This is a genomic window from Pseudomonas fluorescens (genome assembly GCF_902497745.1).
Lineage (GTDB): Bacteria > Pseudomonadota > Gammaproteobacteria > Pseudomonadales > Pseudomonadaceae > Aquipseudomonas > Aquipseudomonas fluorescens_BM.
This window is the reverse complement of sequence record NZ_CABVHJ010000006.1, coordinates 1-57,671: the sequence shown is the minus strand read 5'-3', so window position 1 is coordinate 57,671 and position 57,671 is coordinate 1. Positions and strand designations below refer to the sequence as shown.

Here is a 57,671-nt window from a genome sequence, read left to right as displayed (position 1 = left end):
CACTCAAGGCCTTCATCGTGACCCGGATCGGCGACGTGTTCATGGCCATCGGCCTGTTCATCCTGTTCCAGCAAGTGGGCACGTTGAACATCCAGGAACTGCTGGTGCTGGCACCGCAGAAATTCCAGGTCGGCGACTTCTGGATCACCCTGGCGACCCTGATGCTGCTGGGTGGTGCGGTCGGTAAATCGGCACAACTGCCGCTGCAAACCTGGCTCGCGGACGCGATGGCTGGCCCGACCCCGGTTTCGGCACTGATCCACGCCGCAACCATGGTGACCGCTGGTGTTTACCTGATCGCCCGTACCCACGGTCTGTTCACCCTGGCGCCGGAAATTCTCCACCTGGTCGGCATCGTCGGCGGTGTGACGCTGGTTCTGGCAGGTTTCGCCGCACTGGTTCAAACCGACATCAAACGTATCCTCGCCTACTCGACCATGAGCCAGATCGGCTACATGTTCCTGGCGCTGGGCGTTGGCGCCTGGGATGGCGCGATTTTCCACCTGATGACCCACGCCTTCTTCAAGGCCCTGTTGTTCCTTGCTTCCGGTGCGGTGATCGTTGCCTGCCACCACGAGCAGAACATCTTCAAGATGGGCGGTCTGTGGAAAAAACTGCCACTGGCCTACGCCAGCTTCATCGTCGGTGGTGCTGCCCTCGCCGCTCTGCCACTGGTCACCGCCGGCTTCTACTCCAAGGACGAAATCCTTTGGGAAGCGTTCGCCAGCGGCAACCACGGTCTGCTCTACGCAGGTCTGGTCGGCGCGTTCATGACTTCGCTGTACACCTTCCGCCTGATCTTCATCACGTTCCACGGTGAAGCCAAGACTGAAGCCCACGCCGGTCACGGCATCGCTCACTGGCTGCCACTGTCGGTGCTGATCGTGCTGTCGACGTTCGTCGGCGCGATGATCGTGCCACCGCTGCACGGTGTGCTGCCAGAAAGCGTTGGCCATGCCGGTGGCGAAGCCAAGCACAGTCTGGAAATCGCTTCGGGCGCCATCGCCCTGGCCGGTATCCTGCTGGCAGCGCTGCTGTTCCTCGGCAAGCGTCGCTTCGTCACGGCGATCGCCAACAGCGGCATCGGCCGTTTCCTTTCGGCCTGGTGGTTCGCTGCCTGGGGCTTCGACTGGATCTACGACAAACTGTTCGTCAAGCCTTACCTGGCGATCAGCCACGTACTGCGCAAAGACCCGCTCGACCAGACCATCGGTCTGATCCCGCGTATGGCCAAGGGTGGTCACACTGCCCTGAGCCGCACCGAGACCGGTCAACTGCGTTGGTACGCTGCTTCGATGGCTGCTGGTGCCGTGCTGGTAATCGGCGCCATCGTGCTGGTAGCGGTCTGATATGAACCTTGCGAATTTGCGAAAGGAAACGAGCCCGTCATGATTCTGCCTTGGCTAATCCTGATCCCCTTCATCGGCGGCCTGCTGTGCTGGATGGGTGAGCGCTTCGGCGCTACCCTGCCCCGCTGGATTGCGCTGATCACCATGTCCCTGTTGCTCGCGATCGGCCTCTGGCTGTGGGCTACCGGCAACTATTCATTTGCTCCGGCGCCTGGCGCCGATCCGACCTGGGCGCTTGAGTTCAAGCATGTCTGGATCCAGCGCTTCGGCATCAACGTGCACCTGGCCCTCGACGGCCTGTCGCTGTTGATGATCCTGCTGACCGGTCTGCTGGGTATCCTCTCGGTACTCTGCTCGTGGAAAGAGATTCAACGTCACGTTGGCTTCTTCCACCTGAACCTGATGTGGATCCTGGGCGGCGTTGTCGGCGTATTCCTCGCCCTCGACCTGTTCATGTTCTTCTTCTTCTGGGAAATGATGCTGGTGCCGATGTACTTCCTCATCGCGCTCTGGGGTCACAGTTCTTCGGACGGCAAGAAAACCCGGATCTACGCAGCGACCAAGTTCTTCATCTTCACTCAGGCGTCCGGCCTGATCATGCTGGTGGCGATCCTCGGTCTGGTGCTGGTCAACTTCAACAACACTGGCGTGATTACTTTCAACTACGCCGACCTGTTGAAAACCAAGATGTCGATGACCACCGAGTACATCCTGATGCTCGGCTTCTTCATCGCCTTCGCGGTCAAGCTGCCAGTGGTGCCATTCCACTCGTGGTTGCCTGATGCCCACGCCCAGGCGCCGACCGCTGGTTCCGTCGACCTCGCCGGTATCTTGCTGAAAACCGCTGCTTACGGTCTGCTGCGTTTCGCCCTGCCGCTGTTCCCGAATGCTTCGGCCGAGTTCGCGCCGATCGCCATGACCCTCGGTCTGATCGGGATCTTCTACGGTGCGTTCCTCGCTTTCGCACAAACCGACATCAAGCGTCTGATTGCCTTCTCTTCCGTTTCCCACATGGGCTTCGTGTTGATCGGCATCTACTCCGGCAGCCAGCTGGCCCTGCAAGGTGCCGTGATCCAGATGCTGGCGCACGGTGTGTCGGCGGCGGCACTGTTTATCCTCAGCGGTCAGTTGTACGAGCGTCTGCACACTCGTGACATGCGTGAGATGGGCGGCGTGTGGTCGCGTATCGCCTACCTGCCGGCGATCAGCCTGTTCTTTGCAGCCGCCTCGTTGGGTCTGCCGGGTACCGGTAACTTCGTCGGCGAGTTCCTGATCCTGATCGGCTCTTTCGCCAGCTGGCCTTGGATCACTGCGATTGCCACTTCCGGTCTGGTGTTCGGTTCGGTCTACTCGCTGATCATGATCCACCGTGCCTACTTCGGTCCGGCGAAATCGGATTCGATCCTGCACGGTATGGACGCTCGCGAACTGATCATGGTGCTGGGCCTTGCGGTGCTGCTGATTTACCTCGGCGTCTACCCGCAACCGTTCCTCGACACCTCTGCCGCCACGATGCATGGCGTGCAGCAGTGGCTCGGCACCGCCTTCACTCAACTCGCTTCGGCCCGGTAAGAGCGCTATGGAATTCACGATTCAACACTTTATTGCGCTTGCGCCACTGTTGATCACCAGCCTCACCATTATCGTGGTGATGCTGGCAATCGCCTGGCGCCGCAACCACTCGCAGACCTTTCTGATCTCGGTCGCCGGTCTGAACCTGGCCTTGCTGTCGATCCTGCCAGCCCTGAAAGTTGCGCCTCTGGCCGTGACCCCATTGCTGCAAATCGACACCTTCGCTTGCCTGTACATGGCGCTGATCCTGGTCGCCACCCTCGCCTGCGTCACCCTCGCCCACGCCTACTTGGGTGATGGCGGGTCGGGTTACCCGGGCAACCGTGAAGAACTCTACTTGCTGATCCTGATGGCCGCTGCTGGTGGTCTGGTTCTGGTCAGCGCGCAGCACCTGGCCGGTTTGTTCATCGGTCTGGAACTGCTCTCGGTACCGGTTTACGGTCTGGTGGCTTACGCCTTCTTCAACAAGCGTTCGCTGGAAGCCGGCATCAAGTACATGGTGCTGTCGGCCGCCGGTTCCGCGTTCCTGTTGTTCGGTATGGCGCTGCTCTATGCCGACTCGGGTTCGCTGAGCTTCGTTGGTATCGGTCAGGCTCTGGCTGCGACTGGCCTGCCTAGCTCGCTGGCGCAACTGGGCCTGGGCATGATGCTGATCGGTCTGGCGTTCAAGCTGTCGCTGGTACCGTTCCACCTGTGGACGCCAGACGTCTACGAAGGTGCTCCGGCACCGGTGGCGGCGTTCCTCGCCACTGCGTCGAAGGTCGCGGTGTTTGCGGTGATGGTGCGTCTGTTCCAAATCTCCCCTGCTGCGAGCAGTGGCGTGCTGAGCGACGTGCTGACCGTCATCGCCATCGCCTCGATCCTGTTCGGTAACCTGCTGGCCCTGACCCAGAGCAACCTCAAGCGTCTGCTCGGTTACTCGTCCATCGCGCACTTCGGCTACCTGCTGATCGCACTGGTGGCGAGCAAGGGTCTGGCGGTGGAAGCCATCGGCGTGTACCTGGTCACCTACGTGATCACCAGCCTCGGCGCCTTCGGCGTGATCACCCTGATGTCCTCGCCGTACAACGGCCGTGACGCGGATGCACTGTACGAGTACCGCGGCCTGTTCTGGCGTCGTCCGTACCTGACCGCCGTGCTGACCGTAATGATGCTGTCGCTGGCCGGTATCCCGCTGACCGCTGGCTTCATCGGCAAGTTCTACATCATCGCTACCGGTGTTGAATCGCATCAGTGGTGGTTGGTGGGTTCGCTGGTACTGGGCAGCGCCATCGGCGTCTTCTACTACCTGCGCGTGATGGTCACCCTGTACCTGATCGAGCCAAACCTGCGTCGCCACGACGCCCAGCTGCACTGGGAACAGAAGGCAGGCGGCGTGATGCTGCTGGCCATCGCCCTGGTTGCGTTCTTCCTGGGTGTGTACCCGCAGCCATTGCTGACCCTGATTCAGCAGGCGGGTCTGGCGGGCTGATAGCTTGGCTGGCTACAAATGAAAACGGCACCTTCGGGTGCCGTTTTTGTTTTTGTCGGATTCAACCTCTCGAGCGCTTGCGCCGACGCCTTCGCGGGCAAGCCTGGCTCCCGCAGGTTTCGATGGTGTTCACAAAGTCTGTAACCACCCCGGATCACTGTGGGAGCGAGCCTGCTCCGGGCGGCGTTCCGACGATGGCGTCGGCACATCCACCCTCTTCAGTGCCTGACACTACGCTATCGCGAGCAGGCTCACTCCTACAGGATGTGTGTCGTTCACAGATTCTGTGCCACCCCGCATCACTGTGGGAGCGAGCCTGCTCGCGAATACGTCGGCACATTCAACCTCTTCATCACCTGACACCCCGCCGCTATCGCTATTCGGCGCTAGACTGATGCCGATCACCACCGAAGAAGTGGTCGCCATCCGTCAACAGCTCAATCTCTCTCGCTCGGTATTTGCGATGTATCTGCGCACCAACACCCGCACGCTCGAAAACTGGGAGCAGGGTCGTGCCACACCCAATGCTCAGGCAACAACGCTGATTCGTCTGGTTGAGCGTTTTCCACAGACGATCGAACAATTGGCGGCTCTGGGCTGATATTCAGGATGTTTCACCTGCAAAAATGAAAACGCCTTTCCTCTGGCGAGAAAAGGCGCTGACTTCATCCGGCGCACCAACGTTTGTCAGACACTGCTTCCGTCATAGCGGTTGCGAATGGTAAATCTTGCCGATTCGCCACTGTAGTAACTGACATATATCCAACCATCGAAAGTAGTCAGGCGTTCCACCGTTGGCTTGCCAGTCACCGCGACAGTCACCGGCACCGCCCCCGCAGGTTGTCCCGTAAAGGTGGAAGCGACGCGAATGCCATACCTCCAGTAAGAAGCCGAACCTCCCATTTCCTGAGGGCCGAATCTTTCAGATATGTTGACCTTGTTATGCCCCAGAGACATCGGCAGCTCCAATGAATTGAAATCCCGGGTCGGCACCTTCAACCACACCGCAAAGTTACCGGCCTGGCTGCTGTCGATGCAGTTCAACGACCAGCTCACACCGTCATCGCCAAGTGTCTGCGGGGTGGTCGGACTCACGGTAACGCCAAGGTCAGCCGCTTGCGCACTCAACTCCAGCACCACGTCGTGGCCAAGCAAGAAACTGTGATCCTGAGGTCGCACGGTTACGGTATGTGTCGCCCCAATACAAGGGAACGCCGGGTCGCCGCCAAACAGCTGTGGGAATGTATCGAGATCAACCTTCACAGCCTCAGCCAAATCCCCCGCTTCCACGTACGCTGGCAATTGCCAGTCGGACATCAGCGGACTGCTCAGGCTCAAACCGAAGATTCCGCTAGTGCCCTCCTCAGCAAAAACAGACCAATGCACTGGTACCCCTGCCTGTATCGTCTGCCCGACTCCCAGGTCTGGAACAAAGCTCAAGCCACGTTCCTTCGCGCCCCAGAGGTTTTGCAAAGTGACGGTGGAGCCGATCAGAACACTGCCGTCATTGACCTTGAGTTCAAGCTTGTAAGGCTGACTTTTTCTCAACAGCATCAGGTCGCTCACAGCCAGATCAACTCGCTGGCCGTCCAGATAAAGCTCCGCGGCCTGTGCCCAGTCATCGTGCAGCACGGCGTTCACTTCGTAGAGTTCGGTCATGACGACGCCGGCGTTTTCCTGGGTAATGTCAGCGAGGATTTCATGCTTGCCCGCCGTTTCAGGGGTATAGCGATAACAAGTCCACCCCTCGACGTCGGTCTGCGTTGTCGCCAGCAGCTCCTGCTCGCCGTTAATGCGCCATTCCACCTCCACGCCATCGGCCACCGCCCCGGTGACACCGGAAATCACCTGCACCCGCAACAGCACGCTCTGCTCAGTGCCCACCACCGGCGTACCCATGGCCGGGTTGGCGTCGCCAATGGCGTATCGGGACTCGCGCACCTTGAAAGAGCGAGCCTCAGTCCAGTCGGAGCAGTCGCCATCAACTGTCTGCCGGGCCTGTATGCTGTGGTCTCCGAGAGACCACGCCTGCTCTGCAGTCCAGCTCCATCGAGTCGAACCGTCGACAGAGGTAAACCACTCCTGGGGATCATGCGCATAATGCAGAACGATCTGCCCTCCCGTTTCACCTGTGCCTCGGAACCTGGGATAGCGTGAGGTCTCGGAATTCGCCAGTGGCGCTTCGATAGCCGGTGTTTGCGGCGGTGCTTTGACCGTGAACAGATGCGGCGTACTCCAATCGGAATCGGGTCCGTTACTGGCTTGTTTAGCCTCAAGGGAGATAGCGCCAGGCACCAACGGTTCTACGACCGTAAATACGAGGCTGCCATCCGCGTTCGCTGTGCCTTCGTGCAACGTCGCTCCCCCTTCAAGGCGCACGGTATGCAATGCGCCCGGCAGACCGACGACCTCGATGGTGGGGAACCTTGAGGTTCTGCCACCCAACTGCGGTTGCTGGAATCGAGGGGCATCGGGCCTGTCCTCTGCCTCCACGGTAAAGGTGCAGGGGTCACTGGGGTCGGAGTCCACGTCGTTTACTGTTTGTATGACGTAGACGATGTTTTCGCCGGGCGTCCAGTCCGCATCGGGTATGAAAGTGCGAGTCGCACCGTCACCGGCAAACTCCCCGTCGACCCGGACATCCGTCTGTGTCAACAGACGTAATGCGACGACACCTGACCATACGTCACTTATTTTCAGTTCACCTCTCACCGCGACCGGGGTATCCGGTTGCTCGATGACGGCTTGCGGCGGTCTGATGTAAAAATCCAGCATATCCGTTGGATCGGATGTCAGACCGCCTGACGTTTGCACCGCTTTGATCTGCTGTTGGCCTGGCTCCCAAGGATGTTTGAAAGACCACTGCGTCTGGACGTAACTCATTTCACCCTCCAGCGCAATACCGCTGGCGTACTGCACCTCCACTGTTGCCCCCGCTTCGCAAGTTCCTTCCACCGCGAGATTGGCTAAATGGCTGGAGTTCGGTAGTGGTTGAGTGAGGTGCGGTTTGGGTGGTTTCGTTTTCACCGTTACGGTGACCGGATCGCTTGGGTCGGAAAACAGGTCATCCACTGCCTGGACAGCCTTGACCTTGGTGGTTCCTGACCAGTCAATAGCGGGTGTGAAGGTACGCGAGTTGCCACTACCATCAAAATAACCCGGCACCGTTTCGCCGTCCTCTGTGAGCATTTGCAGGGTGACGTCACCGGTTACTATGCTGGTAATGGTCAGTTGCTGTTTCGGAGTGACCGGGTTATTTGGCTGTCGGATGAGCGGTTTATAGGGGCGCGTTGCAACAAAAACCAGATCGCTCGGCTCGGAACTCACGCCGCTAATGGTATGCACGACCTTGACCGGGATCCTGCCCGACGGCCAAGGGAACCACGGCGTGAAGGTGGCGATATTACCGTTTGACTTAAATGCACCTTCCACGATATTGCCTGCTTCCGTGAACATTCTCAGAGTGTAATCAGCGCCTGAACCGCCCTTGGTGATGGTCAGGTTCTGGAGCGATGCTGCAGGTATGGGGGGTTGTTCGATTTCCGGTTTTTTGGGGGGTGCGTACACCGTAACCAACGCGCTTAGCTCCGACGCGGAACCGTCAACAGTTTGCACGACCCTGATTTTGAGCGTGCCTGTCCAGTCCTCAGTGGGTGTGAAGGTACGAGACGCGCCGACTCCCGTAAAATCACCTTTAATCACCCCGCCCTTCTCGGTAAACATTTCGAAGGTAACGGCACCGGGCTCCACGCTGGTAATGTTCAGACTCTGTCTCGGCAGGGCCGGTTTCGGTGGCTGGTCGATTTCCGGCTGGGAGGGTTTCACCAAAAAGGTAACCACGCTGCTTGGATCGGATGGCACGTCGTCCACGGTCCGCACGGCCATGACCGCATTCCTGCCCGCTGGCCACGGTGGTGACGGTTTGAACTTGCGAGGGGTTCCAGTGCTGAATTCACCAGTCACCGTGTCGCCTGCTTCGGTCAACATTTGCAATTTGCCGGGGGCGTTGACAGATGAAGCGCCCACAAGGGTCAATTCGTATGTCTTGCTCACGAGGCTCGGGGGAGCAGCAATCGACAGTTTGGAGGGTCGCACCGCAACGGTAACCAGATTGCTTGTATTGGCGACGTTTCCCACGGTCTGCACGACCTTGACCGTGGTCTTTCCCGCCTTCCACGCCGCCGTCGGGGTGAAGTAGCGAACGGGACCGTTGTCTGTGATGGAGCCTGCAACCGGTCCGCCTGCCTGCGTGAACATTCGCAAGTTGTTATTAGCGGATAAAGCGAAACTGATGGCCAGCACCTCTTTCTCTGCTGCCGGGTAAGGTGGCGGAGCCATGAACAATGTCACCACAATCGGCACCAGCTCGCTTGCCTTGGAGGACATACCGTTCACGGTCTGCACGACCTTGACTAGAGTGGACACCGACCAGTCTTGCGCGGGAGTAAAGGTACGGGTCGTCCCGCTGTCCGTAAATTCGCCCGCCACTCTTTCGTCAACTTCGTTGAACATTTCCAGCAAGGTAGCATCGAGTAAAACGGATTTGATGCTCAGTGTCTGCCTGGCTGCAATCGGAACGGGGGGAGGCTCGATGATCGGACTGGGGTGTCGCACCGCAACGGTAACCACCGAGCTTGGATCGGATGGCACTTCGTCCACGGTCCACACGGCCATGACCGCATTCTTGCCCGCTGGCCACGGTGGTGACGGTTTGAACCTGCGAGGGGTTCCAGTGCTGAATTCACCAGTCACCGTGGCGCCTGCTTCGGTCAACATTTGCAACGTGCCAGGGGCATTGACAGATGGAGCATCCACAAGGGTCAGTTCGTATGTCTCGCCCACGAAGCTCGGGGGAGCAGCAATCGACAGTTTGAAGGGTCGCACCGCAACGGTAACCAGATTGCTTGTATTGGCGACGTTTCCCACGGTCTGCACGACCTTGACCGTGGTCTTTCCCGCCTTCCACGCCGCCGTTGGGGTGAAATAGCGGACGGGAACGCTGTCCGTGAAGGAGCCTGCAATCGGTCCGCCTGCCTGCGTGAACATTCGCAAGTCGTTATTAGCAGATGAAGCGAAACTGATGGCCAGCACCTCTTTCTCTGCTGCCGGGTAAGGTGGCGAAGCAATGAACAATGTCACCACAATCGGCACCAGCTCGCTTGCCTTTGAGGACATACCGTTCACGGTCTGCACAACCTTGACTTGAGTGGAAACCGACCAGTCTTGCGCGGGAGTAAAGGTACGGGTCGTCCCGCTGTCCGTAAATTTGCCGGCCACTCTGGCGTCAACTTCGTTGAACATTTCCAGCAAGGTAGCACCGAGTGAAACGGATTTGATGCTCAGTGTCTGCCTGGCTGCAACCGGAACGGGGGGAGGCTCGATAATCGGACTGGAGGGTCGAACCTTGACAAATACAGATCGGCTTGGATCAGATGCCACACCGCCCACAGTTTGCACAGCCTTGATATTCGTGAGGCCTACCGCCCACTCTCCCGCCGGTGTGAAAGTGCGAGTGGAGCCATTGAAGCTGCCAGCAACCGGTTCGTCTGTTTCAGTGAATATCTGCAGAGTGGCACTCTCGGGCCAGACACCCGTGATCTTCAGTTCCTGTTTTACCGAGCTGTCGTCGGGGGGAAATTCGATCTGCGGCGCAGGCGGTTTAACACTGACGACTTTGGTATCTGACCAGGCAGAACTTTTTCCGCTGACCGTTCCGACCTGTTTCGCAGTGATCAAATGTTGACCTGGGGCCCACGCTTCACCGCTCATAGCCGCCCAAGTGCCATCCTGCCGAACAGTCGTGGTTAACTGAATACCCTTGCTTTTGTCTTCAAGCCAGATCTCAAGTTTGGCGTCCTTGAGTCCACCCTCGCCGTGGACACTGGGTCTACGGGCTGAATCAACACTTACGCAGATAATTTTCGGTGCGAATAGAACTGCAAAATTGGTATAGACCGCCCAGCGAGAGGGTACATCCTCATAGAGCTGCAACGCTGTCATTGAAAAGCTCTCGGTCATCGAAAGAGGCTTTGTCAGGGGCGCCGTCCACCTGCCATTGGTATCCACCGTCGCAGTGCCGACCACCAACTCACGTTGATCATACTCATATAGTTTAACCAATGCGCCTGAATAGCCTGTCCCACTTATCTGCGGTAGCGGTGAATGTACAACCTGAGGGTTTGTGATCACGGGAGGCCCGAAGTCAACTTCAAATCTGAAATTTACCGAGATGGATTTCGACTTATCGGAATTGAATTCATGATCATACGTAAACTTGAACTGTACATCGGCCGAACGTTTGTTACCCGTTACGGAACCTCCGCCAGTGATGTTATGCCAGTAACCATCCTGAATCGCATTATCGTTTGTCAACTCTCTTTCCGGCCAATTCCCTGCCGAGCTAAAACTCAAGTAGACATTACCCTTATTCCTGCCATTATCGGTTGCGGCATAACGCTTTGCCTGACAAGTAAACATAGTACCTGATGGATTCCAGGAGTAATCTACTGAAAGTTTTGCCTCCCACGGCATGATTAAATCCGGATAACTCACATGCAATATTACTGTTGAAAACGGGTTGCCATCATTTTCGTCAATGTCCTCGACCGGAATGCGATCGGCAGAACACACTATAAGCTCTCCATTTTCGACAACATGCAATTTCTCTGGTATTCCATCAGCATTATCTTCTGTTTTTATATCGTCAGTGTCCATGACGGTCTCCCTGATTATTGCGTATTAGAATCAGACAAAGGCATAGCAGCCAATAATGTAAGAACATGAAATCAAAAGTTTGGGAACGAACTGGAAGACACGATAGGTTGTCGCACAGGCCACTTACAACTGTCACTTCTGACAGGTATTAATACTTAATTGAAATAACCACACCAAAAAAAACTTAGTTTTTATTATAAAAATTCTTTAAAAAATGTTAAAACACAATTGGTAGCTTCAGAAGCTGAAAAAATCAAACTTACACTCACGCTAAAGGCTTTAAAAACTCCATCGAATATTATTATTAGTTCTAAAAAACAAGCCTCAACCTGTCAGACCTGACAGGTTACGCCCCCGCCATTTTTCGTTAGCGTGACCCTACCAGGCATTCCCCTAATGCCACCTTCATCTGGTAGGAGCTGCACACTCATGGCCGACGACATCCCCTCGCTGATGAACGCCCTCATCAAGTCCGACGCCCCGTTAAAAAGAGGCCGCCGCGACTTCCCCACAGCCATGCAGAAAATGGGCTTCACTTCCGTCTTCGATATCGTGCGCCTGCCCAAGTCCGCCTTCGCTCGCCAGCTGGCCCGGTACAGTGATGCCAACGCCGATGTGGCTTACGACAACGCGATGAAATATGCAGCGTTGATTTCGCGCTTGTTCCGGGAATACCAGACCTCGTCAGGTACGTTTCAGCAACTTGCTCAACGCAGTGGTATTCGCGCGCTGGTCCCGCTGGGCGCTACCTATCAACGCATGTTCAACGAGAACTGGGACGAGTTCACCAAGGTCGGGGCCATTGCCGCCAACGATAGTCCCGTGGCCTACCTGACTCACCTCAGGAAGTTTTCCCTCGAACTGGAAGAAACCAGTGAAGACCCAAAGCGCCTGTTGATGGATAAACGCCGTCCTGATCTGAAGGACCTGTTGATAACCCACGAAAGCACGTTCACGCCACGGCCGATGCTGGAAATCGTCATGCAGGTGCTGGAAAGCCATTTGCGCTCTCATCTGGATGGCAATCCCTCCGACCAGCCCAAGTCCACCCATCAAGTACTGGCCGAGCGGCGCTACCCCTTCGTTTTGCCTTACAACTTCTATCACCATCAATGCCAACTGGGGCTGGCTGATAAAAAGCCGCGTCTGGGCGAGGTGAATTACCGGGCCAGCCTGTTGCTGCCAATCAAAGAGACGGCAACCAACGACTATGGGCAGATCCAGCATCCGGCATTACAGGCGCAACGGCTGTTATGCGGGTTGAGTCCGCAACAACAGGAATTGCTGATCGAACCCTCGGTATTCAGCGACTTTTATCTGACTCGCAATGATCTGATCAATGGCTGGAAAAGCCCACTCAGCGCGTATCTGCGGCCGCATACCACACAGAGCAGGTGTTACTTGCTGCTGTCGGGGCAGGCAGATGCGACCGCGAGTCCGGTAGCGGACACGCCAACAGGTACAGCCGGCGCCAAAACCGTCGTTTCATTGACCTTTCGCAAGAACGCAGAGACCCAGCCTGCCAGCATCGATCTGAGTTCCAACCTCCAGAACCTGACAGGGACTGGATGGCTGGTGAATCGTCTCCACGCTACAGGTAACTCCATCATTGCGCATTTCAAGGCCGCCACCTCATTTCCGACGCCCACCGAGCAGGGGTACACCGCCAGATTCGATCTGATCACTGCCACCGGAACCGCAGCCGAACCGATCCATCTGGCCAGACAACGCTTCGCCTTTACACTGGATGACCATTACAGCCTGACGACGACAGAGCAGAACTTTCTCAAAAGCACCTACGGCGTCGAAGTCACCGACGACTCATCTCTGTGGCAATTGACCCTGCTGACCGACTTCATGCAACACACCGGTCTGAACGCCGAACAGGTCGAGCAGCTTGTGGCCCGCCGCAGCTACGCAGTGCGCGTGTCACCCAATTGTCCAAACCTGCAGCCAAACCCCAACAGGGTTGCCTCGCGGAGTGCCACCAACAAGGTATTGGAGTTTCCTTATCCGACTCACTACGGTGCCTGCTATATCAATGGCACCGGCCCCGGCACCGATCTGTACGACAGCGAGCTGGAACCGGCCCCCGAAGCAGTCCCGCGTGATGATTCAGACACCGCCATAGGGCTTGAGCAGATCGAGTCGGGTGACAGTAAACAATGGCGCCTGAGCAAAACCTCACTCGATCGCCTCGATCGCCTGCAGCGGATGATCCGTCTGCAACGCTGGACCGGCATCACCTTCGCAAAACTCGACACCTTGATCATCAGCGCCATCCGCGCCGAGGGCGAAGCCAACCTCCGGCTGGAGCTGAACGAAAATACCTTGCGAGCACTGGGGGTCTATCGCTACCTGAGCCAACGGCACAGTATCAAACCCGAAGAATTCGCGGCGCTGATGCACGACCTCAGCCCCTATGCCAATGGCAAGGACGAGGTGCCGTTGTTCGATCAAGTGTTCAACCGCGTGCAGCTGTTCGACACACCGCTGATCCTCGATCAAACGCCCATCAATATGACCACGCCGGATGCCGCGACGCAGAAAACCCTGCTGCAATTGTGTGCCGGACTCGGTGTGCAACCGACCGAAGATTCCCTGCTGTTGATTGTTCGCCAGACCGAAAAGCATGTGGGTGAACTCAAACGAGACTTGCCTACCGTCTCTTCGTTGTACCGCCAGGCGCGGATTGCCCGGTTGTTCGGGCACTCGGTCGAAGACTTGCTGGCAATGGCGGGCCTCCTCGGCGGAAGCAGTTACAAAATGGCCCTGGCCAGCGGCCGCTTAAGTGCACAGACGACAGGAGCAACACCGGACATCCTCGATGTGCTGATGCAACTGGACTGGGCTTTCGACTGGCTCAACGACAGCCAGCAGACCGTGCCTCAGTTACTGCAACGCCTGGGCCTCAATGCTCAGTCCAAGGTCGAAGAGCTGCCGAGCGACCAGCACGTCAAAATGGCTGGGGAGGCGCCTCTTCCCGATGATCTGCTTGCGCGTCTGGGCAGATTGCAGAACGACACGCGCCAAAGTCTGGTGACCGAGGCGCAAGTAAACGCATTGGGTCTGCCGCTGCAGAACGATGGCAAACGCAAGCAAGGAGCAATCAACTGGTTCCAGCTGCTGGTCGAACACAGCCTCCTCAATCCAGACGGCCTGCTGTCAGGCCTTGATCGCCCGCTGACGCTGGTGGATGAACCCGTCACCTGGTTGCAGACCGATGTGGTTAACGCGCTCAAAGACCTCGATCTGAACCAGCCGGTCAAAGACGCTTGTGCAGAGAAACTCGTCGAGTTCCTGCTCGGTGCACATGACCGACAAGCCCGGTTACTCGAAGGGCTGTTCCAGGAAACCGCCAAACTCGCGCCGGATCGCTGCCGGGCAGTCACTGACTGGGCCTGGTCTACGCCGTACAACCTTTTGCTGCAAGCCCTCAAGGAACCGCTGTCGCAGACGCTGATCGAGGATTACCGGCGTGTTGCGCGCCACGCCGAGATCGTCGTGCAACTGCGCTTGAGCAACAGCGCCTTGCGCCTGTTTTTGGTCAATCCAGCGTGGCTGGCTGGCGAGTCGTATGGGGACTCCAACAGCGAGCCCAGCCTCAGCGACGTTTACCTGCTCGAACGTTTCAGTCATTGGTTTCACGGCCAGAGTCAATCGGAAGACAACGTACTGAGTTATTTCAGCTGCGCCAATCCGGCCAAGGCCCAACTGAAAAACAAGGCGCTGCGCCAGCTCGCCAGCGAAACGGCCAACGCTGCCCTCGCTCGTTTGCTGGAGTGGTCGGAAGCGGAAATTGCCGAGCTGACCAGCACCCTCCCCGATAAGCGCGCCCGCTCGATGGCGCACGTCGACTGGATCCGTCGATGCCAAGCCACTTGCCAGGCCAGCGGTTTATCCGCCAAGGCGCTGCTGCAAGCCACAGGGCTGAATCACACAAGTACGCTGAATGAGTGGAAAGCCGTCGGTGAAGCGGTCATAGCCACCCACTCTGCCTCTGACGCTTCACGAGCCAATGGTTAAGGAACGATCATGACGACTGCCTTCGACGCGCCGCTCAACGAGGCATTGCGTGACGCGATGCTCGCTCTGTACCTGCATGAAGCCGTGCCCAGCGATCCCTACCTGATCGAGCAGGGACTGGCCCAACGGATCAAGACCGCCAATGACCTTTATGAATTCTGGTTACTGGATGTACTGGTCAGCCAGAATGTGCCGACCAGCCCCGTGGCCTGTGCCATTGCCAGTTACCAGCAACAAATCAATTGCCTGATGCTGAACCTGGAACCCGGTTACAGCGATGACAGCGTCACCCCTCTGCAGACCAAGACCTGGCGCGATGGCCTTGATCGCTATCCGATCTGGGCGGCCATCCAGCAGTTGCGGACCTTCCCGGACATCTACCTGGACCCGACCCTGCGTCTGATCAAGACCGCCAGTTTCGAGCAGCTGGAAAATGACCTCAACCAGGCGCAGATTCAGCCGGAGACTACGCAGGCCGCCGTGCTGGCTTACCTCGCCAGGTTCGAAGAAATCGCCAACCTGAAGATCTGCAACGGCTACATTGATGGCGAAGATTTTGCCAACAGCACCTATTATTTCGTCGGCAAATCCCCCGCCGAAAATGCCTATTACTGGCGCTCACTGGACATGTCCCAGCGCGCGGTGAAAGAGCCTGCGCAGGCACCCGGCAAAATCCCGGACAAGTTCGACAAGCCGCTGCCCAATGCCTGGTCGGATTGGCAAAGAGCCAACGTACCGATTTCAGAAAAGGCGCTGGAACACACTATCCGCCCGTGCTGGTTCAACAATCGGCTTTACGTGGTCTGGGCCGAACTGGAGCTTCAGGATACAGACGCCATGCAGGCCCCTGTTGAGGGCAGGGCCGACACGAGCGTCAAGGTCAATCCGCGGTTCCGTCTATACGCCAGCTACAAGAAATACGACGACACCTGGAGCACGCCGCGAATCTACATCGAGAGTTACTGCCAGACTCCAGCGCTGATCGAAAAACCGCTGGAAGAAATTGCAGAACAAACCCAGACCATCGCGGTGTATGACCACTCGACGTCGCCCGAGTCGTTGGTGCTTATGTTGTATTCGAATTATCAGAGCGTACCTTCCGAGATTCCCGGCAGTGGCGACACCTATGATTTTCTGCGAACGGTACGAATAGACAAGAACTTCAATGTGACACCGCTGTTCCCGTCATTAGGCGTAGTACCGAATGTCGAACCAGCCTCACTTCCCTCTGCTGCCGTGCTCGAAGAGGGTTCGGCGCATGTACTGCTGATCGGCCATATTTTCGCCGATAGCAATGCTGGTCGTTTTCAGTACTGGCTTCCCTCCGGCACGCCAAAGTTCGGTGCCGTAGATCACCAGATACCGGAGTGCGAAAAAAACACCTGGGATTATCTCGGCTGGCAGTCGCGAATCAAGACCAGCTCGAAAGACGTCGACCTTGTCTATAACCGAGAAGAATCCAGTTTCGAGTTGACCGCAAGGCTGGAGGCAGGCTTCAACAGCTTCCGAAGCCTCAAAATTACCGTCTTCGACGGTATAGATAGCGACGTGGAGCTCGTCAAACTTACGCTGATATTCGATCCATCGGCCAATCAGCGTGAGGTTCCGTTACTTCCAGGCTCAACCATTGAACCGGTTGGCACCGATTTCATGGATGTATCAGATGCGGCGTTCTGCTTCAAAGGAACCCCGGACCTTCTTCGTAGCTTTATCGCCGACTTCAATACCTCAACCGAATTTACGTTACCCGCGACCAAACGAGGTTGCACAGCGTCACTGGCAGGTAAACGGGCCAACCGGGAAATGCTCTATCACCTGATGTCAGACGCAGCCGTGTTTTTTTCGTCCTTCTGGCGCCGTGCCACGGTCGAGAAAGAGATCCCTCTGCGTACTGACGCAGTGCGTAACGCCTCTAGCGATCTGGGCCATGCCTTCCAGTTTTTCATCGCCCACCCACTGGATGTCATTGCAACACAGCCGCCTGAAACATTCAGCGGGATGCGTATGCTGGCGTCCACAGCCATCGTCAGCAATCTGTCGAGGGATTCGTCACTGACTTATTCGTTTTCGGTCGATCAGTCCACCCTCCAGCCCGATGGTTGGCCGGTCGAGTGGCCCGCGGATTCCGAGAAACTGAAAATCCCGCTTATTTATGGCGTATTGCTTTATGACAGGGGGATCATGACCACCACGCTGGTTGGCGGAGCGCTCAAAGCACTGACCATCGGCTGGGGAGAGGTGCTTCCCGCAAGCCCGCAAATAGCGCCAAGTATCGACAGCCTGACGTCCCCGTCTGCGGGTGACAGCCCCTCCTTGGGCAAAGCGCAATTCATTGACTTCAGTGGTTCAAGCATCAAGTGCAGTGACGGACAAAATCCTGACACGCAACGGACGCCTGTGCGCATGAACACCACCTTCGCCCGGCAACTCATCAACCTGGCCGAAAGCGGCATGGAACCCCTGCTGAGATGGGAGACCCAGACCCGGCGCACAGAACCGCCCATCCCCGATGGCCTCGGCGCGCAAGCCATGGATTTTTCCGGGGGCTACTACCTGTATTTCCTTGAACTGTTTCTGTACTTGCCATGGCTGGTGGCCTACCGCTTGAACGAAGAGCAGCAGTACGACGAGGCGAAACAGTGGCTGTCGTATCTGTTTGACCCGACACGACAAAGCGCCGACCCGGGGCACGCGGGTTACTGGCAGGCCGTGCCACTGGAGGAGCCCGTGTGGCCCGGCCCGGCCGATCCCAGCCAGGCCATTCTGTTCCCGGACGATCCACATCAGATTGCCCTGAGTTTTCCAGTGCACTTTCGCAAGGCGCTGTGGAAACTCTTTATCGAGATTGAAAGCCGACAGGCCGATCTGGCGTACGCAGAGCTGACGCCGGACGGGCTGGCTGAAGCCAAGTTGCGCTACGTTCACATCATGGATTTGCTGGGGCCACGCCCGGATGTTCGTCAGATCGACGACTGGTTGCCGCTCGCGCTCGACGCCTTGAGCTCGTCGAAAAATGCACAACTGCGTGAATTCGAACAACGCCTGATCGCCGCGCAACAGCAGCTTCAGCAACAACCACCGCTGCGTATCGGCAAAGCTCCGGTTTCGGAGGCGGCACCCTTGCTGTGCCTGCGACCTAACGGTGATGACCCGTTACTGGCAAGCGTTGACGTTGAGTATTTCCGTCGCCCCTTCAACCCCGAACTGATCATGCACTGGGAGCGCGCCGAAAGCCGCTTGCACAACCTGCGGCACAACCTCGACATGGCAGGCGCAGCCCTGAACCTGCCGTTGTTCGCGGCACCACTGGATCCGCGCGCCCTGCTCGCTGCCTGGGGCCAGGGCCTGTCCGGGGCGGCGCTGAGTCGGTTGTTGAGTCCGCAGATTCCCCATTACCGCTTCAGTTTCATGTTCGCCCTGGCGCAGAACGCGGTGGACAGCGTGATCCAGTTCGGCTCGACGCTGTTGTCGCTGATCGAGCGCAAGGAGCAGGCGCAATACCTTGAACTGCAGCAGCAACAGGCGTGGAATCTGGCGAAGGTGGCGGTGGATGTGCAAGCGCAAATGATGAAGATCGACGAGAAGAACAAAGAGGTGTTGCTGGCCAGCCGGAACATTGTCCGGGGCCGTATAAACTACTACCAAACCTTGATTGACGAGGGAGCCACTGCTAGCGAAATTTTGACAACGACTTTGGGACTTCAAGCCAGTTTATCGGAGTCAATTGCTCAAGCAAGCTGGGCAACCGGTGAGAGTCTGAAGTCGGCACCAAACCTTTTCGGCGCATTTGTAGTCGTAGGTGCATTGGGGGGAGCCGCCGGTTTCATTACAGGCGGGCAACGACCTGAAGGCGCGCCTAATTCGGTTGCCACAGTCGGTTTCGCAGCCGGCGCCCTGGGACGTGCAACCAGTCAGATATTAGAACGGGTCGAGTTTTTTCGTCGCCGCAACCAGGAATGGACCCAAGCCCTCGACCAATCAAAACTCGAAGCCGAACAAATCCAGGCCCAACTCGCCGTCTACGAAGAACAACACAAAGCCACTCAACTGCAACTGCGCCAGGCGCAAACCGCGCTCAACCAGGCGAAGGCCACCCATGACTTCCTGCTGAGCAGCAACCGCTTCAGCCGCTCGCAGACCTACGACTGGCTCAACAGCAAATTCGCGAGTTTCTACCACACCGCCTACACCACCGCGCAATCCCTGTGTCAGGCCGCCGAAGCCTGCTGGCAATACGAGATGGGCGACTTCACCCGGACCTTCATCCGCCCCGGCGCGTGGAATGCCAGCTACCGCGGCCTCGGTGCCGGCGAAGAACTGAAAATGAGTCTGCAACAGATGCACAGCCAGTATCTGCAGAACAACCGGCGTGATCTGGAAATCAGAAAAACCGTGTCCCTGAAGGAACTGAAGGACAAGGACGCGGGGCCAACCCTCAATAAACCGTGGGCGGAAATCAAAAAATCACTGGTCGAAAACGGCAGCTGCGAATTCGAACTGACCCAAGCCATGTTCGAAGACGATTACGCCGGTGAAAATCACTACCTGCGCCGAATCAAGACCATCAGCGTGACTCTGCCGGCCTGCCTTGGCCCCTATCAAGACATTCGTGCCGTACTGCGACAAACCTATAGCAAGGTGGAAATGGCCGCCACGGCGGGTAACGCCAAGGAAAACCTGCGCGCCAGTCAGCAGATTGCGCTCTCCACCTCGCTGGAAGACAACGGCATGTTCCAGCTCAACTTTCAGGATGAACGTTACCTGCCCTTCGAGTACACCGGCGCCATATCACGCTGGAGTCTGATTTTCCCCAACCACGAAGCTCAGGAGGCCATGCTTCAATCCCTCAACGACATCATCGTACACGTGAGCTACACGGCCCGACGCGAAGGCGGTTCGCTATGAACGAACAACAATCGCCGCAGCAACAGTCGACGATGCAGATCAACACCCCCGCGCTGCCGAAAATGGGCGGCGCCATCCAAAGCATCGGCAAGGGCTGGGGCGGCATCGGCACCAAAGGAACGGCGTCGCTGGCAGTGCCCCTGCCGATTTCCCCCGGGCGCGGCTTTGCCCCGTCTGTGGCGTTGAATTACAGCAACGACACCGGCAACAGCCCGTGCGGGATCGGCTGGCAGTTCACCGTCAATGCCATCACCCTGCGCACCGTCAAAGGTGTGCCGACCTACGACGGCACCGACCAGGTCGTCGGTCCAAGTGGCGATGTCTGGATGCCCGAGCGCAATGACAACGGTGAGCTGGTCTCTCGCAGCGCGTCCTTTTACAACAAAGCGCCCTTGGGCAGTGAATACCAGGTGGTGCGCCACTGGCCTCGGGTCGAGGGCGATTTTGCCCTGATCGAACATTGGTCAAACAGTACGGACAAGCCGGGTTTCTGGCTGATCCACGGTGCCGACGGCAGCCTGCACGTGTACGGCACCAGCAACGAATCGCGTCGCGCCGACCCAGCTGACCCGCAACGCGTCGGCGTATGGATGATCGACGAAAGTCTCAACACTCGGGGCGAGCACATTGTCTACCAGTACAAGCCCGATACAGGCGCGCCCGTTGCGCCGCAGTTTCGCGACTACAGTGCCCAGCGTTACCTCGAACGCATCTGCTACGGCAACGAAGAGGCCCATCCACACCTGTACACGTGGGTTCCGGGCAGTTGGAAAAACCAGCTGTGGCATTTTCAACTGGTGTTCGATTATGGCGAGCGCAGCACTGATCTGACCCAGGTGCCAACCTTCGCGGAACAACAGCCGTGGCCCGAACGCAGCGACCCGTTCTGGATCTACGCCTACGGTTTCGAACTGGGTACCCGGCGCCTGTGTCGGCAGGTGTTGATGTTTCATCATTTCCCCAAGGAACTGGGAGATGACCCCGTACTGGTCCAGCGTCTGCTGCTGGAACACCGAACCAGCCCATTAGGCTACAACCAACTGACGGCCGCACACTCGCAGGCCTACGACGGCCTGGGCCAGACGGAAAACCGGCCGCCAATGGAGTTCAGTTACAACGCCTTTGAACTGGATGCAAAACCTCAGGGCTGGGTACGTTTTCCCGACATGCCCGGCCTCAACGACGGCCAGCGCTATCAATTCGTGGACCTGTACGGTGAAGGCATGGCAGGTGTGCTGTGTCGGTATGACCAGGCCTGGTATTACCGCGAGCCATTACGTGCGGCGGCCGGCGGTGACGACGTCAGCTACAGCGACTGGAAACGTCTTGACCACCAGCCAATGGCCGACAGTAGCAAGCCGGTTCATCAGTCCCTCACCGACCTGACCGGCGATGGCAGGCTCGACTGGGTGGTCGCCACCCCGGGCCTGTGTGGCTTCTTTACCCTCGACCCGGATCGCAGCTGGTCGGGCTTCGTCCCCTTCGATGCGTTCCCCGGCGAATTTTTTCACCCGATGGCGAAGATGACCGATCTGGTGGGGGATGGACTGAGCGATCTGGCGCTGATCGGCACTCGTAGCGTGCGGCTTTACGCCAACCAGCGCACGGCGGGATTTGCCGACGGCATCGACGTCCCCCACGCGTATAAAACCGCCGAGGGGGATGACGATGAACTGCCTGTGCTGAGCAATACCTCGGCGGAACTGGTGGCCTTCGCTGATGTGCTCGGCAGCGGCCAGCAACATCTGGTGCGTATCCGTCATAACGAAGTCAAATGCTGGCCGAATCTGGGGCGTGGACGTTTCGGCAAAGGCTTTGTGCTGTGCGCCTTGCCCTTTGCCTACCGCCAGTTCAATGCCGCGCAGGTTTTGCTGGCCGACCTTGACGGCTCGGGGGCCGTGGATCTGATTTATCTGCAGCCCGATAACCTGCTGGTGTTCATGAACCACTGCGGCAAGGGTTATGAGCAGAGTCCAATCATCCTGCTGTGGCCGGAAGGCGTGCATTACGATCCCCTTTGCCAGGTCAGCACCGCCGACCTGCAAGGGCTGGGGTGCTCCAGCCTGATCCTCACCGTGCCACACATGACGCCACGGCACTGGCGCTATGACTTCGTCAAGGCCAAGCCCTACCTGATGAACCGCACCTGCAACAACATGGGCGCCGTGAGCAGCGTGACCTACCGCAGTTCCGCACAGGAATGGCTGGACGAGAAACACGAGCAGCACGCCGCCGGTATCGAAAACCCGGTGTGCAAGCTGCCACTGGCCCTGCATCTGGTAAGCCGGCAGACCCAGTGCGATGAGATCACTGGCAACACGCTGACGCAGACCTTCAGCTATCGCGGTGGTTATTACGATCGCTTCGAGCGCGAATTTCGCGGTTTTCGCCTGCTCCTGCAAAGCGATACCGAAGCGTCGGCGGCCGAGCGCGCGCGTGCCGGTTTTACCGCGCCAATCCTGAGCAAAACCTGGTTCCACACTGGCGAGTTCATCGATCCGCCAAGAGACGGTTATTACAACCGCGACAAGGACGCCGTAGACCTGCGACCCACGCTGCTGCAGAACTATCACTTCAACGACCGCGCGACGCAGCCGCTCAGTACATTCGACGAAGACACCGCCCGAGAAATAGCCCGCGCCCTGAGCGGGACCACGCTGCGCTCGGAAACCTACGCAGCGGACGACGCCCCCGCGACCGCCGTGCCCTACACCGTTCAGGAAAACCGTTACGCGGTGCGCCGGCTGCGTCCCAAAAGCAGACACCAGCCCTACGCGGTGCTTCAAATCCTGGATCTGGAGTCGATCAGCTACCAGTACGAGGCCGCTGTCGCCGACGATCCGTTGTGCCAGCACCACCTCAACCTTGAGTGGGACGAATACGGTACGAGTCTGCACGGGTTTACCGTTCACTACGCACGACGCCGAACCGTTGATGAACCGCCGCCGTTCAGTGATGAGCACCATCAGCAATGGTGGAAGGATGCTCATGACCCTGCACAACAGCAGTGGTATCTGACGCAAACCCGGGCGCAGCCCATTCACCTCACGAATGAAGATGTCTGGCGCCTTGGGCTGCCGTTTCAGCAGCGCAGCAATGCCCTGGTGCTGGAAAAAACTGAACTGACCGCTGCCCAGATCCATCACGACCACTTTCTGCAAATGAGCGAGGACGACGGGCCGTGGGCAAAACAGGCGGTGTTGTCCGGCTTGTCCATGCAGCGCTACATCAACCCCGAGAACGGTCAGACCCTCGCACCCGGCGAAGCGACCTTCCAAGGTTTACCTGCCTATGTGGAAACGGCAGAACTGGATGCCATCGCCCTCGCCGCCTACGACAAACTCAGAAACGAGCAGGGCGACATGCCCTTCAACCTCAAGGAAAAACTGCAGTCGCCCGAAGTCGGTTACCACATCATGGAGCTGTTTTTGCCCGAGGCTGAAAAGGCGCCGCTGGCAGATCCCGAAGACGCGAAAAACTACCTGTGGTCGGTGCACCGGGGCTTCCCCACGTACCACAAGCTGGACGGTTTCTATAACGTGCAGAAATACCGCGAGACGCAAAGCCACGGTGAAACCCTCATCACCTACGACGCCTACTGGTGCCTGACCACTGCGGTGACCTTGCCCGACGGTTGCACCACCCGCAGCCTCAATGTCGATTACCGTACCTTTCTGCCAGCGGCCATCGAAGACGCCAACCGCAATATCCAGGAGTCACGTTGCAACGCGTTCGGTGAACCTCTGGTGAGCAGCTTTCACGGCACAGAAATGGGACAACCGGTAGGTTTCGACCCACTGGAGACCTATGTTCCGCCTCCAGACCGCGACCCGGCCATCGCCATCGCCGATCCGAAAAAAGCCATCGGAAACTTCGCCAACGTCAGCTTCTGGGACACTTTCAGCTGGATGGGTCGTATCAGCCGCACGTCCCCACCCTCCCCTGACTGGCTGGACTGGGCCAAGGGCGAAGGCTTCCTCCTGCCCAGCGGGCATATTTGCGATCGCGCTCGGCAGCATGTGACGGGCCTGGAAAATCCCGACGCAAACGAAACCGAATTGAAGAAGCAAATCGATGCTTCACAACGTGAGCCGGTGTACTCCGTCGCAATGTTGGCTGACCGCTATCCCGGCGACCCCGAAATGCAAGTACGGGTCAGTATCGCGTGTCTGGATGGCTTCGGCCGCACCTTGCAGACCAAACAGGAAGTCGAGCCGGGCAAATCCTGGCAGGTCGATGAAAACGGCGAGTTGCGCCTCGACACCGAAGGTCATCCGCTGGAAGCCGACGTGCCCCGACGCTGGCGCGTCAGTGAACCGGTGGAGTACAACAACAAAGGCGAAAAAGTGCGGATCTACCGGCCCTACTTCGCCGATCAACCGCGCTACATCAACGACCGCTCGATGCGCCAGCACGCCTTCCACGACCAGCAGTTCTACGACGCGGCGGGTCGCCCGACCGAAACCGTGCTGGCCAAGAAAATGCCGCAAGGCCCCTCGGCGGAACCGAAGCCCTTGCGCCGGGAAATCTGGTACTGGATCTGGTGCAACGTGGCGTTCGATGAGAACGACCTGTTCGAACCACCACCGCAACAACGGCGGCGGAACTGGTGGACATGAATCTGCACATCCATATCCATACACCGCAACTGACCGCCATCGACAGCCGTGGTTTAGCGGTACGCCAAATTGACTATTGGCGAGTGGATGAACGAGAGCCAGAGGCACGAGTCACGGCTGCGCAGCATGAGGTGGCCGGACGCTGGGTGGCGCAGCGCGACCCTCGTTTGTTCGCCGACGCTTCTGCGCCCGCCAACCTCATCACCACCAACTCTTTGTCAGGCCAGGTGCTGAGCACCGTTGGTGTCGATGCCGGGTGGCGAGTCAGCTTGTTCGGCGGAGCAAGTCAGCCTCTGCACGGTTGGGACGGACGGGGTAGCCAACGCAAAATCGAGTACGACGAACAATTACGGCCACTGGCAGTATTCGAACACGCCAGCGACGGCGAGCCTTTGTGTACGGAGCGTTATGGTTATGGCGACAGCGATCCGACGTTCGCCACGCGTAACCAGTGCGGGCAACTCATCCGCCACGATGATCCGGCCGGCACGCAGTTGTTCGAACAGTTCGGATTGAGCGGTAATGTCATGCAGCAGACCCGGCACTTTCTGCGCGCATTGAGCTCCCCCGACTGGCCCGAACCGCCGACCGACCGCGACGCGTTGCTCGAAACCGGCGCTGGGACCACGAGCCGTTCGGTTTTCAATACCTTGGGCGAAACCATCGAACAGACTGACGCCAAAGGACACCGCCAGTTCTTCGCACAGAACCTCGCTGGGCAGTTGCGCGAAGTACGCCTGCAACTGGATAAACAAGCCAAGCCGAAAACGCTGGTCAGCGCCATGCAGTACAACGCCCAAGGCCAGACTGGGCAGGAAACCGCCGGCAATGGTGTGATCACTACGCTGCAATACGATTCAGAAGACGGCCGCTTGACCCGGCTGCAAGCCAGACACGGCAATGACAGCCTGCAAGACCTGCGCTACGCCTATGACCCGGTGGGCAATGTGCTCAGCATCGAAGACGCCGCGCTGCCGATCCGTTACTTCGCCAACCAGCGTATCGAGCCGATCAACCGTTATGGGTATGACAGTCTTTATCAACTGATCGAGGCAACCGGGTGGGAGGCTGGCGGCGCCAATCAAGGCCCGCTGTTTTCACCGTTCGACGATCCGGCCGCCGTCGCGCAGTACACTCAGACCTACCGCTATGACCGCGGCGGCAACCTGTTGGAGTTGACCCACAACGGCGCGCAAAAACACGGCCATCGCCTGCTCGCCGCCGCCCAAAGCAACCGCTGTCTACCGGTATTGGATGGCGTGGAACCGGACGAAGAAGACTTTCGTAACGGCTTCGACGCCAACGGCAATCTGCTCGCCCTGCAACCGGGGCAGTCTTTGCATTGGGATCTGCGCAACCAGTTGCACGAAGTCCGGCCGGTTGCGCGGGACGGTGCGGCTGACGATAACGAACACTATGTTTACGGCGCCGACGGCATGCGCCTGCGCAAAGTCCGGCAAACGCAAACCAATGCCCGGACGCTGATCGCCGAAACCCGTTATCTGCCCAACCTGCAAATCCGCACCCACAGCGGCACGGGCGAAACGTTGCAGATCATCAGCGTTCAGGCCGGGCGCAGCAGCGTGCAGGTGTTGCGCTGGGAATCCGAACCGCCGAAAGGCATCGCCAACGATCAACTGCGTTACAGCCTCAACGACCATTTGGGATCCTGCACGCTGGAACTCGACAGCGCGGGCCAGGTAATCAGTCACGAGCGTTATCACCCGTTCGGCAGCACCGCGTGGTTTGCCGGGCGCGAAGAGATCGAGGCGAGTTATAAAACCCTGCGCTATTCGGGCAAAGAGCGGGATGCGACGGGGCTTTATTACTATGGGTTCAGGTATTACGTGGCGGGGTTGCAGCGCTGGGTTAATCCTGATCCAGCAGGGGATGTTGATGGCTTGAACCTTTATCGGTTTGTCCGCAATAACCCGATCCTGTGGGTAGATGCCGAAGGCTTGGCGCCGGTGACGCTTTTATATGGGTTTGAACATGTCAGGTCACGTGTCCTGAATGGCCTTGCCACAGCGTCGCCACAGCAAAGCTTCGTTCGTATCGATCAAATCAATGACGCTCTCCAAATCAATATTGAAAACGCTTCCTCAGACTTTGAAGGGGTCAATGAAATGATCCGCGAAGGTATTGAAGTAGAGGACGACAACGTCGATTACTTTATGCAGGCCACCCCCAGTTACCAAGGGACGCCTGCTGAGGCCCGCAACTTGCTGCAAGGCTGGTCAGATTATTTAAAAAGTCACTCCGCGGCATTTGATATCACCCGAAAAATCCAGAGTTATGAAAAAACATCGACCAAAGAGGTCGAGCAATTCTGGAAAAAAAACCTGCGCGAGCCGCTGTCCGAGCACGAGGTCCAGAATGCTACGTTGGCATTACAAGACAGTAGTGAGGCGTTGTTTTCCCTGCGAACTGCAAGTTCGATAAAAGCGGGAGATGCCGTGATCAATTGGCAGTTCCGTCAATTTTCAAAACTGGCATTGGACTGGATGGCAGGCACCTCCGAAACAGGGGACGACTCGGGCGTGGTGTTTTTGGATGTCATTGCCCGATCCCCCGATTTCGTGTTCAAGGAGTTTGCACAAGAAACCTTTACGGCCAAACCTTACAAGGAGGCTGGGGCGGTTTATGGAAAATCCTATAACCCGATTACGCATTCTGAGCGCCGGCATCTACAGACTCAAATGGCCAAGCACGGCTCAAGCTATGCCAAAAGAGTGCAAATGATCGGTCTTGATCAGGCCAGACACTTGTCGAACGCATAGCCGGCTACGAGCCAGAACACCTCTGCCGCAGGATTCCCATTACATGACGAAATTGTAATTCCCCCATCACCCTGGCGTTATCCGCAGCTTGCAACGATGTGACCCGGCGACCAATGCCGGCGGGCCCTTGCCTGTCGCACAACAAAACCCACGCCGAAGCACGTTCCCGTTCTGCCGAACCCAAGGAGTGTTTGATGGTTAACAATTCAAAAATGTCGATGGCCGCTTTAGCGGTGGTGGTCGGCGCCGGGCCGTCCACGGTGTTTGCTGAAGACAAGCCTGAAGGCTTTGTCGAAGGCAGCAGCCTGACAGTGCTCAACCGCAACCTCTACTTCAATCGTGATCATCGCAACGGCCAGTCCAGCCCGACCGACAACGGTTATTCCGAAGCCTGGGCGCATGCCGTGATCAGCAAGTTCGAATCCGGTTTCACCCAAGCCACCGTCGGGGTCGGTGTTGATGCGTTTGCGATGATCGGGCTGAAACTCGATACCGGTGACGGCCGTAATGGCGGGCGCAGTTCGTTTGATGTGTTGCCGGTCAACAGTGATGGCGAGGCGCGGGACGAATACACCAAGGTCGGTGGCGCGGCGAAAATCCGGGCGTTCGATACAGTGGTCAAGGTCGGTGATGTGTTCCCGGCCAACCCGATGGTGGCGGCCGGTGACTCGCGCCTGCTGCCGGAAAGTTTTCGCGGGGTGACGGCGACCAACACCAGCCTCGAAGGTTTGTCAGTGCAGGGCGGGCGGTTGCACGCGATGAGCCAACCGGTGTCCAGCGACATGCGTGAGAACTTCGCCACGTTTTACGCCGGTCCAGTCAACTCACCGTGGATCGCTTATGGCGGCGGCGATTACGTGCTGAACAAGAATCTCACTTTCAGCCTGTATTCCAGCCGTCTCAAGGATGCGTGGAATCAGTATTACGCCGGCACCGCATGGACCTATCCGCTGTCGGATGACCTGTCGCTGTTCGGTGGCCTGAACTATTACAAGGCCGTCGATGAGGGTAAACAACTGCTCGGCGAGTTCGACAACAACATCTGGAGCGGCCGCGTTGGCGTCAAGCTGGGTGCCCACTCCGTTGCCCTCTCCCACCAGCGCAACAACGGCAATGACGACTTCGATTACCTGCGCCAGTCCGACTCGATCTTCCTCGACAACTCGATCCAGTACAGCGATTTCAACTCGCCGAAAGAACGTTCATGGATGGTGCGTTATGACCTCGACATGAGCACTTATGGCGTACCCGGTTTGTCGTTCATGACCCGTTACGCGCGCGGCACCGACGCCGATTATTCCAACGCCAACGCCGTATACATGCGCCGCGATGCCGAGGGTAATCCGCTGACCGATCAGAAGCGTTGGGAACGCGATGTGGAAGTCAAATACGTGGTGCAGAGCGGTTCGATGAAAGACCTCTCGCTGCGCCTGCGCCAAGCCACCACTCGCGCCACGGCGTTCGAGTCGGACCTGGAGGAAGTGCGAGTGATTGTCGAGTACCCCCTGGCCATTCTCTGACCGGACGGTCGATACAAATTCACCTTTAGAAGCTCCTTGCTCCTTTGGTAAGAGGTGAATCTTTTGGCGTCCTTCGGGGCGCCTTTTTTTGCTCTGCACAAAGCCATCGTTGGCTTGACCGCAGCGCCGGCCACCTGCCATCTTCGCCTGCGCTGAACAACAAGAATAACGAGGGACCGATGAGTAGCCGCAAGAATCTGGAAATCGAGTACCTGCGAGGCGCGGCCGTCGGCCTGACCTTTTTCAGCCATGTCACCATGATGCTGCCGTTCCATACCGACACGCTGCTGAGGATGTTCTCGATTTTCATGCCGTGGACCGGGGTAGACCTGTTCTTCTGCATTTCCGGTTTCGTGGTGAGCAAGGCTTATCTGGACTACTTCGACAAGCACCGCGCGCAGGGTCAGTTTGGTCTGGCCGCCGCGTGTTTCTGGTTGCGGCGCGCCTACCGTCTCTTGCCCACAGCCTGGCTGTGGATGCTTATACCGCTGTGCTTCTCTCTCGTTTTCAACCAGTCGAACGCCTTCGGTTCGTGGTTCGACAACCTGCGCAGCTTCACCGCTGTTGCCACCTTCAGCGCTAACCTGGCACATGGTTACGGCTCACTATTGGCTTCCAGCCCGCACTACTGGAGTCTGGCGCTTGAGGAGCAGTTCTACTTCGTCTTGCCGTTTTTTCTGTTGTTTATCACGGCGCCGCGCTGGCGGGTCATTGCCCTGTTCGCGCTGATTGCCTTGCAGTTCGGTGTGGACCGCAACCCGTTCGGCACCCCGGCCAGCATCATGCTCACCAACTTCCGCCTCGACGCCATGCTCTGGGGAATTCTCCTGTGCCTGTTCACGCGTAGCCGCCTCTATCAGCAGATAGAACCGCTCGGGTTGGCTCAGGGGCCATTCAAGCCGCTGCTGTGCACGCTGTTTCTGCTTTACATGCTCGGCGCCGTGGCCATTCAACTGATTGCCCTACCGATTGCCGTGGGCATGGTCGCGATCGTCGCGGTCGTGATTGTCTGGCTGGCGAGTTATCAGAAAGGCTACATCTATTGCCCGCTGTTCATGCGCGGCTTCATGCAATGGCTCGGCTCGCGGTCGTATGGCCTGTACGTGATCCACGTGTTTACCAATCACCTGAGCACCGAAATCTGGACCCGTGTGGCGGCGAGTCAGGGCGTGCCGCTGGATGGGCGTTTTACCCTTGAGCTGATCGTCACGTCGCTGGTTGTGCTGGTGATCTTGAGTGAACTCAATTACCGCTTTATCGAAACGCCGCTGCGTCTGCGCGGCGCAGAGATTGCCCGACGCAAACTGAACCATGAGTCCGCGTCAGTGCCGGCCGTTGCGGTTGATGCAAATTCACCTTTAGAAGCGCCTTGCTCCTTTGGTAAGAGATGAATCTATTGGCGTCCTTCGGGCGCCTTTTTTTGCTCGGCGTTGTGCAGTGGTTATGTTTTCCAGGTTCAGGCCCGGCCCTCACCCTAGCCCTCTCCCAGAGGTAGAGGGGACTGACCGAGTTGGTTGTTGAAGATACATCGACCTGAAAAACCGAGGCGTACTGTGGTTTTGAATGGCTTTAAGATCTGCTCCCTTTCCCCCTCGCCCCCCTGGGAGAGAGGGGACTGACCGAGTTGGTTGTCGAAGATACATCGACCCGAAAAACCTAGGCGTACTCTGATTTTGAAGGGCTTGAAGATCTGCTCCCTTTCCCCCTCGCCCCCCTCGGGGGAGAGGGCTGGGGTGAGGGGGCAGGATTTTGAGGTCAACGCAAAAACAACGGCTAAAAACTGGCCATTGATAACTACGCCGCAGGCTCGACGTTATCCAGCGCCTTGTTCACCGCGAGTTCACCAAGCATGACGACCTGCGCGATACCCAACAGTGTCTTGCGGTGGGTGCCTTCCAGCATCGCCGCGAAGTCACCGAGCATCACTGTGGCCGACGACAGCGATTCGCTGGCGTTGGCCAGTAATGATTCGGTGTCGGCTTTGGGATTGACCAGGAACATCTGGTTGGGGATGTACGGTGCGGACATGATCGCGGCTGACGGTTTCAGATAGAAATCGAGGGCGCGGTCGGCGGCTTCGTGGAGTTTTCTGGTCTCAACGCAGACGTAGGGGGATGTTGAGGTGGCGTCAGGGGTGACGTCTGTTTCGGGGGGATTGGGTGTTGGCTTTTTCATAATGTTTTACTCAGCTTGAAGGTGGAGCTGGCCCTTTCGGTTCCACGCGAAAGGGTGGCAGCTGTACGCAGGTTGGAACCCGGGCAACTGAGCAAACCCGACAGACTCGAAGTCTCCCGCGCACAGCCGCCATAACGGAGTGCACACATGAAAGTGCGCAAGCATACGTCATGAACAGTGCGTTTTGCTTCAGTTGAGCCGCGGGGTTCCAATCCCGATCGCTGAATTGGCAGCGACCCACACAGGCTAGAGAGCGGACGTCCGACGGACAACCTGAAAACATTGTGGGAAGGTTCCGCACTTCCCACACAACACTTAAACATTACGAATTGAAATACAGAACGTGTAGGAGCTGCCGAAGGCTGCGATCTTTTGATCTTGATCTTTAAAATCAAAAGATCGCAGCCTTCGGCAGCTCCTACACGGGACCGCGTTTTGGCGTGGCGGATTCAGCTACCGCCGTTACGACACACGCCCATGACGTTGTACTTGATGGTGTTGAGCTGCCCCTTGGAGTCCTCATAAGTCATGGCCGTCGGCACCACTTTGCAAGCAGGCTGAGGCTTCACAACGCTCACCACTCTGACCACGTCCAGCTTCATTCCGTATTCGTAATCCTTCACCACCGGCGGAGCTTTGCCCTGGTTAGCGGCGTACTGTTCCATGGCTTTGCCGTTGGCGCTGAGCGCGCGTTCGAAAGTGCGATCACCGCCACCTTCAGCCAGCACATTCACAGACATCGCCATGACAGCGGCGAACGCGATCCACTTGAGTATGTTCATATCCATTTCCTTCCCATCCGGGCGTAAAAAAAGCCCGGCATCGATGCGCGATAACGGGCTTGTTCAGGTGCAGCAGGTTTACAGATCGCGGGTTTTGTCGTCTTTCTTGTCAGTGACAACAACCGGGTTGCCGGCGGCTTTTTCCTTGGCGACGAACAACTCCATGGAGCGGTCGTTGCTGGTCATCATCCGCTCGAAAGTACGGTCACCGCCGCCTTCGGCCAACGCCACGGAAGAGATCGCCAGAGCGGCGGCGAAAGCACTGAGTCGGGCAAGTTTCATCGTTGATTCCTCGTTTAAGTAGCTGACGGGATCAAGGTAACAATCCGAACCTTGCGTGACGGTGGCGGGGAAATTACATATCCGTTATGTGCCGGGCACTCTTTCGAAGCCGGACACAAAACCAACTGTGGGAGCCTGCCTGACTGGCGATGAGCGCGAGCACTCGTTTTTACTGAGCATCCTTTTTCGGCCCGGAACCACGCAATCGATTCTCGACCTGCTGTGCGAGCCAGATCATGGTGACGGTGATTGTCTTGCGGGTGGCGTTGGTGGCGGTGATTCAGTTGGGGGACCGGTTGGCGCGGGGGCTTACAAGCGCTGAGTACGGCGCCAACTTCCTCCATCGGTGGGATCGACCTTTCACTTTGTGCCGCCCGCCGGGGCGGACTTTCCGCTGCATTTCGCCAATTAGAGGTTTGAATCAACGGCAGTTTTCAGCCATTAATCAAGTTGTAAAATAAACTACTGCTCTCCTGCCTCACCCGATAAAGCTGACTCATGCTTTTTGCCGCAAAAACAACACTGTCCGCGTTATTTAAAGCCATTTGCGCTCGCATATGAGGAGCCTCATTAAAAATGGAAATCGAAGTTTCAAGATCCAGCATACCTGGCAGCCCCATATAATTCTCAACGGACGTCATGAAATCACGATGGGATGCCGGATACCTTTCTGAAAATTCCAGAGTTAAACCACCATTCATAATAGCTTCTGAAATCCCTCTAGCCGGGAGTTCGTACTGCATCACTGGATAGTTCAAAATTTCAGGACTTCTAGAGTTCAAATAGAAATTATCCATCGCATTCAGCCCGACAGGTACAACTCTGTTAACCCTGTTCAAATGCATTAATTCGTGCCCCAAAACCATATCAAACTCACCACCCATCCTGGATAAATTAATAGCAATTCGTCCATAAAAATCGTCTGGCCTGACCTCCGCATTTGAGTGCCTCTCAGGTCCCGGCCCTCCGATAAAACCTAAGAATTTCCCTCTTGCTGCCTGCCCGCCATAAGCATTCGTCAGATCTAACCCACGCTTCCAAACTTGTGGAAGTTGATTTTCTATAGCCGTGTATTCAGGGCCGAAATAACTTTGTAAGACATCTGAATATTCTGTACCGCCCTGCGCTGATGCATAAATCGCTTCAGAAAATACCCGCCCCATTTCAGATAACTGTGAGTTTATGATGCCTGATAGATGCATAGGAAACTGATCAAGTCCGCGTGACACGATCTGTTTACCTGATTTGACGAGTGACATTTCAATAAAATCATTTTCGCCCTCATAAAACCACCTCCCATCCAGATCCTTATTAACAACAGGCGCATTCGCAGCAAAGCAAAACAAATTCAATCCATTAACTGCTCCCGCAGGATCAGAACTTATCCAGCGCCGCAACCACGGCGCGTAATATCGATATCCATAATAATAAAGCCCGGTCGCATCCCGCTCTTTCCCCGAGTAACGAATCGTTTTTCTTTTCGCCGCCACTGCACTTTTACCCGCCCAGCACGCCGCACCACCAAACGGGTAATAATGCTCCTGACTCAATATTCCTGCGTCATCGTCCAACTCCAGAACGCTGGAACCCAGATGATCACTCAGGCTGTAACGCAGTTGATCGCTTTCAGCGCCATCTGGCCAATGCAGCATTCGCACCTGATTACGCCCGGCCTCGATACTGATGACATGCCGCTCTTTTCCGTTCGCTTCGCGATGCACCTCAAGACCCGGCAGATAACGCACTTCTGATTTCAGGGTTTGCCCGGATGTCTGGCTGAGGTGGGTTTTACGCAAGCGATGGCCGAGTCGGTCATAGACATAACCTTCGTCGTCATTCGGCTCGTCCTGGCGTCGCACCAACGTCACTCGTCTCAATTGATTGCGCACATCCCAGCTCATGGCCTGTCCGCGCTGCAATTCCAACTGATTGCCAGCGAGATCAAATCCTTGCGAAATCTGCGGTTCTCCCGGCAGAGAGCCATCGTCGCGCTGGGCCAGACTTCGATTGCTGCAAGCAGAGGTGAACATCGAAAAACCCGGCGCACCGCTGTGATGACGGGTGAGCAGATTGCCCGCCGCGTCGTAATCGAATGTCTGGATGTAGTTGCGCCGCTGATTCGGGTCCAGCGGTGTGGGCAGCAGATCCGGTAATGCCGGGCCATGGCTCGGCTGGCTGACTTCCCAGCCTTTGGCTTCGACCAGTTGATACAGGCTGTCATAACGATAGCGGCTGACCGGTTCGATGCGCTGCTGATTGAAGTAAGTCACGGCCTGGGTTTTGTCTTCGAGGCTGACGATATTGCCCACCGGGTCGTAGACGTAGTGCAAATCCTGCAACGGTGTTCGTTCGCCGACGGCTGCGCTGAGCTTCAGCAGCCGACCATCCTCAGGGCTGTACTCTGCGCGGGTCGTGACACGATTACCGGCGGTCTCATGTTCGATCTGCTCGTGCGCGTTGTAACGGATAGCACTGACCAGGCACTTGGGCTGCTTATCCGCGCCGGCCGGGTGAAGCCACATCGCAGAAAGTTTGCCCGCCACGTCGTGATGGAAGGTTTGAGCATTGTTCATGGCGTCGGTCTGCCGCTGGAGTTCACCGGTCGGACAGAAAACGTAGCGGGTGACGTAGGACTGCTCCTCCAGAAACACATCACGGTGTGAAGGGTCGCTGGGCCAGTCGGGCAGATCGAGGTCCGTCAGCATGCGCCGCGATTCGACCAGCTCGGCACCGGCCAGACCATAGTCGTGGATGAGCCGGGTTCCCGCCGGGTCATCATGGCGGAACAGGCGACCGCACTGATTGTGCTGGACGAAAGCATCATCCGCATCGGCATAGCTCAATCGCTCAACCACACGAGGCTGTTCGCCACAGACCCGCTCCGTCACAACAATCGGGCGCTGCAGGTCGTCATAGTCGCGATGGCATTCGCTACCTCGGGCGTCCCAGGAACAACGCAATGAGCCGGCCTGATCCGGCAGACTCAACTGCCAACCGGCGTCGACGCTGTCCGACAGCAATGCCTGCCCGCTCAGTCCGTACGTGGTAGCCAGGTTCGGCTTCGGCGCCGTTCCCCACAATCGCGGATCCCACGATGCCACCTGACGCCCTGCCGCATCAAAGATCTGCCGGGTAATACGCGATTCGATGTCGGTTTGGTCCGGATGCCGATAATAGGCAACGCTGCGAATCGCCAATGCTCGCGGGTCCATGACCGACAAGGTCGGAGTGGCGGTGTCATGGTGAGTCTTCATGGCTACGCGAGTCCTTGGCATCAGTGGACCAAGACTGCACCTGTTTTCCTTCGCCCGATACTGTAAGAACTAACAGGTACGATGGAAAAAAGCTTATCCGCCAATATTCATGAAAACCATTTTTTGAAAAAACCCTGCCTCTGGGGCTTTTGATAGTAGGCAAAGAAGTTGCCGATGGATCTGACTGGCGCGCCCTCCTGAGGTCGCCTGTAGAGCACATCACCCTGCGCGCCAACCACACCAATCCCGGCGGAATATCCGCCATCAAGGTTCACTGACCATCCTCCAGCTCCACTCATACCTTCAAGCCTGGCCATCACTCTGGACCATTCAGGCATTGTATAACCCGTAGCCGTTTCGTTACGTCCGGTGCTGTTGCCCCATGCCAGACGCGTACGCTGCCCGGTTTCTGATCCGCCGGGCAAAGTGATTCCCGAACGAATGTTAGGTGAACCTGCATGACCCAACTTTCCCGGGTGATTGTTCTTGGGGTCAAAGAGAAACCTGGTCTGACCTAACATGCTTTCCGGAAAAGCAGCTTCGCCGCCCTGCGACAGAAGAGGCCCGGCTTCAATCCTCGAGCCGTCTCTCATTCGGACTGTCACAAAATGTCTTCGATAGTCAGAAGGTACAGGCGCATATATCTGCTTTTGACCTCCGATCTTGCTGGGGCCGATCGACGCAAAGGGCGAGACGTACTTGCTAGCCTGATTTTTCAGGTTGAAAAAACCACCATTTACATAGGCTACGACAGCCGCGTTCTGAAGACCTGCTTGCAACTTTATGTTTTCTCCCGACACTGTATTCAGACGAATACCCAGTTCGGTCCCAGCCACTTTGCCTCGCATTGACGGATCAAGAGACAAATAGGCAAGACTCCTGTCACCTTTGACGGAGCGCCCCATATCCATTCCCATGCGGTTGAAAAGCTCATTACCGCCAGTGACGTCGACTGCAATTATTCCCGGGCCAACAGTGCGTACCCATACACCATCTTTTGACGCCACGACTCCAGCGTATGCCCTACGCCATCTGTTCTGCGCATTGCTCCCCTCCAAACCGTCGGAGTCAACAATGCATATCGGGTTGTTGCCGACCATTGCAAACAGGTTAAGCCCATCAAAGGCCGGATCCGGGCTCATCCAACGCTGCAACCAAGGCGCGCAGTACCGAAAACCGTAGTAATAAAGCCCCGTTGCGTCCCGTTCCTTCCCTGAATACCGATTGGTTTTGTATGTCGCCACCTCCCCACTTTTTCCGGCCCAGCATGCTGTACCACCGAAAGGGTAATAGTGTTCCAGTGTCAGAATGCCGGCTTGCGCATCCAGCTCCAACGTAGAGGAACCAACAAGATCACCATAGCTGTACCGAACTTGATCGGCATGAGCACCGTCAGGCCAATGGAGTATCTGTACAGAAGTTCGACCGAGCTCGACATTGATGACCTGATACTCGCCATCACCGGCGCTGTAACGTAATTCAAGACCATCGAGATAGCGAACCTCGCTGCGAAGGGTTCGACCGGAAGCCTGCTTGATGGACACTTTGCGCAAACGATGCCCATGTCGGTCGTAGCGAAAACATTCGCAGTCATCCGTGCTGTTTTCACGCGAAACCAAAGTGACCTGATCCAGCTGATTGCGTACATCCCAAACCATTGTCTGCCCGCGTAACAGCTCCAACTGATTGCCGCAGGTATCGAATCCGTTAACGATATCGCTCTCTTCTGGCAGAGAACCGTCATCACGCTGCCCCAGACTTCGATTGTTGCCAGCAGAGGTAAACATCGAAAAACCCGGGGTGCCACTGTGGTGACGAGTGATCAGATTACCCGCCGCATCGTAATCAAATGTCTGGGTGTAATTGCGTCGTTGATTGGGGTCCAGCGGAGTCGGCAACAGATCCGGCAATGCCGGGCCGTGACTTGGGTTACTGACTTCCCAGCCCTTGGCTTCAATCAGTTGGTACAGGCTGTCGTAGCGATATCGGCTGACCGGTTCGACACGTTGATTGTTGAAGTAACTTACCGCCACGGCTTTGTCTTCCAGACCGACGATGTTGCCCACCGGGTCATAGCTGTAGTTAAGATCCTGCAAGGGTGTTTGTACGCCGGCAGCTGCCACTAGTCTAAGTAACCGGCCGTCTTCACTGCTGTACTCGGCACGGGCAATAACACCGTTACCAGCCGCTTCACTTTCGACCTGGTCCTGAGCGTTGTAACAGATTTCGCTGACCAGGCATTTCGGCGTCTTGCCCCCGCCGGCCAGCAGAAGCCAGGTCGCGCGAGGCTTTCCAGCCACGCCGTAATGCACCGTTTTGATGTTACCCACCGCATCGGTATGACGCTGAAGCTCACCTGTCGGGATGAATGTCTGGCGGGTGACGTACACTTTTTCTTCGAGATACTCTTCCCGGTCGGCGGGTTCGGGTGGCCAGTCGGGCGGCGCAAGCTCAATCAAAAAGCGCCGCGACTCCACCAGCACTGCCCCGCCAAGGCCAAATCCATTGAAGTGCCGGTTGCCGGCAGGATCGTCATGGCGAATCAGTTGGCCACACTGATTGTGCAGCGCGCATTCATCCGTGGCATCCCCATAAACCCGACGCTCAACCACCTGAGATGGCCCACCGTGCGCTTGCTCGATGAGCGCTATCGGCCGTTGGAGCGCATCGTATTGGTGATGGCTCTGGTTGCCCCGCGCATCCCAGCCAGAACACATCGAACCAGCTTCACTCAACAGGCTCAACCGCCAACCGGCGTCAACGCTGTCTGTCAGTACCGATTGTCCGCTCAACGTGTAGCGGGTGGCCAGATTCGGATTCGGCGCAGCGCCCCACAAGCGTGGATCCCACGACGCCACTTGCCGCCCTGCCGCATCAAAGATCTGCCGGGTAATACGCGATTCGATGTAGGTTTGGTCCGGATGCCGATAATAGGCAACGCTGCGAATCGCCAATGCTCGCGGGTCCATGACCGACAAGGTCGGAGTGGCTGTGTCATGGTGTGTATTCATGGTGACGCGAGTCCTTGGCATCATGAACCAAGAATGAACCTGTTTTCCCTGGCCAGATACTGTAAGAACTAACAGGTGCGGCCAGCCATTTGTCGCCATCGTTTCCAGCGCTGCGGCACATTCAGGGTTCAGCGCCCATCCCGATTCTGGCCTTGGCTGCAGGACGCCATCGCTAGCAGACTAGCTTCCACAGGGGCGATCACTTAGTCACTGAGTGCGGTGTCCTCATCCCGGCGATGGGCGAGTTGGTAGAGCGCCGGCAAGATCAGCAGTGTGAGGATCGTGGAAGACAAAATCCCGCCGATCACCACGGTCGCCAGTGGCCGCTGCACCTCCGCACCTGTGCCGGTCGCCAGCGCCATCGGAATAAACCCCAGCGACGCCACCAGCGCTGTCATCAACACCGGCCGCAAACGCGTCAACGCACCCTCGTGGATCGCGTCCGACAGCGACCGCCCCTCCTCGCGCAAATTACGAATAAACGCAATCATCACCAAGCCGTTCAACACCGCCACACCGGACAACGCGATAAACCCGACACCCGCCGAAATCGACAACGGAATATCACGCAACCACAGCGCCATGACCCCACCGGTCAAGGCAAACGGAATTCCGGTAAACACCAGCAAGCCATCCTTGAGATTGTTGAACATCATGAACAACAAGCCGAACACCAGCAGCAGCGCCACCGGCACGACAATCTGCAAGCGCTTGGCCGCCGATTGCAGTTGTTCGAACTGGCCGCCCCAACTGGTCCAGTAACCGGCCGGGACTTGCACATCACGCTCGATCACTTCGCCTGCCTCGCTGACAAACGAGCCGATATCACGCCCGCGCACGTTGGCGCTGACGATCACCAGACGCTTGCCGTTTTCGCGGCTGACCTGATTCGGCCCGAGCACCAGATCGAGGCTGGCGACGTCTTGCAGTGCGATGAAGCCGATCTGATTCGCCGCTGCATTCAGAGGCGCCGGCACCGGAATCAGCAGCGCCGACAGCCCGTCGATGTCCTTGCGCATGGCATCGGACAAACGCACCACCATGTCGAAACGCCGATCCCCTTCATACAACGTCCCGGCCTGACGCCCGCCGACCGCGACCGCGATGGTGTCCTGCACATCACCGACATTCAGCCCATAACGCGCAGCCTTGTCGCGATCAATGTTGATGGTCAGCACCGGCAACCCGGTGGTTTGTTCGACCTTCACTTCAGACGCGCCATTCACTTTCTGCATCGCTGCGGCAATCTTCGCCGCTGTGGAATTGAGCACATCCATGTCATCACCGAACACCTTCACCGCGACATCGCTGCGCACCCCGGAGATCAGTTCGTTGAAGCGCAGTTGAATCGGCTGCGACAGTTCATAGTTGCTGCCCGGCAGCGTCGCGGCGGCGGCTTGCAGTTCCGCCATCAGGGTTTCGCGGGACTTGCCCGGGTCTGGCCACTGATCTTTCGGTTTGAGCATCACGTAACTGTCGGAGATATTCGGCGGCATCGGATCGGACGCGATTTCAGCGGTGCCGGTACGGGCAAAGACGCGCTCGACTTCCGGCACCTTCGCCAGAATCAATGTCTCCAGGCGCTGCTGCATGTCCACCGATTGCGTCAGGCTGGTGCCCGGCACGCGCAGCGCTTGCAGAGCAAAATCGCCTTCGCTGAGGCTGGGCACAAACTCGCTGCCCATACGACTGGTGAGCACACCGCTGAGCACGATCACGCCCAAAGCAGCGCCCACCGCGACAGTACGATGACTCATCACCCAGGCCAGCGCCGGCGCATAAACGCGACGTGCGCCGCGCATCACCGCGCCCTCTTCTTCCTTGACCTTGCCGGTTACGAACAACGCAATCGCCGCCGGTACAAAGGTCACGGAAAGCAGCATCGCGCCAAGCAAAGCGATGACCACCGTGAACGCCATCGGGTGGAACATTTTCCCTTCGACGCCGCTGAGCGCGAAGATCGGCAGGTACACGACCATGATGATCAACTGCCCGAAAATCAGCGGTCGCCGCGCTTCTTTCGCCGCCGCGAACACCTCCTTGAAACGCTCGGCACGGGTCAACAAACGCCCATGATGCTGCTGCGCATGGGCCAAGCGACGCAGGGTGTTTTCAACGATTACCACCGCGCCATCGACGATGATGCCGAAGTCCAGCGCGCCCAAACTCATCAGGTTGGCGCTGACCTTGTTGCTGAACATGCCGGTAAAGGTGAACAGCATCGACAGCGGAATCACCATCGCGGTAATCAGCGCCGCGCGGATATTGCCGAGGAACAGGAATAGAATCGCGATCACCAGAATCGCGCCTTCGATCAGGTTCTTTTTCACCGTGGCGATGGCTTTGTCGACCAGGTGCGTGCGGTCGTACACCGGCACCGCGATCACGCCTTGCGGCAAGGATTTATTGATCTGTTCGAGCTTGCTGGCGACCGCTTGCGAGACCGTACGGCTGTTCTCGCCGATCAACATAAACACGGTGCCGAGCACCACTTCGCGACCGTTTTCCGTGGCCGCGCCGCTGCGCAATTCGCGACCGATTTCCACGCTAGCGACGTTTTTCACTCGAATCGGTGTGCCGTCGACATTGGCCATGACGATGTTGGCGATGTCCTCGGTGCTCGCCACCTGGCCCGGCGCGCGGATCAGCAACTGCTCGCCGCTGCGCTCGATGTAGCCGGCGCCGACATTGGCGTTGTTACGCTCAAGTGCGGTGACCAGATCGGTCAGCGTCAGCTTGTACGCGGCCAGGCGTTTCGGGTCCGGCGCGATCTGATATTCCTTGGCGAAACCGCCGATGGTGTTGATCTCGGCGACACCCGGCACATTGCGCAATTGCGGCTTGATGATCCAGTCCTGAATCACCCGCAAATCGGTCGGTGTGTACGCGCTGCCGTCGTCCTTGAGCGCGCCCTCCTTGGCTTCCACGGTCCACAAAAAGATCTCGCCGAGGCCGGTGGAAATCGGCCCCATCACCGCCTCCGCGCCTTCGGGCAATTGCTCCTTGGCAATCTGCAAGCGCTCGTTGACCAGTTGACGGGCGAAGAACAGGTCGGTGCCGTCCTTGAAGATTACCGTGACCTGCGACAGCCCCGAGCGCGACAGCGAACGGGTCTGTTCAAGTGCCGGCAGACCGGCCATCGCGGTTTCAATCGGGAAGGTGATGCGCTGCTCGGTTTCCAGTGGCGAGAACCCGGCGGCGCCGGTGTTGATCTGTACCTGGACGTTAGTGATGTCGGGCACGGCGTCGATCGGCAGTTTTTGATAACTGGCGATGCCGAGGCCGGCCATGAGCAGAACGGCGAGCAGGACGATGATGCGCTGCTCGATGGCAAACTGGATCAGGCGTTCGAACATGAGGACCTTCCGGGATCAGTGGGAATGCTCGGCCGAGGCTTTGCCCAGCTCCGACTTGAGGACGAAGCTGCCGGCGCTGGCGACTTGTGCGCCCGGTTCCAGGCCTTGAGTGATTTCCACATGGCCGGCGGCACGGCTGCCCAGCTCAACCGCGCGAGCTTCGAAACCGTCGTCGGTTCGCACGAATACCGTGGGCTTGTCCTCGACGGTCTGGATCGCGGTTTCCGGCACGGCGACTTTCGCTTCGCGGCTGTCGGTCGCCACCAGCGCAGTGACGAACAGACCGGGGCGCCATGAGCCTTGCGGGTTTTCCAGCGTTACGCGAACGGTTGCGGTGCGGGTCTGTTCGCCGAGCAAGCTGCCGACGTAAGCCACGCTGCCGACCACTTCCGCGTTCAATTCCGGAGCGCTGACGGTGACCGCTTTGCCGACTTGAACCTTGTTCAGATCCTTCGGTGAAACGCCGAACGTGACCCACACTCGCGACAGATCCGAAAGCGTGAACGCCGCTGTGCTTTCATCGACCACCTCGCCCGGCGTCAGGTGTTTCTCCACCACCACGCCGTCGAACGGTGCGCGCAGTTCGTAGCGATTGCCGCCGGTGGCGACCACGCTGCCGCTGAGTACGCTGATCTTTTGCCGCGCATTGGTCACAGCAATTTCAGCCTCTTGCAGTGCCTGGCGCGCCAGGAGGAAATCCTGCTCGGCGGAGATTTTGTCCTGCCAGAGTTTTTTCTCGCGTTCATAAGTGGTGCGCGCCAACGTCAGGCGACGCTGCGCAGCTGCCTGCTCGCTGCGTTGATCAGAGATCTGCTGACTGGCGATCACCGCCAGCAACTGGCCCTTTTTCACCGTTTGCCCGAGGTTGACCGCCACCGCCTCGACCACGCCCGGGACACGCGGCACGACGTGGGCGGTGCGGTCTTCGTCGAAGCGCACTTCGCCGGGGAATGGCAGGCCGCGGCTGATGTTTTGCGGCTTTGCTTCGGCCAGTTGAATGCCGGCGGCAGTGATTTGCTCGGCACTCAATTCGATGTGCCCTTCTTCGTCATGTTCGCCGTCCGCGGCTGCGCCTTCTTCAGCGTGATCGGCATGTTCGGCAGCCTCATCGGCGTGGGCATCGATGCTTGCATTGCCCGGCCACATCGAACCGATACCAATGCCCAGTGCCAGTGTCGCCACCGCGACCACCATCAGTTTTTTATCCATGGAAACTCCTCTGCGCCGTACCTGCGCGCAGTTGTCTGAAAAGTGAAATTCAAGGGCGGACGCTGAGGTCGCCGAAGATCCGTTCGATGCGTACGCGGGCGTCGGTCGCTTCGCTGACGGCCTGGATGTACTGGCTGCGAGCGCTGATCAATGTGCGTTGCGCATCGAGCACATCAAGGAAGCCGAACTTGCCCATTTCGAACCCGCGCGTGGCGCTGTCGACCGCACTTTGCGCGGCGGGCAGGATGGTCTGGTTGAACGCCTTGACCTCGCCGTTGGCGGTCTGCCATTGCTCGAGGCTGGTCTGGATTTCGGTGCGCAAACGCAGCTCGGTGGCGTTGCGCAGATCCCGCGCCTGATCGGTTCGGCGCGCGGCCGTGAGCACGTTGCCCTGATTGCGGTTGAACAGCGGAATCGGCATCGACAGCCCGACCACGTTGACTCGCTCGCGCTCGGTTTCGCTGTATTGGCTGCCGATGCTCACGGTGAGATCAGGAATTCGCTGGGACTTTTCCAGGCCCAACGATGCTTCACGCTGATCGATCTGCAACTTCGCCAGACGCAGTTCGGCGGTCTCGTTCAGACGCTCGAGCAATCGTGTCGGTGGTGGAACGGCCGGCATGCTTTGCGTGGGTGCCTGCACCTTGGTCGACGTCGGCAACGGCGCACCCATGACTTGCGCCAATTGCTGGTACGCGGTGGCCTGATCACGTTCGGCGCGGCTCAACTCCAGGCGCACTTCGGAAAGTTGCACCTGTGCTCGCGTGCCTTCAACTGGCGACGATTTACCCGCCTCGATTCGCCCCTGCGCCACACGCAAACCGTGCTCGGCCAATTGCAGCGACTGCCGGGACAGCAGCAGGCGCTGCTGCGCGGTTTGCGCGCTGTTGAACGCCTGAATCACATCGGCACGCAAGGCATTGCGCTTGCGCTCCAGTTCAATGGCGGCAGCGTCCTGCGCACGGCTGGCGACGTCGATGCGCGCGCCGCGTTTGCCGCCCAGTTCGATCGGCTGACTGAGCATTACCGTGGTCGTGCGCGAATCGCGGCGAGTGTCCTCGGCCTCCCACGACACTTCGGGATTGGGGATCAGACCGGCCTGTTGGCGGTCGCCCTCGGCGATGCCGATTTCCCATTGCGCAGCGGCCAGTTCCGGGTTGCCGGCGAAGGCACTTTGCAGGGCTTGATCCAGCGTCAGGGGCGCTGCGTTTGCAAGGCTGGTACAGGCCAGCAACAGGATGCCGCTGGCGGTTTTTTTCAGGCGTGATTGCGCCGTCAGTTCTATTAAACCGGGCAATGGAGGACTTCCTTTATTCAAGTATCTCGGATGCCGCCACGGTAGGGTTTTGAACTTATCGACAAGGTGACTGAAACATTACAAATCCGTTATCCACGGTTTGGGGAAGTTGTTTTGTTCTAGGATGCGAAGTGCAAATGGCGTTATCGAAATACATCGAAACAAAAACACGGTAGTTATCTGCTGAATTGCACTTGCCGGAATCAAACTTGCGAGATTCCCGTGGCCCACGCTGCGACCGACTGTCGCAGAACACTGATCTAAAGCGCTTGGGCGTTGACCCTGTAGCCGCTACAACCTTTATTGTCCGCACTCCCCTCACCCCAGCCCTCTCCCGGAGGTAGAGGGAGCTGACCGAGGCGTCTGACACTTTCCATCGACCTGTTAAATCAAGTCGATTATGGATTCCGTAAAGATGTTCCACGTCGGTGCAGTTCTGAAGCATCCCACGTTTAGTCCCCTAACCCTCTGGGAGAGGGTTAGGGTGAGGGGCCTTCTTAATTAAATACCCATTAAATAAAAGTGGTGATAGATCATGCGAATCCTTGTCGTCGAGGACGAGCTTAAAGCTGCCGAATACTTGCATCAGGGTTTGACCGAAAGTGGTTATGTCGTTGACCACGCCGCCACCGGCGCCGATGGTTTGCATCTGGCGCAACAGCAGGCCTATGACCTGATCATTCTCGACGTGAACCTGCCGGAACTCGACGGCTGGGGTGTGCTGGAACAGTTGCGTCGCACCCATTCGACGCGGGTGATGATGCTCACCGCGCGCGGGCGTCTGGCCGACAAGATTCGTGGCCTCGATCTGGGCGCTGACGATTATCTGGTCAAACCGTTCGAGTTTCCCGAACTGCTGGCGCGGGTGCGCACCTTGATGCGTCGCAGCGAAAACATCCCGGTGCCGCAGGTGTTGAAAGTGGCCGATCTGGAACTCGATCCGGGCCGCCATCGCGCGTTTCGCGGGCAACAGCGGATCGACCTGACCACCAAGGAATTCGCCCTGCTGCATCTGCTGATGCGCCAGTCTGGTGAAGTGCTGACGCGCACGCAGATCATCTCGTTGGTATGGGACATGAACTTCGACTGCGACACTAATGTGGTCGAAGTGTCGATCCGCCGTTTGCGGGCGAAGATCGACGACCCGTTCGACAGCAAGTTGATCCACACCCTGCGCGGTGTCGGCTATGTGCTGGAGGCGCGGGAATGAAGCCCTCCAGCCTGTCGATGCGCCTCGGTTTGACGGTGAGTATTCTCGGCGCGCTGCTGGTGGTGTTTCTGGCGATCCTCGCCTATTTCGCTCTGACCCATGAACTGAACGCGCTATCTCGGGACAGCCTGGAAAAGAAGATGGCGCAGGTGGAGCACAGCCTGTTGTTGTACGCCGATGCCAATGAAATCAGTGGCAAGCCGCATATTCTGCTCGATCAGGTGATGGGCCATGACAACCTGACGCTGACGATTTATGACCGCTTGAACCAGCGTTCGCCGTTGCTCAAATCCGGCAGTGGCTTGAGCGATCCACGGGTGGAATTGAAAGCGGTGCGGGCGACCACTGAACAGCTGACTTACTCCGACAGCATCGATGCTGAAGGGGCGAAATTCCTCACGCTTTCCAAGCTGATTCGCCTGAAGGACGGCTCGAGTGTGCCGGTGTTGTTGTCGATGGACAACGCCCATGACCAGGCGCTGCTCAGCGCTTATCTGCGCTCGACGCTGATTGCCTTGCCGTTGCTGCTGGTGTTTATCGGCCTCACCGCGTGGGGCGCGGTGCAGCGTGGGTTGGCACCGCTGCGCGAATTTCGCAAGGTGGCGGCGATGGTCTCGACTCAGGATCTGGAGCATAGGTTGTCGGTGGTGAACATGCCGCAGGAACTGAGTGAACTGGCGCAGGGCATCAACTTCATGCTGCATCGGCTGGATGCCGGGGTGCAGCAGTTGTCGCAGTTTTCTGATGATCTGGCGCATGAGCTGCGCACGCCGATCAACAATCTGATGGGCAAGGCGCAGGTCACGCTGTCGCGCGAGCGCTCGGTTGAGGAATACAAGGATGTGCTGGTGTCTTGTACCGAGGAGCTGGAGCGGGTGGCGCGGATTGTCTCGGACATGTTGTTTCTCGCGCAGGTGAGCCATCCGTCGGCGCTGGCGCCGTTTGAAGCGGTGGCGCTGGAGGTTGAAGTGGCGAAGGTCGCGGAGATGTTTTCGTTGTCGGCACAGGACAAGGATATTCATTTGAATGTCCTTGGCAGTGCGACGGTGATGGGCGATCGGTTGATGATTCAGCGGGCGATTTCGAATTTGCTGTCCAACGCATTGCGCCACTGCCCGAACGGGAAAACCGTGACGTTGCTGATTGAGCAGAGCGCAGCGCAGGCATCCCTGCTGGTCAGCAACCCCGGCGCCGGGATTGAAGCGCAGCACTTGCCGCATCTGTTCGACCGCTTCTACCGCGTCGACAGCAGCCGCTCACGCTCGCAGGGCAGCACCGGATTGGGGCTGGCAATTGTGCGCTCGATCATGAGCCTGCATCAGGGTGTGGCGGAGGTTAAGAGCTTGCCGGGGGCGATGACCGTGTTCAGGCTCGGGTTTCCTGCGGTGACGCCAACGGCCCCTTCGCTTGCAGGCAAGCTCCCACAGTGATTTGCGGGGCACTCAGTTTTTGTGGACACCACTGAAACCTGTAGGCCTTCGACTGCTTGTGATGGCGGTGGGTCCTTCAACATCTGCACTGCCTGATACTCAGCCTTCGCGAGCAAGCTCGCTCCCACAGGGACAGTAGTCATCCACAAAATGTGTGGACGCCGCCAAAACCTGTGGGAGCGAGCTTGCTCGCGAAAGCGTCGGATCAGGTGATATCCATGTTGAATGTCAGACTGGGAATCGGGAGTTTTGTACCATTTCTTACCGATACGCTCTCGTCTCCGCAAAAACTCCGAAAGCTCCTGCCCTAACATCCGTTTCGTCCTACAGCCAGCCTTGAGTGTAGAGTTCTATGGTTAATGTCTTTGCAGATTGAAGAACGATGCGGGGCAAACTATGAGCAGAGATATGTTTTGTGAGTTGGTTGCAGGAATCGAGGCTCTGGCAGTCCAAGGTCGGGCGCAGCGCCTTCTCGCTCACACAGGAAAAACCGGCACACCACGAATTGGCGCTATGAAAGGCACATTGGTGCTGCCTGAAGATTTCGATTCGCCATTGCCTGACGCCATGCTTGATACCTTTGAAGAAACTCAAGCATGAAGCTGGCATTGACCGATGCCCTTTAATAGCTGCTGCAGTAGGCAGGGTGTTTTTGAGTTTTGTGAACACCACTGCAATCTGTGGGAGCTTGCCTGCAAGCGATGGCTGCGGGTCAGTCGATATCTTTTTCGTCTGACACACCGCTATCGCGAGCATGCTCACTCCTACAGGTTTTTGTGTCGTTCACAGATGCGGTGTACGCCGCGAACCTCTGTGGGAGTGAGCCTGCTCGCGATAGCAATCGCAGCGGCACCAAAAAAAACGGCACCTTCCGGTGCCGTTCGCCTTTCACAGTTCCCCTATCACTTACGCGCATCCGCCCACGATTTCAGCAGTTCGTTGTAGCTCACGGTCTCGCCCTTCGGCTTCTCGTTGGCCAGTTTCGGTTTCGGTGCGCCCGGTTGATCAAACCAGTACTGGGCATCGCGCTCCGGGTTCATCTTCGGAGCACAAACGGCCTGAGCCTTGGAGCGTTCCAGGCGCGTCATGATCGCGTCCTGATCCTTGGCCAAGCCATCGAGCGCCTGTTGCGGGGTCTTCTCGCCGCTCGCTGCTTCGGCGATGTGGCTCCACCACAATTGCGCCAGACGCGGGTAGTCCGGCACGTTGGTCCCGGTCGGGGTCCATTGCACGCGGGCCGGGCTGCGGTAGAACTCGACCAGGCCACCGAGCTTCGGCGCCAGATCGGTCATCGCCTGCGAGTTGATGTCCGACTCACGAATCGGCGTCAAACCAACGATGGTTTTCTTCAGCGACACGGTTTTCGAGGTGACGAACTGCGCATACAACCACGCCGCCAGTTTCTGCTTCTCAGGCGTGGATTTCATGAACGTCCACGAACCCACGTCCTGATAGCCGAGCTTCATGCCCTCCTCCCAATACGGCCCGCGCGGCGATGGCGCCATCCGCCATTTCGGCGTGCCGTCGGCGTTGACCACCGGCAGGCCCGGTTTGGTCATGTCTGCAGTGAACGCGGTGTACCAGAAAATCTGCTGCGCAATGTTGCCCTGCGACGGCACCGGCCCCGATTCGGAGAAAGTCATGCCCGCCGCTTCCGGTGGCGCGTACTTCTTCAGCCAGTCGACATACTTGGTGGTGGCGAACACTGCCGCCGGGCCATTGGTGTCGCCGCCTCGGGTCACGCTGGAGCCGACGGGATGGCAATCCTCGACGCGAATCCCCCACTCGTCCACCGGCAAGCCGTTGGGAATGCCCTTGTCACCGCCACCGGCCATGGAGAACCAGGCATCGGTGAAGCGCCAGCCCAGCGACGGGTCTTTCTTGCCGTAATCCATGTGCCCGTAAACGCGTTTGCCGTCGATTTCCTTGACATCTTCGCTGAAGAATTTGGCGATGTCTTCATAGGCTGACCAGTTCACCGGCACGCCCAATTCGTAGCCGTACTTTTCCTTGAACTTGGCTTTCAGATCGGCGCGCTCGAACCAGTCGGCGCGGAACCAGTACAGGTTGGCGAATTGCTGGTCGGGCAATTGATAAATCTTGCCGTCCGGCGCGGTGGTGAACGAGATGCCGATGAAGTCCTTGATATCGAGCGTCGGCGAGGTGAAGTTCTTGCCTTCATTTGCCATCAGGTCGGTGATCGATTCGGTCTTGCCGTAGCGAAAGTGCGTACCGATCAGGTCCGAGTCGTTGACCCAGCCGTCATAGATATTCTTGTCGGACTGCATCACCGTCTGCATTTTCTCGACCACGTCGCCTTCTTGCAGCAGGTCGTGGGTGAGTTTGATCCCGGTGATTTCGCTGAAGGCCTTGGCCAGCACTTTCGACTCGTATTCGTGGGTGGTCAGGGTCTCGGAAACGACCTTGATGTCCATGCCGCGAAACGGCTCGGCCGCCTTGATGAACCACTTCAGTTCTTCGAGTTGCTGCTCGGCCGTCAGGGTCGACGGTTTGAATTCACTGCCGATCCATTTTTTCGCCGCGTCCTCGTAGGCATCGGCCCAGGCGGATGCGCTCAAACCGCTGAGTGCCAGCATGGCTGCCAATGAAATGCTATGTCGCAGCTTATTGTTTTTGTCGAACATAGAGACCTCCTGTTTAAGTTGTGGAGCCGCATTGCCGAACGACTCGACTAGCCCCAACGCATCACAGCCAACAGCCACACCAGGGACAACGCGGACGCGACCCAGATGCTCCAGTCGGTGGCGCCGATCACCAGCAAATGCAGGTAGGCGCTGCCGAGAAGACCGATAAACAAACGATCGCCACGGGTGGTGGCAATCGGCAGAAAACCTCGCCGCAGGATGCTCGGCGAACGCAACTCCCACGTGGTCATGCCGACCAGAATCAGGCCGATGACGATGAAGAATGCTGCGGTAGGCGTGGTCCAGCTCATCCATTCCATCATCAGCTCCTCAGACCCGACCGAGGGCAAAGCCCTTGGCCACGTGGTTGCGAACAAACCAGATCACCAGCATGCCCGGCAAAATGGTCAACACCCCCGCCGCCGCCAGCACGCCCCAATCGATACCCGATGCTGAAACCGTACGCGTCATCACCGCCGCAATCGGCTTGGCGTTTACCGAGGTCAACGTCCGCGCGAGCAGCAGTTCGACCCAGGAAAACATAAAGCAGAAAAACGCCGTGACGCCGATGCCCGAGCCAATCAGCGGGATGAAAATCTTCACGAAGAACTTGGGGAAACTGTAGCCGTCGATGTAAGCGGTTTCGTCGATTTCTTTGGGCACGCCGGACATGAAGCCTTCGAGAATCCACACCGCCAACGGCACGTTAAACAAGCAATGCGCCAACGCCACGGCGATGTGCGTATCGAACAGGCCAATCGACGAATACAGCTGGAAGAACGGCAGCAGAAACACCGCCGGCGGCGCCATGCGGTTGGTCAGCAGCCAGAAAAACAGGTGCTTGTCGCCGAGAAAACGGTAGCGCGAGAACGCATACGCCGCCGGCAACGCCACGCTCAACGAAATCACGGTATTGAGGCTGACGTAATACAGCGAGTTCAGATAACCGGTGTACCAACTCGGATCCGTGAAGATCACCTTGTAGTTCGCCAGCGTGAAGTCCTGTGGGAAAAGTGTCAGGCCACCGAGGATTTCGGTGTTGCTCTTGAACGACATGTTCAGCAGCCAGTAGATCGGCACCAGCAGGAACAGGATGTACACCAGCAACGGAATAATCTTTCTCTTGCTCATGGCCGGGCCTCAGCGGTTGGCGTCGGAGTGCGTCATGGCGGTGTAGAACAGCCAGGACACCAACAGGATGATCAGGAAGTACACCAGCGAAAACGCCGCTGCCGGACCGAGGTCGAATTGCCCTACGGCCATCTGGGTCAACGTCTGACTCAAGAAGGTCGTGGCGTTACCCGGCCCGCCGCCGGTAAGCACGAACGGCTCGGTGTAAATCATGAAACTGTCCATGAAGCGCAACATCACCGCGATCAGCAGCACGCTCTTCAGCTTGGGCAACTGAATGTGCCTGAACACCGCCCAGGCCGAGGCGCGATCAATGCGCGCGGCCTGGTAATACACGTCGGGAATTGCGCGCAATCCGGAGAAACACAGCAGCGCCACCAATGAAGTCCAGTGCCAGACGTCCATCACCAGCACCGTCACCCAGGCGTCCATGGTGTTGGCCGCGTAGTTGTAGCTGATGCCCATGGCGTTGAGGCTCGACCCCAGCAAACCAATGTCGGCGCGGCCGAAAATCTGCCAGATCGTACCGACCACGTTCCACGGAATCAGCAGCGGAATCGCCAGAATGATCAGCACCACCGACGACCAGCGACCCTTGGTTGGCATGGTCAGGGCAACGGCAATACCCAGCGGAATTTCAATCAACAACACGCACGCCGAGTAGATGAACTGACGCAGCAACGAGTCGTGCAGACGCGGATCGAGCAGCACTTGTTTGTACCAGTCGGCACCGACGAAGTAGCGGCTGGACTGGTCGAAGATGTCCTGCACCGAATAGTTGACCACGGTCATCATCGGGATCACCGCACTGAACGCCACCAGCAGGAACACCGGCAACACCAGCCACCAGGCCTTGTTGTTCTGCACCTTGTTCATGGCTGCACCTCGTCGTCGGCTTCGAGCAGAAACTCATCGGCATACACCATCAGCCACTGCGCCGGAAAACTGATATACGCCGTGCCTTCTGGCACCGGTTTGTCTTCGGCCAGCCGCACTTTCAGCGGCGCGCCGTCGAGGTCGAGGGTCATGATTTTGTAGGTGCCGAGGTCTTCGACGTGTACGACCCTGGCCTGCATCGCGTCATCAAACGGCTCGTCCCACACGTGAATGAATTCAGGACGGATACCCACCTTCAGATTTTTCCACTGGCCGTGTTCGATATGTCGCTGCATGGCGTCGGACAACGGCAAGTGCGTCGAGGCAAAACCGACGCCACCGGGTTGCGGCTGCACTTCGATCAGGTTCATCCCCGGGCTGCCGATGAAATAGCCGACAAAGGTGTGGCTCGGCCGCTCGAACAATTCCCGTGGCGTGCCGAACTGCACAATCTGGCCGCCGTACATCACCGCGATCTTGTCGGCGAAGGTCGAAGCCTCCAGTTGATCGTGGGTGACGTAGACCATGGTGATGTTGAACTGCTCGTGGATCTGCTTGAGCTTGCGCCGCAGTTTCCACTTCAGGTGCGGGTCGATCACCGTCAGCGGCTCGTCGAAGAGGATCGCCGAGACATCGTCACGGACCAGACCACGGCCCATCGAGACTTTCTGTTTTTCATCGGCGGTAAGGTTGCGCGCCTTTTTGCTCAGGAGGTTTTGCAGGTCGAGAACTTCGGCAATTTCCTGCACCTTGCTGTGCACTTTCGCCTCGGCCATGCCCTGATTGCGCAGGGGGAAAGCCAGGTTGTCGAACACAGTCATGGTGTCGTAGACCACCGGAAACTGGAAAACCTGGGCGATGTTGCGCTTCTCCGGCGTCAGGTCGTTGACCGCTTTGCCGTCGAACAACACATGGCCCTGCGAGGGGCTGAGCAGGCCGGAAATGATGTTGAGCAAGGTCGACTTGCCGCAACCCGACGGCCCGAGCAAAGCGTAAGCACCGCCCTGCTCCCAGACGTGATCCATCTCGCGGATCGCGTAATCCTCCGCGCCGCTGGGGGTTTTGCTGTAGCTGTGGGCGAGGTGCTGCAAACGGATTTCGGCCATCAGGCAACCCTCGCGACACGCCGGCCTGGTGCTTGCACCAGACGGCCCTGCGCATCGAAAACGAACAGTTTGTGGGTCGGGATGTAAATGCGGATTGGCGCATCAACGTCGTATTCGTGAACCCCGGGCAGGTGCAGCACCAGCAGGAAATGCTCGTTGCGCACGTGCAGGAAGGTTTCCGAACCGCTGATCTCGGCGACTTCGACGGTAACCGCCAGTTCGAGGTCGTCATCGTTGCTCGGCACCAGCGAGATGTGGCTGGGGCGCACGCCGAAGCGGAACTCGCCCTCGCCCACCGGGCGCAAATCGACGTTCAACGGGAAGTGCACAAAATTGGCGAAACTGACTTCGTTACCGGCAATGCGTCCGGGCATCAGGTTGATCGGCGGTTCGGAGAACAATTCGGCGGCGAGCACGGTTTGCGGCTGGTGATACACCGAAGTCGACGGGCCGCTCTGAATCACCCGGCCTTCGTGAAGAATCGTCGTGGTGCCGCCGAGTGCCAGCGCTTCGTTGGGTTCGGTGGTGGCGTAGATGGCGATGGTGTGGCGCGCCTTGAACAGCTCGCGCATTTCCTGACGCAGTTCTTCGCGCAGTTTGTAGTCGAGGTTGACCAGCGGCTCATCGAACAGAATCAGCTCGGCGTCTTTGACCAATGCGCGGGCCATGGCGGTGCGCTGCTGTTGGCCGCCGGAGAGTTCCAGCGGATAGCGCTGCAGAAACTTTTCGATGCGCAGCATCTTCGCGGTTTCCTGCACTTTGCTGTGGATGATCTCTTTGGACACACCGGCCTGACGCAACGGCGAGGCGATGTTCTCGAACACGGTCATGGTCGGGTAGTTGATGAACTGCTGATAGACCATCGACACGTTGCGCAGGCGCACCGGGCGCTGGGTGACGTCGACGCCGTTCATCAGGATGCGGCCGCTGTCAGGTTTGTCCAGACCGGCCATTAAACGCATGAGGCTGGTTTTGCCGGACAGGGTGCGGCCGAGCAAAACGTTGAACGAACCGGGTTCGAATTTCAGGCACGCATCGTCGATCCAGGTCTGGCCCTCGACGGTACGGCTGACGTGCTCCAGGGTGAGTGACATGGCTCGGCCTTTTTATTATTGGAGTCAAGCGACCTGTGCACGGGAGCGAGTTTCGTGCCAGAAATGGCAAGTGGTTGATTTGGCGTGAAAAGCGTTGAAAGCGTGGGGATTGAGCGTTCATTGCTGAACACATTTGAACAGTTGGGCGATTGACAATGAACAATAGTGAACAACACTCTATAAGCGCTTTTTCCCCGAACCTGGAGGCGATAGAGATCCCCTGTGGGAGCGAGCTTGCTCGCGAAAGCGGTGTGTCATTCAATGACTTTATTGACTGAACCGACGCTTTCGCGAGCAGGCTCGCTCCCACAGGGGGATTTGTGTTGTATTCAGGTTTTGGGTTCATAACAACAATAAAAATCGCTGCATCAGAGGCCCACTGCCATGGCCGCACCTGCCCCGCCGCTGTCCCACGACGCGATCGTCCAGACTTCCTGGCAACGTTGTCGCGCGTTCGGTCTCGACCACCAGAGCACGCCGGCCTTCGATCAACTGCCCGCCGCCGGCATCGCGCAGCTGCTCGACAGCCATCACTCGCTGGTGCAGACCACGCACCAGGAAGTCCTGCCCTATTACGAAAACATCCTCAGCAACTCCAACTGCCTGATCATGCTCGCTGACAATCAGGGCCAGGTCCTGACCTCGTGGGGAACGCAACGCTTTATCGAGCCGAATCTGGCCCGGGGTTTTCAGGCCGGGGCGAGTTGGATGGAACGCTGCAGCGGCACCAATGCGATCGGCACGGCGCTGGCCTGTGAGCAAGCGGTGCATATCGAACACGATGAACACTTTCTGAAAGCCAACCGCTTCATGACCGGTTCCGCCGCGCCGATTTTCGACGCCGAACGCAAGGTGATTGCGGTGCTTGATGTGTCCAGCGACAGCTACCTGCCGCCCTCGCACACGCTGGGCATGGTCAAGATGATGAGCCAGACCGTGGAGAACCGGCTGATCCTCAACCTGTTCCATGGCCAGCACTTTCAACTGACTTTCAACACCGGGTTGAACAACCTCGACAGTCAGTGGGCCGGATTGCTGATCTTTGATGAGAGCGGTCAGGTGTTGTCGGCCAACCGTCGGGCGGACAATTTGCTCGGTGTGCGTTTATCCCGAGTTAGCGTTGAAAGCCTGTTCAAGGTGTCGCTGTTGGAGCTGATCAATCAGCCGGACGGTTTGCCGTTTGCCTTGCAGACCTCCGGGCGCAACCGTTTTCAGTGCTTGTTGAAGCGGCCGAAACAGGCGTCGGTTCAACCGCGCGTTTTTGCTGCTGAACCCAAAACCGCCGCGCCCACCGCTATCAGCCTCAACACCCTGCACTTCGGCGACAGTCGCGTGGAAAAAGCCGTGCGTCAGGCTGAGCGGTTATTGGAGAAAGATATTCCGCTGCTGATCCACGGTGAAACCGGCGTCGGTAAAGAAGTATTCGTCAAAGCCCTGCATCAGGCTAGTTCGCGCAGCAAACAGGCATTTATCGCCGTCAACTGCGCGGCGATCCCCGCCGAACTGGTCGAGTCAGAGTTATTCGGCTACGAGAAAGGCGCGTTCACTGGCGCCAACCAGAAAGGCAGCATTGGGCTGATTCGCAAAGCAGACAAAGGCACGCTGTTCCTTGATGAAATTGGTGATATGCCGCTGCCGACTCAGGCGCGGTTGTTGCGGGTGTTGCAGGAGCGCTGCGTGCAACCGGTGGGTAGCAGCGAGTTGTTCCCGGTGGACTTGCGGATCATTTCGGCGACCAACCGATCTCTGCGAGAACAAGTGCAGCTGGGGCGGTTTCGTGAGGATTTGTATTACCGCATTGGTGGATTGACGCTGGAGCTGCCGCCGCTGCGGGAGCGCAGTGATAAGGAGGCGTTGTTTAAACGACTGTGGGAGCAGCATCGTGAGCCGACGCAATGGGCAGGATTAAGTCAGGAAGTGTTGGAGTTGTTTAGCCGCCATCCGTGGCCGGGGAATTTGCGTCAGGTCAGTAGCGTGATGCAGGTGGCGTTGGCGATGGCTGAGGAACAGCCGGTGAGGCTGGAGCATTTGCCGGATGATTTTTTTGTTGATCTGGAGATGGAGCCGGTTGAGAGCGCGGTGCCGTTGGGGCTGGATCTGAATGATGTCGAGGCGTTGAACCGCGAGTTGAAGGCTTCCGGGGGGAATATTTCGCATCTGGCGCGACGTTTGGGCGTTAGTCGAAATACGCTTTATAAGCGGTTGCGGCAGATTGAAGGTTGAGTGAATCCCTTCCCCTCACCCCAGCCCTCTCCCAAAGGAGAGGGAGCTGACCGAGGTGTCTGACGCTGGACATCGACCTGAAAAAACCAGTCGATTATGGATTCAAAGCATCCCGTTCAGGTCGCTGTATCTCGTGAACATCCCCCAATCAGTCCCCTCTTCCGGAGGGAGAGGGGGCTGACCGAGGTGTCTGGCGCCGGACATCGACCTGAAACATCGTGGCGATTATGGATTCAGCGCAAATCGCTCAGGTCGGTGTATTTCCTGAACATCCCCCATTCAGTCCCCTCTCCTGGGGGAGAGGGTTAGGGTGAGGGCGAAAATTCCGGCTCAACATGCGTAACCGAAGCCGCCTCCAATGTGCGCAACCCCATCAGCACAACCACCACCATCATCAACCCTGCACCAATAGCCACCGCAAATCCCGCCCGCGCGCCAAAGGCATCAATAACCAAGCCCGCCAGCATGCCACCGAGTGCAACACCAACGCTGATACCGGTAGTCATCCACGTCAGCCCCTCCGTGATCCGCGACGGAGGAATAATGATCGTCCCCATTTTCATCACCACGACCATCGTCGGCGCAAACGAGATGCCCGCGATAAACAGCGCCGCTGTCAGCACATAAACATCCGTTGCAAAAACAGGCAACACGCCGGTGAACGCCGTGACCAATATCCCGATCAGGAACTGTTTTTCGATCGCCAGCGAAACCCTCATCGCACCAAACGTCAGGCCCGCTACCAGTGAACCGAACGCATAGGCAGCAAGGATGAAAGTCGCCGACGCCGGCCAGCCTTGTGCGTTGGCGAAAGCCACGACGGCGACATCGATTGCTCCGCCAATAACACCCATCGCCAACAACGCGAGGACAATGGTGCGAACGCCGGGGATCAGCAAGGTCGAGCCACTATGGCTGGCGTGACCGACGACAACCTTGGGTTCAGTCTGACGCTGCAGGAGAAACGCCGTGACCCCGACAGCCAACAGCCCGACCGCGACCAGTGGCCCGGCTTCGGCGAAAAAGCTCACGCTCAAACCGATCGCCAGTGGCGGGCCGATGATGTAAGCGAGTTCGGTCAGGACCGTGTCCAGCGAGAACGCCGTGTGCAACTGCGGCTTGCCCCGGAACAACTGCGACCAACGCGCGCGGATCATCGAGGGCATGCTCGGCATCGTTCCCGCCAGTGCCGCCAGCACAAACAGCAATGCGGCCGGTGCGCGCAAGTATACGGCGGTGATCAGCGCAAGCAGCATGGCAATGCTGAACGCGGTGACGACGGGCAGTACGCGGCTCTGGCCATGCCGATCGACCAGTTTCGAGATGTGCGGGCCGAGCAGCGCGTTGCACAGGGTGAATGTACCGGCGACTGTGCCGGCCAGCCAATACACACCGGTTTGCTGCACCAGCATGGTGATGATGCCGATGCCGATCATTGCCTGAGGCAATCGGGCGATGGAACTCGCGAGCACTAGCCCAGTGGCACCGGGGGTCGTTAGCAGCTCGTGGTAGTGATTGGCCATGGTGTTTCCCTTACATGATCGTCACCGCTCAGCATCCGGCTGAACGCGTTGCCGACATCAAGACCTACGCGAACGTCAAAAGCAACCCTCACCCCAGCCCTCTCCCGGAGG

General features: G+C 57.9%; 29 protein-coding genes and 1 pseudogene (1 of these 30 running past the window's edge). 13 read left to right on the top strand and 17 right to left on the bottom strand.

Annotated elements, in window-relative coordinates; translation table 11 throughout:
- From nuoL to F8N44_RS10895, 4 genes and pseudogenes are all read left to right on the top strand, one after another.
- Positions 1-1,349: the 3' portion of an NADH-quinone oxidoreductase subunit L gene (gene nuoL / locus F8N44_RS10910; RefSeq protein WP_123450781.1), read on the top strand. Its footprint begins 505 nt before the window's first position; only the last 1,349 of its 1,854 coding nucleotides appear in the window; its start codon lies beyond the left edge, outside the window; the stop codon is at positions 1,347-1,349.
- 39 nt (positions 1,350-1,388) lie between these two features.
- Positions 1,389-2,921 carry an NADH-quinone oxidoreductase subunit M gene (gene nuoM / locus F8N44_RS10905; protein WP_150650304.1) on the top strand — a complete coding sequence of 511 codons (1,533 nt, stop codon included), beginning with the start codon at positions 1,389-1,391 and terminating at the stop codon, positions 2,919-2,921.
- A gap of 7 nt (positions 2,922-2,928) precedes the next feature.
- Entirely contained in the window at positions 2,929-4,392 is a 1,464-nt protein-coding gene (gene nuoN / locus F8N44_RS10900; RefSeq protein WP_150650303.1) for an NADH-quinone oxidoreductase subunit NuoN, read from the top strand.
- Between the two features lie 388 nt (positions 4,393-4,780).
- Positions 4,781-4,993: pseudogene (locus tag F8N44_RS10895) on the top strand (helix-turn-helix domain-containing protein); the annotation flags it as partial.
- A gap of 86 nt (positions 4,994-5,079) precedes the next feature.
- On the opposite strand, the gene F8N44_RS10890 reads toward F8N44_RS10895, so the two are convergent.
- Positions 5,080-11,106: a hypothetical protein gene (locus F8N44_RS10890; protein WP_150650302.1), complete on the bottom strand. Its 6,027-nt coding sequence runs from the start codon at positions 11,104-11,106 to the stop codon at positions 5,080-5,082.
- 429 nt (positions 11,107-11,535) lie between these two features.
- Between F8N44_RS10890 and F8N44_RS10885 the strand changes: the two genes are divergently transcribed.
- The 6 genes from F8N44_RS10885 to F8N44_RS10855 all read left to right on the top strand — a co-directional run bounded on the left by F8N44_RS10885 (position 11,536) and on the right by F8N44_RS10855 (position 30,347).
- Positions 11,536-15,132 carry a Tc toxin subunit A gene (locus F8N44_RS10885; RefSeq protein WP_150650301.1) on the top strand — a complete coding sequence of 1,199 codons (3,597 nt, stop codon included), beginning with the start codon at positions 11,536-11,538 and terminating at the stop codon, positions 15,130-15,132.
- Positions 15,133-15,141: 9 nt separating this feature from the next.
- Entirely contained in the window at positions 15,142-20,037 is a 4,896-nt protein-coding gene (locus tag F8N44_RS10880; protein ID WP_150650300.1) for a neuraminidase-like domain-containing protein, read from the top strand.
- On the top strand, positions 20,034-24,656 hold the full coding sequence (locus tag F8N44_RS10875; protein WP_150650299.1) for a SpvB/TcaC N-terminal domain-containing protein: 4,623 nt from the start codon (positions 20,034-20,036) through the stop codon (positions 24,654-24,656). Before F8N44_RS10880 ends, F8N44_RS10875 begins: the two co-directional genes overlap by 4 nt.
- Positions 24,653-27,436 carry an RHS repeat domain-containing protein gene (locus F8N44_RS10870; protein WP_224794758.1) on the top strand — a complete coding sequence of 928 codons (2,784 nt, stop codon included), beginning with the start codon at positions 24,653-24,655 and terminating at the stop codon, positions 27,434-27,436. The genes F8N44_RS10875 and F8N44_RS10870 overlap by 4 nt, the downstream gene beginning before the upstream one ends.
- A 194-nt stretch (positions 27,437-27,630) precedes the next feature.
- On the top strand, positions 27,631-28,956 hold the full coding sequence (locus F8N44_RS10860) for an OprD family porin (protein ID WP_150650298.1): 1,326 nt from the start codon (positions 27,631-27,633) through the stop codon (positions 28,954-28,956).
- A 179-nt stretch (positions 28,957-29,135) separates the two neighbouring features.
- Positions 29,136-30,347 (top strand): acyltransferase family protein, encoded by a 1,212-nt coding sequence (locus tag F8N44_RS10855; protein ID WP_150650297.1) that lies wholly within the window; start codon positions 29,136-29,138, stop codon positions 30,345-30,347.
- 403 nt (positions 30,348-30,750) lie between these two features.
- Here the strand turns inward: F8N44_RS10855 and F8N44_RS10850 are convergent, their stop codons facing one another.
- From F8N44_RS10850 to F8N44_RS10815, 8 genes are all read right to left on the bottom strand, one after another.
- The gene (locus tag F8N44_RS10850) at positions 30,751-31,131 is read right to left on the bottom strand and encodes a DUF6124 family protein (protein ID WP_150650296.1); all 381 of its coding nucleotides are present in this window, start codon (positions 31,129-31,131) and stop codon (positions 30,751-30,753) included.
- 449 nt (positions 31,132-31,580) lie between these two features.
- On the bottom strand, positions 31,581-31,913 hold the full coding sequence (locus F8N44_RS10845; RefSeq protein ID WP_150650295.1) for a DUF2790 domain-containing protein: 333 nt from the start codon (positions 31,911-31,913) through the stop codon (positions 31,581-31,583).
- A gap of 78 nt (positions 31,914-31,991) precedes the next feature.
- Positions 31,992-32,195: a co-regulatory protein PtrA N-terminal domain-containing protein gene (locus F8N44_RS10840; RefSeq protein WP_034155758.1), complete on the bottom strand. Its 204-nt coding sequence runs from the start codon at positions 32,193-32,195 to the stop codon at positions 31,992-31,994.
- A gap of 434 nt (positions 32,196-32,629) precedes the next feature.
- Entirely contained in the window at positions 32,630-35,449 is a 2,820-nt protein-coding gene (locus F8N44_RS10835) for an RHS repeat domain-containing protein (RefSeq protein WP_150650294.1), read from the bottom strand.
- 107 nt (positions 35,450-35,556) lie between these two features.
- The gene (locus tag F8N44_RS10830) at positions 35,557-38,460 is read right to left on the bottom strand and encodes an RHS repeat-associated core domain-containing protein (protein ID WP_150650293.1); all 2,904 of its coding nucleotides are present in this window, start codon (positions 38,458-38,460) and stop codon (positions 35,557-35,559) included.
- 203 nt (positions 38,461-38,663) lie between these two features.
- The gene (locus F8N44_RS10825) at positions 38,664-41,816 is read right to left on the bottom strand and encodes a CusA/CzcA family heavy metal efflux RND transporter (protein WP_150650292.1); all 3,153 of its coding nucleotides are present in this window, start codon (positions 41,814-41,816) and stop codon (positions 38,664-38,666) included.
- Positions 41,817-41,831: 15 nt separating this feature from the next.
- Positions 41,832-43,025: an efflux RND transporter periplasmic adaptor subunit gene (locus F8N44_RS10820; RefSeq protein ID WP_150650291.1), complete on the bottom strand. Its 1,194-nt coding sequence runs from the start codon at positions 43,023-43,025 to the stop codon at positions 41,832-41,834.
- Between the two features lie 49 nt (positions 43,026-43,074).
- Positions 43,075-44,322: a TolC family protein gene (locus F8N44_RS10815; RefSeq protein WP_150650290.1), complete on the bottom strand. Its 1,248-nt coding sequence runs from the start codon at positions 44,320-44,322 to the stop codon at positions 43,075-43,077.
- A gap of 535 nt (positions 44,323-44,857) precedes the next feature.
- Between F8N44_RS10815 and F8N44_RS10810 the strand changes: the two genes are divergently transcribed.
- Positions 44,858-45,532 carry a heavy metal response regulator transcription factor gene (locus F8N44_RS10810; RefSeq protein WP_095048087.1) on the top strand — a complete coding sequence of 225 codons (675 nt, stop codon included), beginning with the start codon at positions 44,858-44,860 and terminating at the stop codon, positions 45,530-45,532.
- Positions 45,529-46,962 carry a heavy metal sensor histidine kinase gene (locus F8N44_RS10805; protein WP_150650289.1) on the top strand — a complete coding sequence of 478 codons (1,434 nt, stop codon included), beginning with the start codon at positions 45,529-45,531 and terminating at the stop codon, positions 46,960-46,962. Before F8N44_RS10810 ends, F8N44_RS10805 begins: the two co-directional genes overlap by 4 nt.
- Positions 46,963-47,286: 324 nt before the next feature.
- Here the strand turns inward: F8N44_RS10805 and F8N44_RS31305 are convergent, their stop codons facing one another.
- The 7 genes from F8N44_RS31305 to F8N44_RS10770 form a co-directional block, all read right to left on the bottom strand.
- Complete coding sequence (locus F8N44_RS31305; protein WP_191630884.1) at positions 47,287-47,718, bottom strand: hypothetical protein; 432 nt, start codon at positions 47,716-47,718, stop codon at positions 47,287-47,289.
- 146 nt (positions 47,719-47,864) lie between these two features.
- Positions 47,865-49,607: an ABC transporter substrate-binding protein gene (locus tag F8N44_RS10795; RefSeq protein WP_064389298.1), complete on the bottom strand. Its 1,743-nt coding sequence runs from the start codon at positions 49,605-49,607 to the stop codon at positions 47,865-47,867.
- Positions 49,608-49,654: 47 nt separating this feature from the next.
- Positions 49,655-49,927 (bottom strand): DUF2160 domain-containing protein, encoded by a 273-nt coding sequence (locus F8N44_RS10790; RefSeq protein ID WP_007912485.1) that lies wholly within the window; start codon positions 49,925-49,927, stop codon positions 49,655-49,657.
- A 10-nt stretch (positions 49,928-49,937) separates the two neighbouring features.
- Positions 49,938-50,738 (bottom strand): carbohydrate ABC transporter permease, encoded by an 801-nt coding sequence (locus F8N44_RS10785; RefSeq protein WP_016986562.1) that lies wholly within the window; start codon positions 50,736-50,738, stop codon positions 49,938-49,940.
- Positions 50,739-50,747: 9 nt separating this feature from the next.
- Positions 50,748-51,614, bottom strand: coding sequence for a carbohydrate ABC transporter permease (locus F8N44_RS10780; protein WP_007912484.1), 867 nt, complete (start codon positions 51,612-51,614; stop codon positions 50,748-50,750).
- Positions 51,611-52,720 (bottom strand): ABC transporter ATP-binding protein, encoded by a 1,110-nt coding sequence (locus F8N44_RS10775; RefSeq protein WP_150650287.1) that lies wholly within the window; start codon positions 52,718-52,720, stop codon positions 51,611-51,613. Before F8N44_RS10775 ends, F8N44_RS10780 begins: the two co-directional genes overlap by 4 nt.
- Entirely contained in the window at positions 52,720-53,814 is a 1,095-nt protein-coding gene (locus F8N44_RS10770) for an ABC transporter ATP-binding protein (RefSeq protein ID WP_007912480.1), read from the bottom strand. Before F8N44_RS10770 ends, F8N44_RS10775 begins: the two co-directional genes overlap by 1 nt.
- 384 nt (positions 53,815-54,198) lie before the next feature.
- On the opposite strand from F8N44_RS10770, the gene F8N44_RS10760 reads away from it, so the two are divergent.
- Positions 54,199-56,037 (top strand): sigma-54-dependent Fis family transcriptional regulator, encoded by a 1,839-nt coding sequence (locus F8N44_RS10760; protein WP_150650286.1) that lies wholly within the window; start codon positions 54,199-54,201, stop codon positions 56,035-56,037.
- Positions 56,038-56,342: 305 nt separating this feature from the next.
- Here F8N44_RS10760 and F8N44_RS10755 read toward each other — a convergent pair whose 3' ends face one another.
- On the bottom strand, positions 56,343-57,560 hold the full coding sequence (locus F8N44_RS10755; RefSeq protein WP_150650285.1) for an MFS transporter: 1,218 nt from the start codon (positions 57,558-57,560) through the stop codon (positions 56,343-56,345).
- Between the last annotated feature and the right edge of the window lie 111 nt (positions 57,561-57,671).

Bases quoted from the DNA above. Each gene is read 5' to 3' on its own strand.
- F8N44_RS10890 (WP_150650302.1), bottom strand. From the start codon at position 11,106: ATGGACACTGACGATATAAAAACAGAAGATAATGCTGATGGAATACCA.
- F8N44_RS10755 (WP_150650285.1), bottom strand. From the start codon at position 57,560: ATGGCCAATCACTACCACGAGCTGCTAACGACCCCCGGTGCCACTGGG.
- nuoM (WP_150650304.1), top strand. From the start codon at position 1,389: ATGATTCTGCCTTGGCTAATCCTGATCCCCTTCATCGGCGGCCTGCTG.
- F8N44_RS10885 (WP_150650301.1), top strand. From the start codon at position 11,536: ATGGCCGACGACATCCCCTCGCTGATGAACGCCCTCATCAAGTCCGAC.
- F8N44_RS10875 (WP_150650299.1), top strand. From the start codon at position 20,034: ATGAACGAACAACAATCGCCGCAGCAACAGTCGACGATGCAGATCAAC.
- F8N44_RS10870 (WP_224794758.1), top strand. From the start codon at position 24,653: ATGAATCTGCACATCCATATCCATACACCGCAACTGACCGCCATCGAC.
- F8N44_RS10855 (WP_150650297.1), top strand. From the start codon at position 29,136: ATGAGTAGCCGCAAGAATCTGGAAATCGAGTACCTGCGAGGCGCGGCC.
- F8N44_RS10845 (WP_150650295.1), bottom strand. From the start codon at position 31,913: ATGAACATACTCAAGTGGATCGCGTTCGCCGCTGTCATGGCGATGTCT.
- F8N44_RS10880 (WP_150650300.1), top strand. From the start codon at position 15,142: ATGACGACTGCCTTCGACGCGCCGCTCAACGAGGCATTGCGTGACGCG.
- F8N44_RS10785 (WP_016986562.1), bottom strand. From the start codon at position 50,738: ATGAGCAAGAGAAAGATTATTCCGTTGCTGGTGTACATCCTGTTCCTG.
- F8N44_RS10805 (WP_150650289.1), top strand. From the start codon at position 45,529: ATGAAGCCCTCCAGCCTGTCGATGCGCCTCGGTTTGACGGTGAGTATT.
- F8N44_RS10775 (WP_150650287.1), bottom strand. From the start codon at position 52,720: ATGGCCGAAATCCGTTTGCAGCACCTCGCCCACAGCTACAGCAAAACC.
- F8N44_RS10850 (WP_150650296.1), bottom strand. From the start codon at position 31,131: ATGAAAAAGCCAACACCCAATCCCCCCGAAACAGACGTCACCCCTGAC.
- F8N44_RS10810 (WP_095048087.1), top strand. From the start codon at position 44,858: ATGCGAATCCTTGTCGTCGAGGACGAGCTTAAAGCTGCCGAATACTTG.
- F8N44_RS10840 (WP_034155758.1), bottom strand. From the start codon at position 32,195: ATGAAACTTGCCCGACTCAGTGCTTTCGCCGCCGCTCTGGCGATCTCT.
- F8N44_RS10830 (WP_150650293.1), bottom strand. From the start codon at position 38,460: ATGAATACACACCATGACACAGCCACTCCGACCTTGTCGGTCATGGAC.
- F8N44_RS10795 (WP_064389298.1), bottom strand. From the start codon at position 49,607: ATGTTCGACAAAAACAATAAGCTGCGACATAGCATTTCATTGGCAGCC.
- F8N44_RS10825 (WP_150650292.1), bottom strand. From the start codon at position 41,816: ATGTTCGAACGCCTGATCCAGTTTGCCATCGAGCAGCGCATCATCGTC.
- F8N44_RS10790 (WP_007912485.1), bottom strand. From the start codon at position 49,927: ATGGAATGGATGAGCTGGACCACGCCTACCGCAGCATTCTTCATCGTC.
- F8N44_RS31305 (WP_191630884.1), bottom strand. From the start codon at position 47,718: ATGCTCGCGATAGCGGTGTGTCAGACGAAAAAGATATCGACTGACCCG.
- nuoN (WP_150650303.1), top strand. From the start codon at position 2,929: ATGGAATTCACGATTCAACACTTTATTGCGCTTGCGCCACTGTTGATC.
- F8N44_RS10770 (WP_007912480.1), bottom strand. From the start codon at position 53,814: ATGTCACTCACCCTGGAGCACGTCAGCCGTACCGTCGAGGGCCAGACC.
- F8N44_RS10760 (WP_150650286.1), top strand. From the start codon at position 54,199: ATGGCCGCACCTGCCCCGCCGCTGTCCCACGACGCGATCGTCCAGACT.
- F8N44_RS10780 (WP_007912484.1), bottom strand. From the start codon at position 51,614: ATGAACAAGGTGCAGAACAACAAGGCCTGGTGGCTGGTGTTGCCGGTG.
- F8N44_RS10860 (WP_150650298.1), top strand. From the start codon at position 27,631: ATGGTTAACAATTCAAAAATGTCGATGGCCGCTTTAGCGGTGGTGGTC.
- F8N44_RS10835 (WP_150650294.1), bottom strand. From the start codon at position 35,449: ATGAAGACTCACCATGACACCGCCACTCCGACCTTGTCGGTCATGGAC.
- F8N44_RS10820 (WP_150650291.1), bottom strand. From the start codon at position 43,025: ATGGATAAAAAACTGATGGTGGTCGCGGTGGCGACACTGGCACTGGGC.